The organism is Methylohalobius crimeensis 10Ki (assembly GCF_000421465.1).
GTDB lineage: Bacteria > Pseudomonadota > Gammaproteobacteria > Methylococcales > Methylothermaceae > Methylohalobius > Methylohalobius crimeensis.
In genome coordinates this window covers 1,427,868-1,483,299 of the sequence record NZ_ATXB01000001.1, presented here as the reverse complement: position 1 = coordinate 1,483,299, position 55,432 = coordinate 1,427,868, and the positions used below count along the sequence as shown (strand labels likewise).

The following is a 55,432-nucleotide window of genomic DNA, read 5'->3' as shown; positions in this document are numbered from 1 at the left end:
CGAAACGCCCAAGGCGATGGAGGAGGCGTATCTGCAAGCCTTGGAACAAGGCCATCCCAACTTGCGGCCGGTGGCGCAAAACGGGCACGTCACTCCCCGGGCGCCTTGGCACCGCTATTCCGATAAGCGTTGGGACAGCCCTTACGAATCCGGCGCTCCGCTCGCCAAGCTCCGGGAATTGGCCCATTCGTGGCTGACCTTTCCGGAGGGTTTCGAACCCCATCCGCGGGTGGCCAAAGTCTGGGAGGAACGTCTCAAAATGACCGCCGGCGAAACGCCGGTGGACTGGGGATACGCCGAAAACATGGCTTACGCCACCTTGCTTTCGGACGGCATCGCGGTGCGTCTGACCGGCCAGGATTCGGGGCGCGGCACTTTCTTCCATCGCCACGGCATCGTTTATCACCACCGTACCGGCGAACCGCTCGTCCCTCTGGAAAAACTCGCCTATCAACAGCAGGCCCGGTTTTATCTCTACGATTCGCTCCTTTCGGAAGCAGGGGTGGTCGGCTTCGAATACGGTTACAGCACCGCCGAGCCCGAAACCCTGGTGATCTGGGAAGCCCAATTCGGGGACTTCGCCAACGTCGCGCAGGTAGTCATCGACCAGTTCATCAGCTCGGGGGAAGCCAAATGGGGGCGTCTCAGCGGGCTCACCCTGTTCCTTCCCCACGGTTACGAAGGCCAAGGGCCGGAACACTCCTCCGCCCGGCTGGAACGCTTCCTGCAGTTGTGCGCCGAGGACAACATGCAGGTATGTATCCCCACCACCCCGGCCCAGATATTTCATCTGCTGCGCCGCCAGATGATCCGACCCTACCGGAAACCCTTGATCGTGCTGACGCCCAAGAGTCTTCTCCGTCACCGGCAGGCCGTCTCCAGTCTGGAAGAACTCAGCCGGGGACACTTCCAGTTGGTGATCGATGAAATCGACGGCATCGACCGCAAGAAGACTCGTCGGGCAATCCTTTGCGCCGGAAAAATCTACTACGAACTGCTGGAAAGCCGGCGCCGGGAACAACTCGATGACATCGCCATCCTGCGCCTGGAACAGTTTTATCCGTTCCCGGGTCAGGCGCTTCAAGACGCCTTGTCCCATTACCCCAATCTACAGGAATTGGTATGGTGCCAGGAAGAACCTCAGAATCAAGGCGCGTGGTATCAAATTCGCCACCGCTTTCTGCAGATCATCCCGTCCGGCGTCAAGCTGATTTACGTGGGACGCCCCCCTGCGGCCGCGCCCGCCGAAGGCACCTTCCCCATGCATGTGGAACAGCAACGCGCTATCATTGACGCCGCCCTCCATCCCGAAGTCACACTCAAGGCAGCAGCAGGTTGATTTATGGAAATTCGCGTGCCCCAATTGCCGGAATCGGTTGCCGACGCCACTGTCGCGGCCTGGCACAAGCACCCGGGCGATTCGGCCCGAAAAGACGAAAAATTGGTGGATCTGGAAACCGACAAGGTGGTCTTGGAGGTTCCCGCCCCCGCCGATGGCGTCCTGGAGGAAATTCACCACAGCGAGGGGGACACGGTCACCAGCGGGGAATTGCTGGCGACGATCAAGCCCGGCGAAGTCGCCGAAGCCCCGCCCGAACCTCGGAAAGAGCCGGCTCCAGGCGCAGAACCGGCCGCCGCTCCCGCGCCCGAAGCAGCCGAACCTTCTCCGCCCTTGAGCCCGTCGGTACGCCGCCTGATCGCCGAACACGGCCTGGACCCGAAGCGAATCACCGGCACCGGCAAGGACGGTCGAATCACCAAGGAGGACATTCAGGCCCACTTGGAGCGGAAACCGCCGGCGGAAGCCGAGCGGCCGCAAGCGCCATCCGCGCCAAGCGGGGAACGTCCGGAACAAAGGGTCCCCATGACTCGGATCCGGACCCGAATCGCCGAACGGCTTTTGGAAGTTCAGCGCAACACGGCCATGCTCACCACCTTCAACGAAGTGGATCTGGAAGAGGTCACCCGTCTGCGCCGCCGCCACGGAGAAGCCTTCGAAAAAAAACACGGCGTCAAGTTGGGGTTCATGAGTTTTTTCGTCAAAGCGTCCATCGAAGCCCTCAAAGGCTTTTCAGGGGTCAACGCCAGCATCGACGGGGAAGACATCGTTTATCACGGTTACTATGACCTCGGCATCGCGGTTTCCACCGACCGCGGTTTGGTGGTTCCCATTCTGCGCGACGCCGATCAAATGAATTTTGCCGAAATCGAAAAGCAAATCATCGATTTCGCTACCCGCGCCAAGCAGGGCAATCTGTCCCTGGAGGAATTGCAGGGAGGCACCTTCACCATCACCAACGGCGGAATCTTCGGCTCGCTCCTTTCGACGCCGCTACTCAACCCGCCTCAAAGCGCCATTTTGGGCATGCACGCCATCAAACCCCGTCCCGTCGTGGTGGACGGTCAGATCGTGGTTCGACCAATGATGTATCTGGCCCTGACCTACGATCACCGCCTCATCGACGGCCGCGAGGCGGTCCTGTTTTTGCGCACCATCAAGGAAATCCTGGAAGCGCCCGAAAGGTTATTCCTGAATATCTGACCCCTACTTCCCATCGGTCCCCGATCCACGCTGGGCAAACCCGATTCGGACAAGGAGCCTTCCTCTTTATCGACGGGGCTGAGATAATGTTTAAGATCTTCGTTTATCTGAACCCGAGTCGCTGAGAGGCTGTTTACAAAAGCCGCTCAGAACGCTCCTTCGAAAGAGGTCGGCCATGTTTCCTATTCGGGATGTGAACCCGGTCATCCGTACCCCGGTGGTGACGATCGCCATCATCGCTCTCAACGCGCTCGTCTGGGCGGGCTTGCAGGGTTTCGGTTCGCCCATACCCTTGTTGCAATCCATGTGTGACTGGGCCCTGATCCCGGGGGAATTGCTGGGACGCATCTCCGAAGGCACCGCCATCTCTCTGGCACAGAACGTGGATTGCGTGATCGAAAACCGAAGTTCCGGGCTGACCGTCTTCACCTCCATGTTCATGCACGGAAGCTGGATGCACATTATTACCAACATGTGGTTTCTCTGGATATTCGGCGACAACGTGGAGGACGCCATGGGGCGTTGGCGCTTTCTTGCCTTTTATCTTCTTTGCGGCCTGGCGGCCGCAGCGGCCCAGATCGTCAGCGATCCCGGCAGCGCGATCCCGATGGTGGGCGCTTCCGGCGCTATCGGCGGGGTCATGGGGGCTTACGCCCGCCTTTATCCCAATGCACGCGTGGAAAATGTGTTGCCACTCGGCTTTTATATTACGATTGTATCAGTGCCCGCTTATTTCATGCTGGGTTATTGGGTTCTGATTCAGATTTTGGAAGGTGTTTTTGCCGCTCCGGGCACCGGCGGAGTCGCTTTCTGGGCACACGTAGGCGGTTTCTTGGCCGGACTGATTTTGGCCGGACCGATGCATCGGTCCGATTATCTCGCCGAACATTTGGCTCAAACACCGCACCGCCGTCGATGGTAAACTTAAACGATCCCATGTCAGCCAGACAAAACCGAACCATGCCTCGTCCCTTCTGGGAAACCAAATCGCTCCGAGAAATGACCCTGGAAGAGTGGGAAAGCCTGTGCGACCGCTGTGGCCGTTGCTGTCTGCACAAGATCGAGGACATCGATACCGGCGAAATCCTATCCACCAACGTGGTCTGCGATTTATTCGACCTGGAGGGCGGAAAATGCACTCGCTACCGCATCCGCCAACAGTTGGTGCCCGATTGCATGGACTTGAAGGAAAATTTCCCGCCCTTGAATTGGCTCCCCTCCACCTGCGCTTATCGCCTGATCGCCGAAGGAAACCCTTTGCCCGGATGGCATCCGCTGATCAGCGGCGATTCGGAAAGTGTCCATGATGCCGGCGTATCCATCCGCAGCTTCGCCATTCCCGAAAGCGATGTGGATGAAATCACCGATCACGTCGTGGAAGGACTGCTCTGACTTCGCCTACCACTCCAGGATTTTCCACTGATGGGTACGCAGGCTCCATTCGATATCGCTGCGGCGTACATCCATGGTCCCGTCTCCGTCGGTATCGCGTAAATAGTAAGGAGGGCCCACTGGCGGAGTGACTTTGATCATATAAAGACGTCCCCCGATTCGATATTCCTCCACCACATTCTGGCCCCGTCGCCGAATGGTGATCTCCGGTTGCAACTCCTGCTCTTCCGCTTCCTGGGGTGGCAACGGCTCCAATTGCGGAGGACTCTCGTCCACCGCCATGGCTTGCAAACTTATCCCTAGGACTAACATAAATACCGTGGTGCGCATCAGCTCCTCCGCCATTCCCACGACTCCCATTGTTTTTTCAAGTCAATTAAACCGCCATTGCCTTGAACAGGTCAATGTCGGGTTTGCTTCTTGTCCGCCCATATAGGAAACTTTGGCCCTGTTTATAAAAACCACACATTCAAAGTAACTATGTTGGAAACAAACGACTGGTTTACCGAAGTCGACCCGGAAAACCACACGGCCTTTTCTTTACAAATAGAGCGCAAACTGCACGAAGAACAAACGTCCTTCCAAAAGATCGAAATCTATGAGACGACCGGCTTCGGCAAACTCATGGTGATCGACGGTTTTGTCATGCTGTCCAGCCGGGATAACTTTCTTTATCACGAGATGATGACCCATCCGGCACTCTTTACCCATCCCGATCCCAAGCGGGTATGGATCATCGGCGGCGGTGATTGCGGTAGCCTCAAGGAAGTGCTTAGGCATTCGGAAGTGGAGAGCGTGATTCAAATCGAAATCGACGAACGCGTCACCCGTCTTGCCGAGCAATATTTTCCCGAGCTGTGCGAATCCAATTCAGATCCTCGGGCCCAATTGACATTTGACGACGGCATTCGCTGGGTAAAAGAAGCACCGGATCAAAGCGTCGATGTCATCATCGTCGACAGCACCGATCCCTTGGGACCCGGAGAAGGGTTATTCACCGAATCCTTTTACCGCGATTGCCTACGCTGCCTGGGGTCGGGGGGATTATTGGTACAACAAAGCGAATCCCCTTTCTTCCATCCCCATATTCTGCATCCCATGCGGCAGGCCATGAAAACCGCCGGATTCCAGGCGGTGCACAGCCTGTTCTTTCCGCAGCCGGTTTATCCTTCCGGTTGGTGGAGCGCCACCTTGGCCAGCAAAGATGCGCTGGGGCAGCCTCGGGAGGAAGCGATCGAAAACCGACCCTTCCCTACCCGATACTATAATCTGGCAATTCATAAGGCGGCATTCGCGGCTCCGAATTTCTTCCTGGAGGATGCTTCTCATAGTCGATAAAGATGTGGAAAAGATTCTCCACAGCACCAAGAACGGACAGGCCGCACCGCCTGTCCGTTCGCGCATCCGTCAAGGACAAGGACTCAAACTGGAAAAATAAGCGGCCAGATTGGCGATATCTTCATCGCTGAGGCTGGCGGCCATACCGTTCATCAATGAAACCTCGCGGCTTTTTTCCCGATAGGCTGTAAGTGCTTGGCTCAGATAGACCTCTTTTTGACCGGCGAGGTTGGGATAGGAGGTCCCTTCGGGGCTAATACCGTTGGCCCCGTGACAACCGGCGCATCCTTTGGATCGCGCAAGCTTCTCGCCTGCCTCCGCATCGGCGGCCCCTACTTCACCGCCATAGAAATGCAAAGCGAATATTGTTAGAGTTGTAAATATAGTTTTTTTCATAACTCTCTTAAACCCATCGTCTATTTTTCGTTAAAATATGATCGGGAGCGGGACAGTTAGAGGAAACCTACCGAATCGCCAAGCAGTCTGTCAATAACTTCAGATGACCGCACGAAAAGTCTACGAATACCTGGAACGGATTGGCAACCTTCTTCGAGCCGAGGCACGCCAAAGCGACGAGAGCGGCCGCCTGCAACCGGTGCAACTGGAAATCCTGCATTATCTGGATATTTGCAACCGCCACAGCAACACGCCTACCGCGGTCACCGAATATATGGGCCTGACCAAAGGCACCGTCTCCCAAACCCTCAGTGTGCTGGAAACCAAGGGGTATGTCGAAAAATCGCCGGACCCGCAAGACAAGCGCGTGTTCCACTTGCATTTAACCGCCAAGGGCAAGGCGCTGGTCGCGGCGACCTCTCCTCCCAGCGTCTTGAGGACGGGCATCAATCAATTGACCCCGGCCCAATGCAGGCAACTGGAAGAGGGGTTGGCGGCCCTGCTCAAATCCATGCAATTCGCCCATCGCTTCAAAACCTTCGGGGTCTGCAAGACCTGCAAACACTTGCAAACCGCGAAAGACGGCCATTACTGCGGTTTGACGCAGCTTCCCCTGAGCGAACAGGATATGGAGCTGATCTGCCGCGAATATCTGTCCCCGGACATCCCCACCGACGAGGTCGCTTGAGGCCCCGCCTCAGCAGAGGCGGGGCGAGCCGGTTACCAATGATAGCCTTTTTCCTCGTGATGAGAAATGTCGAGCCCTTCCGTCTCCACTTCGGCGGAGACCCGCAATCCCAACAGTTTATCCAATAGCGACAACAAGCCCCAGGTCACGCCGGCACACCACAGACCGACCACACCCACCGCCAAAGCCTGAACCTGAAATTGGCCGGCAATCGTCGCTCCTTCCGGCAGACCCATTCCGCCCATGGATTTCGCGGCCAAACCGGCGGTCAAGAGACTTCCCAGAATTCCGCCGACCCCATGGACCGGAAAGACATCCAGGGAATCGTCGATTTTCAACACCCGCTTGAGGAATTGAGTCGCGCCAAAGCAAAGACCACCCCCCAGCAGGCCCAACAGCAAGCCTCCCGCCGGACCGATGTATCCGGAGGCCGGGGTGACGCTTCCCAGCCCCGCCACCATCCCGGTGACCAAGCCCAAAACGCTGGGCTTGCCGAACCGTATCCATTCGCAGAACATCCATGTCAAAGCACCGGCGGATGCCGCGATATGGGTGACGAACAACGCCATCCCGGCAGCGCCGCTGGCGCCCAAGGCGCTGCCGCCGTTGAAACCGTACCAGCCGACCCAGAGCATACCCGCGCCAGTCACCGTCATGGTCAAATTATGGGGCAGCATCGGAACCTCCGGAAATCCCCGCCGCGGCCCCAACACCAACGCCGAAACCAAAGCCGCCACCCCGCAGGTCACGTGGACCACGATCCCACCGGCGAAATCCATCACCCCCAAGTCGGCCAACCAACCTCCGCCCCAGATCCAGTGACATACCGGCACATACACCAAAAATAGCCATAAACCGCTAAACCAGAGCATGGCGGAAAACCGCATCCTCTCGGCAAAACCGCCGACGATTAATGCCGGCGTGATAATGGCAAAGGTCATCTGAAAAGCGAGGAAAATGATTTCGGGAATCGATCCGGACAGGCTTTCCAAGGTCAACCCCCGGGCAAACAGACGTGACATGCCACCGATCACAGGCTGCCAATCGCCTTCGGTGAAAGCCAGACTATAGCCTGCCGTCAGCCATAAAATGGATGCCAGCGAAGCAACCGCGAAGCATTGCGCCAATACCGACAGGACATTCTTGACGCGCACCAAGCCCCCGTAGAAAAGCGCGAGCCCCGGCAGGGTCATGAATAATACCAAAGCGGTAGCGGTCAGCACCCAAGCCGTATCGGCACCGCTGAACTCGACCGCCGACGCCGAGCGCGGCAGAAGAACCGCCGCGCCTCCCAAACCACGCAACAAATCGTTTTTATTCTTATTGGCCATGGAATTGCCCCTCTTTCGATTACAAGGCTTCCGTGCCCGTTTCACCGGTTCGAATCCGAATGACTTCTTCCAAGGGCGATACGAAAATTTTGCCATCGCCGATCTTGCCGGTCCGCGCGGCACTGGCAATGGCTTCGACCGTCCTTTCCAAAAGATCGTCGGTCACCGCCACCTCGATTCTCACCTTGGGCAAGAAATCCACCACGTATTCGGCCCCGCGGTACAGTTCGGTATGACCCTTCTGGCGGCCGTAGCCCTTCACTTCGGTCACGGTCATTCCGGCGATACCCAGCTCCGAAAAGGCTTCCCGGACGTCGTCGAGCTTGAAGGGCTTGATGATTGCAGTGATTAATTTCATGCATTCACTCCTGAAAATGGATTACACACGCCGAAACTATGCCGAAAAACATTCCAAAAGACAATTTGGCCGCCGGAAACGAATCGGCTATGCTTGAACCATTATCGATAGAAAGGATTTTTATGTTCGATCCGAAACAACTCGACGATCTGGCTCGACGCCTGTCCGATGTCCTACCCGAAGGGCTCAAGTCGGTGCGCGAGGATATGGAAAAGAACTTTCGCGCCATCCTGCAAAGCACCTTCTCTCAGATGGATCTGGTCAGCCGCGAAGAATTCGAAGTCCAGACCGCCCTGCTCCAACGCACTCGCAAGCAATTGGAAGCGTTGGAGGAACAGGTTCGGGAGCTGGAACAGAAGCTCGGCGACTGAGATGGCGCTGGCGCGGGTTTACAGTCGCGGCCAGAGCGGAATCGACGCGCCCGAAATATGCGTCGAAGTGCATCTGGCCAACGGTCTGCCAAGCTTGGCCATCGTGGGACTTCCGGAAACCGCGGTCAAAGAGAGTAAAGACCGGGTACGCGCGGCGCTGGCCAACTGCGGCTTCGAGTTTCCCACTCAACGCATCACCGTCAACCTGGCCCCGGCGGACCTTCCCAAAGAAGGCGGGCGTTTCGATCTGGCCATCGCCTTGGGGATTTTAGCCGCCTCCGGCCAGATTCCCGGTCAGCCGCTGGCTCACTGCGAATTTCTGGGCGAATTGTCCCTGGGCGGTGAGATGCGTCCGGTTTATGGCGCCCTGCCCGCGGCCCTCCACTGTCGAAAAGCCGGGCGCGAACTCATCCTTCCCGAATTCAACGGCGACGAGGCGGCCTTGGTGGATGATTTGCTCGTGAGAGGCGCCGGGCATCTCCTTCAGGTCTGCGCCCATCTCCAGGATCGAGAGCCTTTGGCGCCGGTAGCGCCTCCCTCAGAGACACCCGGTCCCGCGAACGATGTGGATTACGCCGAAGTACGGGGGCATTACCAGGCCAAGCGGACGCTGGAGATCGCCGCCGCCGGCGGTCATAATCTACTGATGATGGGGCCGCCGGGTTCGGGAAAATCCATGCTCGCCGAACGCCTCCCCACCATCTTGCCGCCCTTGAGCCAAACCGAAGCGCTGGAAACCGCCGCCATCGCCTCCATCAGCGGCCAGCCATTCGATCCCGCCCGCTGGCGCGTGCCGTCCTTTCGCGCCCCGCATCACACCGCCTCGGCGCCGGCGCTGGTAGGCGGCGGGGTGGGCGGTCAAATCCGACCAGGGGAGATCTCTTTGGCCCATCTGGGCTGCCTCTTTCTGGACGAACTGCCCGAATTCAACCGTAAAGTACTGGAAGTCTTGCGCGAGCCGCTGGAAACCGGACGGATCACCATCTCCCGCGCCGCGCGCAAAACGACCTTTCCCGCCCGGTTTCAGCTGGTCGCCGCGATGAATCCCTGTCCTTGCGGCTATCACGGAGATCCTTCCGGCCGTTGCCATTGCTCTCCCCAGCAAATCGCCCGTTACCGCCAGCGTATCTCCGGTCCGCTGCTGGATCGGATCGACCTCCATCTGGAAGTCAACTGCCACACCGGCGAATTACTCGGCGCCCGAGACGGCGAGGAATGCGCCAGCGCCGAAATGGGCGCCCGGGTCGATGCCGCCCGGCGCATCGCCCTGGATCGGAGCGGCAAACTCAACGCCCACCTGAACGTGGGCCAGATCGAACGCCATTGCCGGACCGATGCCGCGGGTCAAAAACTCCTTTCCCAGGCGGTCGATAAACTGGGTTTGTCCCACCGCGCCCTGCATCGGATTCTCAAGGTGGCGCGCACCGTTGCCGATCTGGACGGCAGCGACGCCCTCACTGCCAAACATCTGAGCGAAGCCATCGGCTACCGCAAGCTGGATCGCAAACCGAACGCTCTCGCCCGGCCACCGGTCACGCCTTGAGCACCACCTCGTAGCCGGCGAACTTGCGGACATTGACCACCCCTTGATCGAAAATCAAATATTGTCCCTTGATGCCGCGCAAAGCCCCGCCGACTTCGTCCTGTTTGTCGAAATTGAACGCTTTGACTTTGTTCGGATATTCCAAAATGGGGTAGCGGATACTTAAAGCCCGGGCGTCGGACAGGACCCGAATCGCATGGGGACCGAAACCGTTTGCGGCCGCTTGAATCGCATCCCGGCATTGATCGAGCAAACGATCCCGTTCGGCGGAAAGGTCCAAAGGCTCGGCTTCACCCTTGAGCATTCTCTGCCAATGGGTTCGGTCGGACACATGACGCTTCATGACGACTTCCACCAATCCCGCCAGATAGCGGGATGTCACTTCCAGAATGGGTAGTGCCTGGGTCGCCCCTTGGTCGATCCAACGGGTCGGCAGCTGGCTTTTGCGGGTAATTCCGACTTTTAGATCGGAAGCGTTGGCCAGATAGACCACGTGGGGTTGGAAGCAATTGGCCCGTGCCCACTCCGGCTCCCGGCAGGTACCCTGATCGTGGTGACACAGTTCGGGCTTGACGATGCAACGATCGCAGCGGGCCAGCTTGCGGAAACAAGGAAAACAATACCCCTGATTGAAGCTTTTGCTGGTCTTGCGCCCGCAGTGAATGCAATGAATTTCACCCTGATAAACCAAGGTCAGGGAATGACCCAGCCAATCGACCAAGGGAACCCTCGAATCCTCTCCCAGGGGGAGATGATAGCCGACCCTGCCGTCGGCCTGTAAAGTCACTTTCATTTTGCGCAAAGCGCCGCGGTAATTCATAATTTATCGTTTTTGCAATGAGTTCGAGGAGAGTCCCAATATGGCCTTGATGAAGGTTTCCTCCGGGAAAAATGTTCCCCACGATATCAACGTCATCATCGAAATTCCAGCTTACAGCGATCCGGTCAAATACGAAGTGGACAAGGAAACCGGCGCCCTGTTCGTGGATCGCTTCATGGGAACGGCGATGCAGTATCCCTGCAACTACGGCTACGTTCCCCACTCCCTGTCGGAAGACGGAGATCCGGTGGATGTGCTGGTCATCGCGCCCTGGCGATTGATTTCCAGCTCGGTGGTCCGCTGCCGCCCCATCGGCATGCTGCAAATGACCGACGAATCGGGCGTCGACGCCAAGATTCTTGCGGTACCGGCGGATAAGCTCACCCCGCTTTATAAAACGGTGCATTCTTTCCGTGACATTCCCGAAGCCCAGTTGGCTCAAATCGCCCACTTTTTCGAACACTATAAGGACTTGGAAACAGGGAAATGGGTCAAGGTGGAAGGCTGGCTGGGTCGGGAAGAAGCCAAACAGGAAATTCTCGACAGCATCGAGCGCTACAATCGGGTCCAGGACAAACCCAACTTCTAAAAAACATCCCGGATTAAGCAGGCGTGTTTTTTTCCACCCAGCGCGCACCGCCGGGCAGGCGCTCCTTTTTCCAAAAAGGGGCCCGGCTTTTAAGCGCTTCCACGACGGCGCGGCAGGCTTCGAAAGCCGCCTTTCGGTGAGCCGACCAGACCGCCACCAGAACGATGGGATCGCCGGGCCGGATTTCTCCGACCCGGTGAATCACCAGAACCTCCAGGCAATCCCAGCGGGATCGTATTTCATCGACGATCCGTTCCAACTCGCGTTCGGTCATACCCGGATAATGCTCGAGAAACATGGCCGCCACCGATTCTCCTTCGTTGAAGTCGCGCATGGTTCCGACAAAGCTGGCCGTGGCCCCATACGCCCCCGACGGCAGAAGCCGATGTTGATGCTCTTGCAGCCGGCTCCATGGATCGAACGGCTCTGCGATCAACTTGACTGTCATGGACTCATCCTCCGGTGACGGGTGGAAAAAAGGCCACCTCATCCCCCTCTTTAACCGGCGCTTCGGGTCGCGCGTACTCCATATTGACCGCCGCCAACACCTCTTCCGGCAACGGCTCTTTGGTCAAAACGCGCCAGACATCGGCCACGGTTCGCGCTTCATCGGCCGGCAAGTCAACTTGATCGATGCGCCAGCGCTCGCGCAGGCTTGCAAACATCCTTACCTGAATCCCCATAAACTGCCTCTCAATCCAAACTCGATAGCAAAGATATGACATATCATATACAACCCATTCCAACTTGAGCAGACCCGTTATGACGAAGCTTACCCATTTCAACGCCCGAGGCCATGCCCATATGGTGGACGTGGGCGACAAACCCGCGAGCAAACGAAGCGCTCTGGCCGAAGGTTATATCGAGATGCATGCGGATACCCTGAACATGATCCTTGAAGGCGGACACAAAAAAGGGGATGTTTTGGGTATTGCCCGAATCGCGGGTATCATGGCAAGCAAAAAGACGGCGGACTTGATTCCGCTCTGCCATCCTATCGCTTTGACCAAAGTGGAATTGGAATTGATCCCGCAAACCGAACGACAATGCGTTCGTTGCCTGGCCAAGGTGGAAACCACCGCTCCCACGGGGGTGGAGATGGAAGCCTTGATGGCGGTTCAAACCGCTCTTTTGACCATTTATGACATGTGCAAAAGTGTGGACCGCGGCATGACGATGCATACCATCCGCTTGCTCGAAAAAAGCGGCGGCCGCAGCGGTCTTTGGCGACGCGATTGACGTATCCAATCACGCCCGACCCATCGCTTTGAAAAACCAATCTTCTGAACTCACTGCATGAGGAAAAAAACAGCTTATGCCTAAATTGACGCTCGCCTTATCGACCATGGCGCTCGGAATCGTTTTCTTATTGGCTCCAATCGAGGACGCCGAAGCCAAACGCTTTGGCGGGGGGCGTTCCTTTGGCGGCAAATCCTTTTACAGCACGCCTTATAAGCGCTCCCAACTGCAACAGCGGCGCACCGCGTCCCAGAAAAAGGTGGCCCGAACCAACCAGTCCGCACGCCAATCCTGGCGCAATCGCGGGGGACTGCTGGGTTGGATGGCGCCCTTGCTGATCGGAGGGCTTTTGGGGTCGCTGTTTTTCGGCGGCGCATTCGAACATTTGAATCTTGCCGATTTCTTGATTTTCGGCGGCCTGGCCATGCTCGCTTTCAAGTTCCTCGCCCGCCGATCTCAGCCGGTCGAAGAAGCGCCTTACGGCGGTGCGGCATCCGGGTCGGGATACCACCGCGATCCATCTGGTCCAGCTACCGGTTCCAGACCTTTCGATACCGACTTATTGTTCAAACAAGGCGATTCCGTTTCAAAAAGCCCCATCCCCGCCTCGCTGACGGCGGTACCGGCTGATTTCTACGTGGAACAATTCCTCGAAGAGGTCAAGCATCTATTTCGTCAGCTTCAAGACGCCTGGAATCGGGATGAATTGGCCGATATTCGCGGCTTGACCACCGACGAGGTATTCATGGGCATCAAGGCGCAAAAAGAAATGGACGGCAATGGACCGTTCACCGAGGTTTTGGCCCTCGAAGCACAGCTACTGGACTATCAGGAAACACCGGACACGCAGGAAGCGGCCGTCCTGTTCGATGCCGAACTCCAGGAAGCCCAGCAAACACCTGAGAAAATTCAGGAAATTTGGCATTTTGTGCGCTCAAAACGCCACTTTCGCCCCGCTTGGATCTTGGACGGAATCCAGCAGATCGAAGCCTCATCCTGAAGATAGATAAAGAGATAGATAAAGGTGCCGCCTTTCAGCGGCGCCTTTTTTATCGCGTATTTTACTGGGTAGCCGCAACGTCGGTGACCGATAAGCCTGTGAGCTTCCAATTATCGTGATCGGCCAAATCGCCTCCCGTATGTTTGAGTTCGCAAACATACTGTTGGCGGACGGCCGCTTCTCCCGGTTCGGTGACCATCACCCTCGATTTGATTAAAAATCGACCGAACCCGATATCCCAGGACTGATGTGCCTTGTCGTCGAAAACGAGCACGGTATCCTCGTCGTATTTATCCCGTACAAAGCCATTGCACTGCAGCAACGCCATCGCGGTCCGCTCGTTATGAACTTGGGCGGCTTCTCCCCCTTCCGAGGAATCGCCCGTGAAAAATTCACTTCCGGTCATATTGAGCACGAACGGCACCACGACTTTGTTGAGAATGACATACAAAGCGATGACATAAACAATTAATAGTAATACTGAATATTTATTTTTTATGAATTTTTCCCACATAGATCGAACACTCCCATCCTCATTCGATTATTTATCTCCGAACTTCTTTTAGACGCCCTCTCGAAGCGTCGTATTTCTCCTCTCTCACCAAGAAAGCATACCCATTCCGCCTGCGGTTGACCAGCAGGGAGACGGCTTTTTGCCTTCTCCAGCCGAGCTTGTCCAGCCCTCAGCGGTTGAGATTTCGGCTCGAAACGTGTAATTTGACCGGTCAAATAAAATGATTTCATGACATGATTTGGAGATCCTTCAAAGCCAGCGCTCACGATCTGGTTATCGCGGGTGTTACTTTTATTGGCATCGCTTTCTGTCTGTACGTCGATTCCTTTCATGATCTGCCCTTGCAAAATGCCCTAGGGAAATGCGGATGGGTGGTATTGATCGGTTTATTGTACTGGGAAACCAATTTGGTTCGTCTCCAGGTCATGGTCGCGGTCTTGTTCGCCACCGCCGGCGAGCACTTCGCCTCCGGGCTCATGCATGGATATATCTACTATTTCCATAACATTCCCGCCTATATTCCGCCCGGACACGGCATGGTTTACCTGACCGCCGTGGCCCTCGCTCGCTCGCCCATCTTCCAATATTTTCAACGCCCGATTTGTTGGGGAGTGCTCACCACGATGGGGGCATGGTCTCTATGGGGGATCACGCTTGCTGAACGGGGCGACTGGATTGGCATGATCTTATTTTCGATCTACATCCCTTGCATCCTATGGGGGCGGGCGCCTTTGGTCTATTTAGCCGCGTTCTTTGTCACCACTCATCTGGAACTCATCGGAACGTCGCTGGGCACATGGGCTTGGGTTGCATCAGACCCTCTTCTCTTCATCCCTCAGGGGAATCCTCCGAGCGGAGTGGCAACGTGGTATTGCTTGGTGGACGCGGTGGCCCTGGGAGGAGCCACTTGGTTAATCAACCAATGGACCAGTTTGCGGACATTACCGAACCGTGTGAGAAACTTGTGGACCCCACCGGCTTGGGTGCAAGTCGCCGCTGAGGACTAGAGACGCATTCGAGGATTGAAATATCCAACGACGCCCGATCCGGATAAGATTATCGGTGGCCGTGCGAAGCATTGAGCTTGTTGACGGAAAACCAATAATACTTATGGGCGGCCCTCCGATCTTCCGCCCGTAACCTAGATAAGAGGTGCGTTATGCGACATTGGCTATTGATGATTTTAGGTTGCTTGATGGTTGCTCTCGGCAATCCAAGCCACGGCGATGAAACGCCGTTATCGCCTTACATGCAAAAAATCGTCGGTCAAGAGGACTTCGTCTATGTCTGGACACTGGGAATGGAGGCGGTTGGAGACGGCTCCGACAAGCTGGTCACCATCGACGTCAACCCTAAATCCTCCCATTACGGAGAAGTGATCCATTCGCTTTCGGTGGGCGGGCGCCACGAAGCTCACCATTCCGGATTCACCGATGATCGCAAATATTTATGGGCGGGCGGATTGGATACCAGCAAAATATTTATTTTCGACGTCCATACCGATCCCGCCAAACCGAAGCTGTTCAAAGTCATTGACGATTTCGTGGAAAAAACCGGCGGCGTGGTCGGCCCACATACGACCTATGCTTTGCCCGATCGGATGATCATCAGCGGTTTATCCAACCACCAGGATTACGGTGGCCGCACCGCATTGGTGGAATATACCAACGCGGGCGAATACGTCGCCACCTATTGGATGCCCACCGATAAAAATCTGCGAGGAGCCGTTAAAACCGGGCAATACGCCGACGGTTACGGTTACGACGTGCGCGCCCTCCCCCGCTTGGATATCATGCTGAGCAGTTCTTTCACCGGACATAAGAATTACATGCGGGATTTCGGCAGTCTGGTGAAAGATCAGGAGGCGATGAAACAATTCGGCAACACCATGGTTTTGTGGGATCTGCAAAAACGTCAGCCCAAGAAGATATTCGACGTCCCAGGCGCCTCCCTGGAGATTCGATGCGCTTGGGATCCCAACCACAATTACTGTTTTACCAGCACCGCTTTGACGGCCAAAATCTGGCTCATTTATCTGGATGAAGAAGAAAACTGGCAAGCCCGAGCAGTTGCCGATATCGGCGATCCCAAGCAAACGCTCCTGCCGGTGGATATTTCAATCGAAAGCGACGACCGGCGGCTTTGGGTGACCACGTTCATGGATGGCACTGCTCGTCTGTTCGACATTTCCGACCCTTTCCATCCCAAGCAAATCTACCAGAAGAAGATCGGCGCCCAAGTCAACATGGTATCCCAGAGCTGGGACGGGAAGCGCGTCTACTTCAGCTCCTCCCTCTTATCCCAATGGGATAAGAAAGGGAAAGACAACGAACAATTCGTCAAGGCTTATCAATGGGACGGTCAGCGATTGTCCCCGGAATTCGCCATCGACTTCATAGAGGAAAAACTTGGACATCCGCATCAAATGCGTTTCGGTGCCTATTCCTTGTACCGATAACCGCAATGCACGGAGCCAGGGACGGCCCCGCCCGCCTCATTGCAATTAAAACCCGCCTTCCAGCGCTAAAGGCGGTCGCTGAAACTTTCCCTAGACCGGCCTCCTCGTCCAAGCCAAACGCCGCCAAAGCGACACGAACAGGCGCACGAACAAGCAAAACAAATCCGTCATGCGATTGAAGAAATAGCTGTTCAAATCTTTCCCGCTCATTCCGAAAAAGCGCATGCCCGCCCAGCGGAATAAATAAGGTGCGCCCAGGATACCCGCCACAAAGCCTAACACGACCATCCCCGAAAACAGCGATGATCCGATTTCCGTTTCCGGCGCGGTCGATAAGCCTGCGTGGCCGGACGCGCTAACCAGATCGTCGGACACCCCGGGGATACCGGGTAGGATGCCGCTTCCCTTGCCCACTATTAACTGGGCTTTCATGCCCTTTTCGGTATGCTGGGCAATATCGCAATGTACCAAATAAGTTTTATTCTCCGGGGGTGCGATGAACGTTCCGGTCACCTCACCGGGGCCGGTGACTTCAATATGAAACATCCCCATGGGATAAAGATCCTCGGGTAATCCGTGCAACATCCATTGGTGCCTTACATTGTCGTCGTTGACCAAATTCACCGTTACCCGAGCACAAGGCTCAACCTTCCATTCGTGTTCGCTGTAGCCGAATATCGTTCCCGGATAAGACTTGGCATGGCGATGCCCCGCATGAACCGTAAGCTTCACGTTTTCGGATATTTCGCGGCAGCCGTCGGGAAGCTGATCGGTATTTTGCCCCATCACCATGTGTCCGCGCATATCCATCATCATCCGGCCATGATCCATCATCGGCATCTCTGCCGCCCGTCCCGCCATGCTCAGCAAAACGGTTGCTCCCGCTAGAACCTTTAAAACAGTCAATCGCATCTTTTAAACCCCTTTCAACCTTTGCCAGGCCAATACTGGTAAAGCAGCTCTCGAGCGCGCTTACGATTGGAGAACAAAACGTAGGCCAACAACCCTAAGAACAGCCCCACCAACAGGTTGCGGAAGGGGGTTTTGGCGGGCTGCTCAGCCGCCTCCTCCCGATGCGCCTTCGACGACTCCGTCTCCGCTTGGGAAAGATCTGCACCCGATTCACCTAAGCTGTTCCATTCGTCGATGTCCTGCCATACCGGAAGCTTGCGTTCGTAGAAAGCCCGTGTGAAATATTGGCCGAGATCGACTCCCTGAATCCGGGGCACATCGTTGGGGTCAAGAAATGATTTATATACGATGGCGCTCACATTCCCGCCGGGGTTCATGCCATCGGTGGTAATCCCGCGTTCCACATGGTCATGAAAAACCCATACGCCGGGACCGTAATTGTGCAGTCCGTCGTTTGTGGTATCCAACTTCAGATCCAACCGTTGGGCCGGGGCCAAATCGTAAACGTCTCGGGTAATTTGCGCGGCGGGATTGGCCTCCACGCCATCGTAATGGGTAATGGTGGCTTTATGTCCATGGGTATGAATTGCCAACAAATCTCCCTGGGCATTCAGCACACGCAATTTGATGTCCTGGTCCGGGTCTACGACGATGAGGGATTCGCGCAGGGTATAGGGAAAGGAACGACCGTTGAGAAGGAAATAATCCTCGCTTGCATCGGTCAAATCATATTCCCGGTTCATTTTCTTGGCGATCAAACGGGGATCGCTGTTCGACTGGACAATTTCGTGAAGTTCCTTGTCCACCGCCTGATAATGGAGATCATATTCCTGATCGAACGCCTCCAGGCTTCCCTTGGATGGATGGCGCACCTTGCCCGCGCCCACATTGAAGGTTTGAAGCCAATTATCGGGGCGGTTTTCCTCCACCACCAGCATACCGATCAAGCCCATGGCCAAATGGGTATGAGTTTGAACATGGCAATGATAGATGAAGGTACCCGGCTGTCGCGGGCTGATGTCGTATATGCGCCGACCTCCGGGGAGAACGAAACCCTCGCTGGTTTGCGGCACGCCGTCGTTTCCTTCGCCGTCCTCATCCATGAATGGGTGATCGACGCCGTGCAAATGAATGGTGTGAGGAAAATAGTGGGTGTTTTCCAGGACGAGCTTTACCACATCACCTTGCTCGACGCGAATGACCGGCGAGGGAGTACGCAGCAGGGAGTTGGCTTGCGCGCTGTGAGCGTCCTCGGTGGCCATGCCCCGCGTTTTAGGGGCGAACACCCAGAAAGCCGGTCGAATACCCGGCGCGATATCGAAATCGAGAACCGATTCGTCGGCAATAGGGGACGCGCCGTTCAATTCCGCCACTTCCAGCTTGATGACGATTTCATCCGGATCGCCGTCGCCGTCGCGGTCGTTCCGCTTGATCACCGAATCAGCGGCCAGTCGCGTCTTCATCAGGGTGGGCATCGTAATATTGTTGGTACCCTTGACGAAAGCAGCGATGTCATGGGGATTATCCGGCCAACAGACGCGTTCTTCCTCAATCTCGATGCCATCCACCGCCTGGGCATCGCGCCACTCAACCGGCTTATCCTTGGGGCAAAAAGGCTCGGCTTGTCCTTTATCCACTTCAATCGACGACGGCGGGGGATTCCCCGCCGCCGTATTTACCACAGACAATATCGCAACGCTGGCAGCCGCGCTCGCAAGACGTATCCGCATCAACTTGATTATCCTGGGATGTTGTTATTGTGATTTAGAATTTCTTGAATTTCGCGATCAACGCATCCACCTGCTTGCGGAAGCCCGCACTGGACAGGTAAACGAAGTAAAGCACCGCGAAGATAATCACCGCGGCGATAATTGCATTCCGCGTAGTTTCCCCGGTGTCTTTCCCCACTTGAAGAGCCATATGATTTTCTATGCTTTTGCCATTGGGATCGGCCAAGGTGACGTGAACTTCGTATTCACCCGCTTCCTGGAAGTCGACGACCGATTCGATTGTTCCCTTTTCCATGGATTCCGCCGGGCGCTCGTAGATGGTCTGTCCATCTTTGACCACTTCCACTTCAATCATCATTTGCTTGATTTGACGATCCAAATCCAGTTTGGATTTTTGCGCCGTGGTTCCCTCCAAGGTCTCGTAATCAAAGACCAAATTGGTATGCCCCAAATTCGGAAGGGTGGTGCAATACTTGACATTCCCCGTCACCTGGGGCTGGTAGGCCGAGAACATCAAGAAAAAATCGCCGACCGGCAGACGGCAACCGCCTCCGACTCCGCCGCCACCGCCACCATCGGCGAAAGCGGGAGTACCCAAAAGCAGCATCCAAAGCATCAGGATAGATCTGGTCATCGTTCGCATGACTCTCCTCCACTCTTTGTGGTTATTATAGAAAAGCCTGTTTATTGTGCCAAAACAGCCCAACCGACACAAATCATTCCGCGAAAGAGGGAGAAGTGTTTGTGACGCCAATATCGTCCCCTCCGTCTGCATCGTGGCCCGCTTCTCTGAGGGTTGCAGGCACCGCCATAGAGGGGACGAATCAAAGGGCGAAACCGGAAATATGTTAGAAGTTTTTGAGCTTAGCAATCACCCCATCCACCTGTTTGCGGAAACCCGGGCTGGACATGTAAATGAAGTATAAAACTGCGAAAATCACCACGATGGCGATAATCATATTCCGGGTGGTCTCTCCGGGGTCTTTCCCGACTTGAATGGCCAGATGATTTTCCATGCTCTTTCCCTTGGGGTCGGTCAAGGTAACATGGACCTCGTATTTGCCCGCTTCCTTGAAATCGACGACCGATTCAACGGTGCCCCGATCCATCTTCTCCGGAGGGCGTTCGAAAACGGTTCTGCCATTATTATCAACCACTTCCATGGACATGGTCATTTGTTTCATCAATCCGGACATTTCCTTCATCCGATCATCCAAATTCTCCAGGGTATTTTTGGTCCCCTCCGGGGTTCCAAGCACCGTACTCCCTTTCGTGCCTTTCAGTAGCGTTTCCGTCGTATCGCCCATCGTCTCGAAGTCAAAGACCAGGTTGCTCCGACCCAATTTCGGAAGCGTAGTGCAATACTTTTTGCTACCTGTCAATTGAGGCTGATACGCGGAAAACATCAGGACGAATTTTCCCATCGGCAACCGGCAACCGGTTCCGACTCCGCCACCACCCCCCCCGTCAGCGAAAGCGGCTGTACCAAAAAGAATCGCACATAAGAACAAAACGGGCTTGATAGTCGTTCGCATAATTCTCCTCCACTCATTGTGGTTATTTTAAGACGTATTCATTGTGCCAAAACGGCCAATCTGACACAAACCTCATCGAGATCAAGGGAAACGTTGAGACGAGATAATAGAGAAGGGAATGGTGGCTACGGGTGGACTCGAACCACCGACACCAGCATTATGAGTGCTGTGCTCTAACCACCTGAGCTACGTAGCCTTGAGAAGCAACTATTATCCTAAACCTTAAAACCCCATGTCAAGGGCTACCTCTCTCAGCTTGTGCTATCCATCGCATTTTTCTATGCTCCTTCAAAACCAAGTCGGAGTGACATTTATGATTTACCGATTCATCGGCCGCGTACCCGTCTATGATCGCGCACTTAATTTATTCGCCTATGAGCTACGCCCCTGCAGCATTCCGAGCCAAGAGGAAGCAACGGCGGAAACGCGGCACATTTGGGAAACGCTGCGCTTGGAAAGCCTTACCGGCGGTCAAACCGGCTTGATCAACATGCCCGCCCCATGGGTGAAAGACTTGTCTTCCCTACCCTGGCCCCGGGAGAAACTGATCCTACATCTTTCCCAGGAAGCGCTATACCAGCTGTCAGCCGACGACGTGAATCGATTGACGGCGCAAGGTTATCTGATTGCCGTGGGTAGCGAGCGCTACGATTCCAAGTTGGCTCAAGACCTGCAATTCGCCAAATTCTGGGCGCTTGACGTCGACACTCGCCTCACCGAGGTCAAGCCTGAGTTGGCATCGCTCCACGCTCGGGGAGTCCAACTGCTCGCCCGTCAGATAAATACCAAAGCGCAATACGAGACCGCACTCGAAGCCGGATTCGATTACTTTCAAGGACGCTATTTCGAGCAGCCTCGACTGATTCACGGCACCCAGTTGCCGGCCAACCGAATCGCGATTTTACATCTGATCGCACGCCTTCAGGATCCCGATGTGAGCATCGAGGAAATCGAGGATCTGGTCAGTCAAGACATCACTTTAAGCTATAAATTATTGCGCTTGATCAACGCCTCGTTCTACGGACTCCCCAAAAGGGTCGATTCCCTCCGCCGAGCAGTCGTGTTTCTCGGCCTGACCCGCATCAAACATTGGGCTACCGTCATATTGGTCAACGCGATCGATTATCACCCTCAGGAACTGTTAATCACAGCTTTGGTCCGCGCCCGAATTTGCGAGGAAATCGCCCGCCAACAAGGACAAGCAAACCCCGAAGAGTATTACATCATGGGCTTATTCTCCTTGCTCGATGCGATCATGGACGCGCCCATGCAGGAAATTCTGCGCCACCTTAATTTGGCGGATGCCATCAATCAAGCCCTGCTTTATGGCAGCCCCCCTTTTGGTCCTATTCTCCAAACCGCTTTGAGCCTGGAACACGGCTTGTGCCATAAACTCCCCCTGACGAACCTCGACCTGGAAGCCACTTTGCACGCCTATCTGGAGGCAATCGACTGGGTCGAAGAGATACGTCCGCAAATTCTAAAACAACCTAAACGCTAATGGGGTTCATCCACATGACGCAACTACAACTACTGACCGCAACCCGCCTCCTGGAACGCACCATGCCGACCACCACTCGCCGCTTGCTGGCGTATGGCGCATTCACCTTGGCCTATTTGATTTCCATCCCCATCGGTGCCGGAACCTTCTTCGGCCTGGCGTCCTTTGGAGAAAACCCGGTATTTTGGGCGCAAACCGGGGCGATGCTGGGCCTGGCCTTCTGCTTCTACCTTATCCGCCTGGCCCGCCCGCGTATTTTCCATCATGTCGATTTAGTGCATTGGGCGGCGATGACCAAGCGCCTAGCCGGGGAGAATCTTCCCGCTGGGAAAGAGCAATTGACTCACCTGAGCGAATTCCTGCAATCGTCCTTTCCGTCGGCGAAAGCCAGTTATGGCGGCTACCTGAACGTCCGTCGCATCATCTGCGAGATATTCGCCAGCTTCCCCCCCGGAAATCGCCTGAACCGTCTCCCTCAACCACTGGCTTCCGGCTTGCAGCAAACACTAGCGGCGGTTTTTTTAGGCTGGGGTGCCGGAGCCGTCCTGGCTTTTGCGATTCAAGCCAATCGGCTTTCCGCTTGCCGACGCGGAGCCGTGGTTTATGGGGAGCATTACAAGGAGGTGTTCGCTCAGAGCTTGTTGGCCAGCGCCTTTCTCTATGGGTTTTCCCTAATCGCCTTCTGGATTTTGTTGGAACCGGTGGGATGGATCGACGCCGCCCTCCCCTCCGACCTGGGTGTATGGCAATATGTCTTCGCGCTGATTTTGACCTATTGGATCAAGGCCTCATTCCTCGACCCCATCGCAACCGCGGCTATGACCATTTCCCTGTTGCAACTGGATCAGCAAACCCCCTCGACCAGCGAGGAAAAACTTCAGGAATGGGTGCAAAGAGCGCCGAGCTTGGCGCAAATACCGGCCGAAGGAGGCTAAACCAAAGAGTATCAGCGTGGTCAAATGATATACTTACCTATTCACTGATCCCCCGGGACCGGGGTCGAGGTATATTGCCCACCTACACCTATGAAGCAGATCCATGTTAAAAACACCGTCTGTGCCCGCCTTCCCAATCGGCACGGTGAGTTTCTCCTGTACTATTACGAGAACGACTTCGACGGTAAAGAACACTTGGCCTTGGTGAAAGGAAAGGTCCAAGGCCGTTCCCACGTGCCGGTCAGGCTCCACTCCGAATGCCTAACCGGTGACGTTTTCGGCTCCAAACGCTGCGATTGCGGGGAACAGTTGGAGGAAGCCTTACACCTGATCGGCCAATCCGAATACGGCGTGCTGCTCTATCTGCGCCAGGAAGGGCGCGGTATCGGTCTTTTCAAAAAGCTGCTCGCCTACAATCTTCAGGATCAAGGATTGGATACCGTGGACGCCAATCTGCAACTGGGCCACGAAGCCGATGAACGCGATTACCGGATCGCCGCTTTGATTCTCAAAGATTTGGGGGTCCGCTCGGTGCGATTGATCACCAACAACCCGCACAAGATCGAGGAATTGGAGCAATACGGAATTTGCGTGACCGAGAGAATTCCCATTGAGGTGGACCACAATTTGGAAAATCGGGAATATCTGCGCACCAAGGCAGAAAGAATGGCGCATCTTTTGAGCCTGAAAAAAGGGGGCGAGTCCGTCTGATCCGTCGCTTCAGCCCAGCGCCAACATGCGATCCAAGGCTTGCTTGGCGTACCTTGCGGTCTCCTCCGGCACCTGAATCCGATTGACCACATTGCCTTCCACCAGGTTCTCCAAAACCCAGGCCAAATGCTGAGGATCGGTCCGAAACATCGTGGAGCACATGCACACCATGGGTGACATGAAATGCACGTCCACGCCCTTCGGCTTCATTTCTTCACGCAGCCGATTGACCAGATTGAGTTCGGTCCCCACCAGCCACCGACTGCCCGGTTCCGCATCGCGTACAATTTTGAGGATCGCTTCGGTCGAACCGATGTAATGGCTTTTTTGGCAAACCTCGAAGGAACATTCGGGATGGGAAATCACCCGGGCATCCGGGTATTTTTCCAAAAATTGGTCGATATGCTCGGGGCGGAAAATCTGATGCACCGAACAAAACCCCTGCCACAGGATAATCTTGGCGCTTCGAATTTGCTCCTCGGTCAGCCCTCCCAAAGGCTTGCCCGGCTCCCAGACCACCATTTCATCCAAACCGATACCCATGCGATATCCGGTATTGCGGCCTAGATGCTGATCCGGAAAAAACAACACCTTTTCCCGCCGGGTGAACGACCACTCCAAAATCGAGGCGGCATTGCTGGAAGTGCACACGATCCCGCCGTGACGCCCGCAAAACCCTTTCAAGTCCGCGGCCGAATTGATGTAGGTGACCGGGGTAACCCGATCCTCCACCGCCAAGACCTCCCCCAATTCGCGCCAGCATTGCTCCACCTTGGCCAGGTCGGCCATATCGGCCATGGAGCAACCGGCCGCCAGATCGGGAAGAATAGCCACTTGTTCCGGACGCGACAAAATATCGGCCACCTCGGCCATAAAATGGACACCGCAAAAAACGATGTATTCGGCCTTGGATTGGGCCGCCTGGCGCGACAATTTGAGCGAATCGCCGGTGAAATCCGCATGCCGAAACACTTCGTTGCGCTGATAATGGTGACCTAAAATCACCACTTTATCGCCCAACTTCGCCTTGGCGGCGGCGATGCGCGCCTCGCAATCGGCATCCTCCAACAAGGCATAATCTTGAATGGCCAGTGCTGCGGTCATCATCTCTCTCTTTAGAAAGGTTCTTTCATGTTCCGTTGCTGGGCCAGTTTGCGTAATTGGATGAACAGTTCCCGCAATTGTTCCTCATTGACCCGCGCCGGCGCGTCCACCATCGGGCAAGCGGCGGCCTGGGTCTTGGGGAAGGCCATGACGTCGCGGATGGTCTTGGAACCGGTCATCAGCATCACCAGCCGATCGAGACCGAAGGCGATCCCGCCATGGGGCGGGCAACCGTACTTGAGGGCGTTGAGCAAAAAGCCGAATTTTTCTTCGGCTTCCTGCCGGCCGATGCCGAGCAGTTCGAACACGGCCTCTTGCATCTGCTGGGTATGGATACGAATGGAGCCGCCACCGATTTCAACTCCGTTCAGAGCTATGTCGTAAGCCTGCGAGACCGCCCTGCCGGGCTCGGCGTTGAGGTCCTCGATGGAACAGGCGGGCGCGGTGAAGGGATGATGCAAGGACTCCCAGCGTTTTGCCTCGACGTCCCATTCGAACATGGGAAACGCCACCACCCAAAGGGGTCGCCAACCTGCCTCCACCAAACCGCGGTCCTGGCCCAGTTTGATACGTAGCGCGCCCAAGGCTTCGTTCACCACCTTGGCCTTGTCGGCGCCGAAAAACAAGATGTCGCCGGTCTGCGCTTCGGTTCGTTCCAAGATGCTTTCGATCACCGCGTTGGGCAGGAATTTCAAAATCGGCGATTGCAGCCCTTCGATCCCCTGACTCCGATCGTTCACCTTGACATAGGCAAGGCCCTTGGCGCCGTAGTTGCCCACGAATCGCGTCAGGTCGTCGATTTCCTTGCGCGTCAGGTCGGCTCCGCCCGGCAGGCGCAATGCCGCCACCCGCCCCTCGGGATCGGCGGCCGGACCGGCGAATACCTTGAATTCCACCGTCTGCATCAGGTCGGCCAGATCCACCAACTCCAAGGGGATCCTGAGATCCGGTTTGTCGCTGCCGAAGCGCCGCATGGCTTCCGCATAGGTCAAGCGCGGAAAAGGATTGGGGAGATCCACGCCCAAGTTTTCCTTGAACAGGGTGCGGATCATCTCCTCCATCAGCGCCATGATTTCGTTCTCATCCAGGAAGGAAGTCTCGATATCCAGCTGGGTGAATTCCGGCTGACGGTCGGCGCGCAGGTCCTCGTCGCGAAAACAACGCACGATTTGATAGTAGCGATCGAAGCCCGCGATCATCAACAGTTGCTTATAAAGCTGCGGCGATTGGGGCAAAGCGTAAAAAGCGTGCGGATGGGTGCGACTCGGCACCAGATAGTCGCGCGCGCCTTCCGGGGTGGCCCGGGTCAGAAACGGGGTCTCGATCTCGAAGAATTCATGCGCATCGAGGAAATTGCGCAAGGTTCGGATCACGTCGCGCCGGGCGCGAAGCTTGGCCTGCATTTCCGGCCGGCGCAGATCCAGATAGCGATAGCGCAGGCGGACTTCTTCGCTCACCGGAATCTCGCTGTCGAGCGGGAACGGGGGCGTCTCGGCGCGATTGAGGATCACCAAGTCGGCCGTCAACACCTCGATTTGCCCGGTCGGCAAGGCCAAATTCTCGGTGCCTTCCGGTCGCGGCCGCACCGTGCCGCGTACTTGAATCACATACTCACTACGGATTTCTTCGGCGCGAGCGAACGCTTCCGGCATCGAAGGGTCCACCACCACCTGGACCAACCCTTCCCGGTCTCTGAGATCGATGAAAATCACCCCGCCGTGATCGCGGCGACGGTGTACCCAGCCGCATAATTCCACTTCCTGACCGATATGGGTCGCGTTCAGTTCTCCGCACCGATGGGTTCGCATAATCAACTAACTCTGTCTTGCCAAAGGGAAGAAATGTTAAAAGTTAAGCGGAGACGGGAGCAAGCCCGTCTCCGCGCAAAGCGCTAGGCCGCTTCCGAAGAGGATTTACCCTTCGAAGATTGAGTCGGTTCCGCTTTGTCCTTTTTGCTGGATTTATTATCCGATTTATCGGATTTGTCGCCCGAATCGCCGGCCAAATTGCGCTTCTTCTCCGGACCTTTCTTGAAATCGGTTTCATACCAGCCGCCTCCCTTGAGCCGGAAAGCGGCGGCCGATACTTGCTTCTGGAGACTGTGCTGATGACACTCCGGACACGCATCCGGAGGCGGATCGCTCACTTTCTGTAAAATTTCCAGGGCATGGCCGCAGGACTGACAACGATATTCATAAATCGGCATGGCATTACCTCATGTTATGACAAGGTCATATCACCACGGTTAATTGGGGGCGGGCAAAGGATTTTTCAATTTTGCCCACACTAAATAAACGTTTTAGTATACCGGATTCCATTGACTATTAGGCAACTTTCATGCAACAGACCGTTCACCTCACCCGCCCCGACGATTGGCATCTCCATCTGCGCGACGGCGCCTTGCTAAGACAGGTGGCGGCGGTCAGCGCCCGCCAGTTCAGCCGGGCGTTGGCCATGCCCAACCTGAAACCGCCTCTTATCCGGGTCGAACAGGCCTTGGCATACCGGCAACGCATTTTGGACAGCCTGCCTCGGGGAAACGGCTTTTCCCCTTATCTGAGCGTCTACCTCACCGACAAGACCCCCCTCCAAGAGGTGTCGGTCGCCGCAGAGTGTCCCTATGTCTTGGGTTTCAAACTCTATCCGGCAGGGGCGACGACGCATTCGGGAGCTGGCGTGACGGGTTTGGACAAAATTTATCCTATCCTGGAAGCGATGGAAGAACACGACTTGGTGCTCCAAGTGCATGGCGAAGTAACGGATCCAGAAATCGATATTTTCGATCGCGAAAAGGTGTTCATCGAGCGGGAACTCATCCCCGTTGTAGCGCGTTTTCCGAGACTTCGCATCGTGCTGGAGCATATCACCACCCAGGAAGGCGTGGACTTCGTCCGCGGTGCTCCCGAGACCGTCGCCGGAACGCTCACGCCGCAACATCTGCTCTACAATCGCAACATGCTGCTGACCGGCGGTATCCGACCCCATTACTACTGCCTGCCGGTACTGAAACGGGAAACGCATCGCCAAGCCTTGCTGAGCGCCGCTATCTCCGGCAATCCCAAATTCTTTCTCGGTACCGACAGCGCCCCCCACCTGCGCCAGCACAAGGAAACCGACTGCGGATGCGCCGGTTGCTTCAGCGCCCCCGCCGCGCTCGAATTGTATGCCGAGGCGTTTGACCAAGCCGGTGCTTTAGACAAGCTGGAAGCCTTCGCCAGTTTTCACGGCGCCGACTTCTATCGCTTGCCGCGCAATTCCGGAAAAATCGTCTTGCGGCGCAGCGAGTGGACGATGCCGACAAGCTACGGCGGCGAGGCGGGTGAGATCGTACCGCTCAGGGCCGGGGAAACCTTGCGCTGGCGTCTATCCTCATATCCGGAGAAGCCTTAAAACCTTTTCTCTCGAGGGAAGAATGGAGTAATTATATCGGTCGCACCGGCGCGCCGGGCGGAGAACCTTCCTCTCTCTCCATCTCTTCCTCTTCTGGGAAAAATTCCTCCTCGAAATCCTCGAACTCATCATCCAAGGGAGGCTCGCCATCGTAGACCAAATATTCCCGGCGTTGGAAATAGGCGTTTCGAATAAAGGAATAGCGATCCAAAGCCGCCTCATCCATGATCTCGGTGGCACTCAGATTATCGGCCCGAAAATCGGTTGTTTTCAAACCGTAGAGCCCCACTCTGACCGGCATAATGGTATAGGCGATGGGGTTCATGAAACCGTCCGCCACGCTACCCACCGCATCCCGCGGCGTCATCGGCCCCAGGAAAGGCAGCACCAGATAAGGCCCATTGGGCAAGCCCCACACCGCCAGGGTCTGGCCGAAATCCTCCTCGTGCTTTTCCAGGCCGATTCGCGAGGCCACATCGATCAAGCCGGCCACCCCCACCGTCGTATTGACCGCGAAGCGAGAGGCATCCAAGCCGCTTTGCTTGACTTTGAACTGAAGCATGTCGTTGACGGTCACAGCGATATCGTCCAAATTCTCGAAGAAGTTGGTGACCCCTTGATCGACAAACCCCGGAGTAACCCATTGATATCCTTCGGAAATAGGCTTCATCACATAGTCGTCGAGGGAATCGTTGAACTGCTGCACTCCCCGATTCCAGGGTTCGATCGGATCACGAGGATCCCCTTGAGTGGCACAACCTGTGATACCGACTAAAATCAGAGCCAGCGCGCCAACACTTATTGCTTTTATGATTTTGTTTTTCATATCTTCGTTACCGCTTGAGTCTACCGAGAATGGCCTAAAAATAGCATATTCGGCGTACGGCTTCTAATTTCGAATTCAAAGTTTTTCAACTATACTGAGTTTTTTGTACAAACCCGATTATCGATGACTCAAGTCAACCCGTCCAAACCACCGATGTCGTCGCGTTTTCGTGGTTATCTCCCGGTCATTGTCGATGTGGAGACCGCCGGCTTCGATCCACGTAAACACGCCCTCCTGGAAATCGCCGCGGTGATTCCGAAGATGAGGGACAATGGCCTTATTGGAATCTCCGAAACCTATTCCGCCCACATTAAGCCGTTTCCGGGAGCGGCGTTGGATCCCGCCGCCCTCGAATTCAACGGCATCGATCCGCACCATCCGCTTCGAATCGCAGTGGAAGAAAAAGAAGGGTTACTCAAGGTGTTCAAGCCAGTTCGCGCGGCGATCAAAAACAACGGATGCACCCGCGCCATCCTGGTGGGACACAACCCCTCCTTCGATCTCGGCTTCGTGAATGCAGCGGCTGCGCGGGCGGGTCTTAAGCGCAATCCTTTCCACCCCTTCAGCACCTTCGATACCGCCACCTTGGGCGGTCTGGCCTATGGCCAGACAGTGCTCGCCAAAGCGGTTCAAGCCGCCGGAATCGAATGGGACAATCAGGAAGCCCACTCGGCTCGGTACGATGCCGAGAAAACCGCCGAATTGTTTTGTACCATCGTCAACCGCTGGGAGACCCTTAAGCGGGCCTCCTCGCCGATGATCGCTTGATCACTCCGAAGCGGACGCGGTGGCGGCCACTTCATTCAGCTTCTTCTGTAATTCGCCGCTCTGATATTGCTCCATGATGATGTCGCAACCGCCGAGCAGCTCGCCCTCGATGTAAAGCTGGGGATAAGTGGGCCAATGGGAATAGGTTTTCAAACCTTCGCGCAACTCCGGGTCTTCCAAGATGTTGATATAGGAATAGGGTACGCCGCAGGCATTCATGATTTCCACTACCCGACCGGAGAATCCGCATTGAGGAAAATCCGGCGTTCCTTTCATGTAAAGAAGAACAGAATGACTTTTGAGCTGCTGTTCGATGCGTTCCGTAACATTCATATCGCTTATCCTCTGGATAGGTTAAAACCCAAGTGATTTTATCAGTTTTTCAACAATCCGAACAATCTGAGGCCAATCGCGCCAGCATCCGCTCTCCCTGCAAAGACGCCGTTGTTATGCTCAAACGCCGGCCCTCGCCTTCCACTACCAAGCGAATGTCCAAATCCGGGGAAGGGAGAAATCCTAGCCCTTTTTCGGGCCATTCGATAAAACAAACGGTTTGCTTTTGGAGATAATCCCGCACTCCCATCCATTCCAGCTCTTCGGGATCGGCAAGCCGATAAAGATCGAAATGGGCCAGCGGAAAACGATCCAGGTGATAGGTTTCTACCAGGGTATAAGTGGGACTCTTGACGTATCCTGCAAAACCGGCCGCTTGCAAAAATGCACGCACGAGCGTCGTTTTACCGGCCCCTAAGGGACCGTGCAGGTAGATCACCGTTCCCGGCTTCACGACGCCTTGAAGCCGGGCGGCAAACCGGCAAGTGGCTTCTGGTTCGGGCAAATCCCAATACTTTTCCACCACCGTTTGACTCATTGATTGACCAGGCGGCGCAACCACGGCATCAGATCGGTTGCCAACAGACCGCGTTCCCCCTCCGCCGCCGCGGCATCCGCCGCCGCGGCATGGAGACACACGCCCATCCGCGCCGCTTCGAACAGCGGCATCCCTTGAGCGATCAATCCGGCCAGGACGCCGGTCAATACATCTCCCATGCCACCGGACGCCATGCCCGGATTCCCCAAGGCACAAATCCCCGGCGTTGATTCGGTTTCTCCCACCAAGGTTCCGGCCCCCTTGAGCATGCAGACGCCTCCATATCGTTCCAGCATGGCCGCCAAGGCCGCGAAGCGGTCTTCCTCCACTAGCCGAGGACTGCTTTCCAGCAATCGAGCCGCCTCGCCGGGGTGGGGAGTGAGCATCCATTTGCCGCGCTTGACAGGGCTTTGGGCGAGCAGATTGAGGGCGTCGGCGTCCGCCACCACCGGCAAGTCGCTGTCCCATATTTTTTGCAGCAAATCCCGAGCCCAATCGGCCTGGCCCAAGCCCGGACCGACGGCCACCGCAGTGGCCCGCTCCAATAAAGGCGCCAGATCGGCGGAGGTTTCCACCCCGTGGGACATGATCTCCGGCCGCAACGCGTTCAACTGAGTCGCATGGGCCGAACGGGTGGCAACGCTCACCAAGCCGGCGCCGACCCGGGCCGCCGCCTCGGCCGCCATCCGCGCCGCGCCGGTAAAACCGACCTCGCCGCCCACGACCAAAACATGGCCGAAATACCCCTTATGGGCGGTGCGCCGGCGAGGCGGAAGCAAATTCCGATAGCGCGACCATAGACGGGCCGAAGGTTCCTGGCAGGTCAAGACGGTTTCCGGAACCGCCAAATCGCCATACCAAACTTTCCCGCCGCACGCCGGCCCCTCGCCGGTGAACAAACCCTGCTTGAGACCGATAAAGGTGACCGTGGCGTCCGCTTCCACGGCACAGCCTAAAATATTCCCGCTATCGGCGTGAAGGCCGGAAGGTATATCCACCGCCAGCACACCGCCGGAAAACGCGTTGATCGCCCCGACCGCTTGGGCGTATGAACCGGCCACCGCGCGATCGAGACCGGTTCCCAACAAGGCGTCCACCACCACGTCGAAATTTTCCAACGGCCCCGGAGCGCCCTCCGTTATATTGCCGCCGGCGGCCTGATAGGCCTGAAAGACCGTCAACGCATCGCCTGGGAGACGTTTCGGGGAACACAAGGCGAACACCTCGACCTCCAAGCGGGCATCGAGCGCTTGACGCGCCACCACATAGCCATCGCCGCCGTTGTTGCCACCGCCGCACAACACCGCAATTCGCCGCGCATCGGGCCAATGCCGACGCAGTACTTGAAAAGCGGCCGCCCCGGCCCGCTCCATCAGCACCTGGCCGGGAACACCCAACCGGTCGATGGCGTAACGATCCATGGCGCGAACCTGTTCGGCCCGGTACAATCGTTTCGGCAACTGCGCGGTTACGATTTTCGGTTTCAAGGCATGCCTCCTAACTCTGATCCGGTCCATTTTCTCTCAAATTCGAACGGACACCAAATGCAGCGCCTGGCCTCAGAGATCAAAAAGTGGGGACGAGAGCTGGGTTTTCAAGCAACCGGAATCTGCGACATCGACCTCGGTACCGCCGAAGAGAACTTCAAGCGCTGGCTGGCGCGGGGCTTTCACGGAGAAATGGACTACCTGGCCCGCCACGGCGTCAAGCGCAGCCGGCCGCAGCAGTTGGTACCCGATACCGTGCGGATCATCGCGGCCCGCATGGAATACCTGCCCGAGTCCCAAACGGCCATGGAGCAGGCCCTGGCAGAGCCTCGGCGCGCCTATATTTCCCGTTACGCCTTGGGACGCGATTATCACAAACTGATCCGCAAACGTCTGCAAAAACTGGCGCGGCGGATCGAACAGGCCACAGGCCCTCACGGCTACCGGGTCTTTTGCGACAGCGCGCCGGTGCTGGAAAAACCCATCGCCCAAAAAGCGGGACTCGGCTGGCAGGGAAAGCACACCAACCTGATCGCCTTCAAGCAGGGCTCCTGGTTTTTTCTGGGGGAAATCTATACCGACCTGCCCCTGCCGGTCGATCCGCCGGTAACGCAAAGCCACTGCGGCAGTTGCCGGGCATGCATCGACGTTTGTCCCACGGGTGCCATCGTCGGCCCTTACCGCTTGGATGCGCGGCGTTGCATCTCCTATCTGACCATCGAGCTGAAGGGTCCCATTCCCGAGGAATTCCGTGCGGCCATCGGCAATCGCGTCTACGGCTGTGACGACTGCCAGCTGTTCTGCCCGTGGAACCGCCGCGCCCGGAACACCGTCGAGCCCGATTTTCTTCCCCGCCACGGACTCGACAGCGCCGGCTTGATCGAGTTGTTTGCCTGGGACGAAGAGGAATTTTCAGCCAAAACCCAAGGCTCGACCATCCGCCGCCTGGGTTACGAGCGCTGGCTGCGCAATCTCTCGGTAGCCCTCGGCAATGCGCCCTCCACGCCGAAGGTGATTGCCGCCCTTAAAGCTCGCCGCGATCACCCTTCCCCTTTGGTTCGAGAGCACGTGCATTGGGCTCTGAAACGCCATCTTGCCTGAAGGGCGAAATCATCCGCAAAGTCTCGTCGCCGGCGAGTCGATGCACCAGCGCCATGCCAACGTGACCGAACCAATACAGCCATACCAAGCTGCCGATGATCCCGTGGATCTGGTAAAGAAATTCGAATCGCTCCGGTATGCTTCCGGCGGGCGGCAGCACCACGAAAATCGCCAGGCCCACCGACCCTTGCGCGGTAACCACCAACAGACCCAAGCCTTCCACCAAACTGGGTAAGCCTGCCCGGGGTCCGCCCTCGGGAAGACGCATGCCCAGCAGCCCCTTGAGGTCTGTCCATACCGCCCTTCGACCCTCGCCATCCCAAGGCAAGAGGCGACGCCAGCCGCCGTCGTGACCGGCTAAAATCCAGCCCCAATGAAGCACAGCCAAGCTCAAGACCAACAAACCGAACAATTCGTGACCGATCAACGCCCATCGCCCCACGCCTTCCGCTTCGCCCGGCTCTTCCAGAGCCAAACTCAACAACAGCTGAATCGTCACCGAAAACGCCAAGCCTAAATGTAGCCAACGGGTCGTCGGTGTCCACCTAATCGTTTCCATTGCTTGCCTCCGTTATGTGATTGAAATTTCCGACCCATTCGCCTGGCAATTCTAAATTTATCAACTATATTCCTAACGACATTAAGAAACTGTGAATGGGTTCCGGAAAGCCCCGTTCCCGCTTTTCCGGCCATTTTTACCTGCTTCGCCCCCTGCAGGAGAATCATATATCAAACCATTATGACCTAATCCCGGAGGTTTGGCAGATGAACACACTGGTTGAGAAACTTTCCCTCACCAAACAGATGTATCTGATGGCCGGCATCAGTATGACCGGTATCGCCACCATGGCGGCGGTCAATCTGACTCTAACCGGTTGGGATCAAGGCAAACCGGTCATTTTGACCGGAATCGGTATTGCCGTGTTGCAGTTTGGTCTGGCGCATTATCTGGGGCGTCACGCCGCCGGACGCGCCACCCGCATCGTCGATGCGCTCAGGCGAATGGCCGACGGCGATCTGCGCAATCCTCCCAAATTGTCCGGCAAGGATGAATTCGCCTGGATGGCCTACGAATGTGGACGCGCCGGAAAAGCCATGACGCGCTTGATCCGGGAAATTCAAGGTCATGCCGGCCAGTTGGCGGCAGCCGCCGAGGAGCTTTCCACCATTACCGATCAAAGTCGTCAGCAGGTTCACACTCAACACGAAGAAACCGATCAGGTGGCCAACGCCATGACGCAGATGGTCCATACCATTCAGGAAGTGACCCGGGACATTACCCGGACCGCCACCGCCGCCACCGACGCCGATCGATTGGCCGCCGAGGGACGGGAGGAATATCAACGCACGCTTCAAAGCATTCAAACCCTGACCGATGAAGTGGAACACATCGCCGAGGTGATCGATCAGGTTAAAAACGGCAGCACCGCCATCGGTGGGGTGCTGGAAGTCATTCAGGGAATCGCCGAACAGACCAATCTACTGGCGCTCAACGCCGCCATCGAAGCGGCTCGGGCCGGCGATCAGGGACGGGGATTCGCGGTGGTGGCGGATGAGGTGAGAACGCTCGCCAGCCGAACCCAGTCCTCCACCAGCGAAATTCAAACCATGATCGATAACCTTCAAAAAGCTTCGGATCAAGCCGTTCAAGCCATTCAAACCGGACGCACGAACGCTTCGACCAGCATCGAGCGGGCACGCCAAGCAAACGACAAATTGAGTGCCATCCTGAGCTCCGTGGATCAAATATCCCAGCTGAACAATCAGGTCGCTACGGCCTCCCAGGAGCAAAGCGCCAGCGCCGAGGAAATCAACACCAGCTTGACCCGGGTCCGGGACAGTTTCCAAACCACCGCCGCGGGCACCGAACAAACCGCCGGCGCCAGCGGCGAGCTGGCACACCTGGCTACCCAATTGCAGGAGCTGATCTACTCCTTTAAAGTAGCGAACTGATCTCACCGACGCCCTGTTCCCGCGTCGAGTTTCCAGACGTTCGGGCCACGCCCCCGCCCGGTTAAAGCTGACTACTTTCAAGCTGGGCAAGAACCATGAAAAATATCGATTCCACGGTCATCAAGACCTTGCTCTTCGATCCCGAAGAGATCCAAGAGCGTCAAGCATTTCTACACATTACGCCCGCGGACGGCGCTCGGCTGCGCCACCACCGCCGGCGCCTGATGAATCTAAGCGGCGGCTTCATCAACGAATTTTACAATCACTTATTGAGTTTCCCCGCCCTGAGAAAACTGCTTCCCAGCAGCGAAAGAGTCCGACGTTTACAGAAAACCCAGTTTCGCTACTGGCTTCGGCTGCTGTCCGGTCGTTACGACGCCAACTACGTCGCCGATCGCCTCAGAATCGGCGTTACTCATGAACGGGTGGGGCTGGATCTAAAGTGGTACACCGGCGCTTATTCCTTGTTTCTCAGTCACTTGCTGACCTCCCTGTGCGATGAAAAGCACATCACCCCAGGGGAACGCAGAGCATTGATGCAATCCTTGATTCGGCTGGTGTTTTTCGATATGGGACTGGCCATCGATACTTACGTGCGCGCCGATCAACACCGGCTCGCCGCGCTTAAAACCTATGCCGAGCGTATTATTCAAACCGTCCCTTGCGCGGTGGCGGTCACCACCGCCGATCTCAGGATTCTCACTGCCAATCCGAAACTGGAGGAAATCTTTGCCACGCCTCGGGACACCCTATGCAACCAATCGTTGGAAAACTTCCTGCCGCTACCCGGCCTTTCTCGCTTAGTCCTCGATCTTCTGGAAGGAGATCAGCCCCACGCGCTCAACTTCGAGCAGCAAGCGGAGAATGGCGAGCAGTTGTTCTATCATATCGAAATCGCTCCGATTCAACTGGACGACATACTTCACGGTGACAGCGAACGGGGACTGGTTTTCACCATCGAGGATTTCACCGAACATGAATATCTGAAACTGCAAAGCGCGCGCAGCCGAGCCCGGTTGGACACCGTCATGAACAGTGTCCCCGACGGCATCCTCACTTTCCATGCCGACGGCAGCCTGGAAGCCTGGAACCCGGCCGTCGAGCGATTGTTCGGCTACAACGCCCGGGAGATGGAAAAACTCAACCTAAGCAAACTGTTGACCAAGGAGCGCTATCGCCCTTGGTTCGTCCATCAGCTCTTGTCCCATTTGTGGCGCCCCGGCGCGGAACCCTTATCCGCCTTCGGGTTGAGCAAGGACGGCCTTGCCGTGCCGCTGGAAATCACCGTCAGTCCGATTCTCAAAACCGATCCGCCCCTCTACTTGGCGGTCTTGCGCGATGTCAGCCGCCAAAAGCAGGCCGAAGATGAACTGATGCGCATGGCCCACTTCGATCTTCTCACCGAGCTCCCCAATCGCGCCCTCTTCCTGGACCGGCTCGTATGCGAATTGGCCGCAAGCCGCCGTCACCAAACGCTGCTGGCGGTCTTGTTCCTGGACTTGGACGATTTCAAGAAAGTCAACGATGGTCTGGGACATCTGGCGGGCGACCGACTCCTGCAGGAAGTCGCTCGGCGGCTCAAAAGCCAACTCCGTGAAACCGACACCCTGGCCCGCTTCGGGGGCGACGAATTCACCATCATTTTGACCGATCTCCACGCCCCGGACGACTATCTTTCAACCGTGGAAAAAATCCTGGAAATTTTCACCCTGCCATTCCACCTGGAAACGCAGGAGGTATTCGTCCGCGCCAGCATCGGCGTCGCCTTGTCTCCTCTTCACGGCGTCGATCCCCAAACCCTGCTCAAGCACGCCGACGCCGCCATGTATCAGGCCAAATATCGCGGCCACGGTCACTACTACTGCTACCACGCCAACCTGGGACGGGCCGCGGCCCGAAAAATCAGTTTGGAAAGCGAGCTGCACCGCGCCCTGGAGCGAAACGAATTGTCTCTTGCCTATCAGCCGCAAGTTTGCCCGAAGTCCGGCGCCATTTTCGGCGTCGAGGCATTGTTGCGTTGGCGCAACACCACCCTGGGACAAGTGGCCCCGGACCGCTTCATCCCTTACCTGGAGCATTCCGGATTGATTCATCCAGTCGGCGAGTGGTGCCTGGCCACCGCCCTGGCGCAAGCCGATCGCTGGCGTAAATCCTGTGGCTTTCCGCTCCAGATGGCGGTCAACATTTCCGCCTGCCAAATCGCCCAAGCCGATTTCCCCGAGCGCATTTCAAGACTTCTCGAAGAAACGGGTTTTCCCCCTCAAGGTTTGGAGCTGGAGATCACCGAAAACGTCCTCATGGAACGCGACGATTGCACCCTAGGCAACCTGGAAACCCTGCGCGCCATGGGAATGCGTCTGGCCATCGACGATTTCGGCATCGGCTATTCCTCCCTCGGTTATCTTAGGAGCTTTCCTTTCGATACTCTGAAAATGGACCGCAGTTTCATCCAGCACTTGGACACCGTTCGGGACATCGCCTTGGCGCGCCACATCGTGGGTATCGGCCACAGCCTGGAGCTGACCGTCATCGCCGAAGGGGTGGAAAACGCTTCCCAGTTGACCGTCATCCAGGATTTGGGCTGCGACCGGGTGCAAGGATATTACTTTTACCGACCTCTCAGCAGTGAAGAGTTGACGCGGCTGCTTCACACCCAAGAAAAGCAATGACTACTGCCCAACGAAGCGCCTCAACCCGCCTTGCGCTCCGCCTCGGTCCGGCTGACCAGCCGGTTCAGACCGTCCTCAAGATCGATCATCTGAGTGGCCAGTTCAATCACCTTGCGGCGCTCGGTGCGGGCAAGCCGGCGCAACACTTCATAGGCTTCCTGACGCGGCAAACGTTGACGCTCCATCAACACTCCCACCGCCACGTTGATCACCCGATTTCTGCTCAAGACTTCTTCCAGCTTGGATTGTTTTTCCTTCATCCCTCTGATTTCCCGTGCCCGGGCCAGGGCGATCTCCAATCCGGGAAGGAGTTGGTTGACTGCCAACGGTTTGACCAGATATCCGAGTCCTCCCGTCTGCATCGCCTTCTCCACCGCCGCTGTATCGTCGTAAGCGGAGAGAAACAAGGCCGGTATGTCCATTTGTCGAGCCAGCTGTTCAGCCACTTCCGGCCCTTCGATATCCGGCAAACGGATGTCCAACAACGCCAAGTCGGGAACAAAGGCTCGCGCCGTTTCCAAAGCCTGTCGTCCGCCTACCGCTTCCGCCACCTCATAGCCGTGGGCCCGCAATCCCTGAACCAAGGTCGCCAAAATCAAACGATCATCGTCGACGACGAGAATTTTCGCTTTTTGCATTGTCGAACAGTCCTTTAGTCTTTGCATTGAGGAACCAATCCGCCCATGTCCTGCAACCATACTTCGTCACGACCCCCTTTCGATTGGCCGTGTCTCCACTGCGAGGTGAGCGGAGCGGCGATCCTTTCGTCCCAAGGGACCATTCTAGCAGTCAATGAACACCTGGCGCGAATTCTGGGTTATACCGTAGGGGAATTGGAGGGCAAACCCTTCGAAATCCTTTGTCATCCCGATGAAACGCTTGCCGTGCGCGAACGGCTCGATCACCTGAATCGCGACCCCGATCGATCCGTCAATTGGGAAAGCTGTTTCCAAACCTGCGACGGCGGTGAACTAAATGTGTTGATTTCAGCCGGTTACAAAACGCTTGGCTCCCAAGCCTCCTATGTACTCGCCATAGTCCAGGATTTCACCGAAACCAAGCGAAAAAATCGACAAGCCCTGGAGCGGGAACGGCAACAGCGGGATCTTTTGATCCGGGAAATCCACCACCGAATCAAAAACAATCTCCAGGGCATTGCAGGTCTGCTTCATAATCAAGCGCTCCAGCATCCGGAAGCGGCGGAAATTCTGGAGGCTCCGATCCGGCAAATTAACTCCATCGCCTTAACTTACGGCCTACGCAGCCGTACCGATCGCGACCGGGTGTTTCTCTGCGACCTGACCCGGATCGCCGTTCGCGCAGGCAATAAATCCAGTCACACCCCCCTGGCGATGGACATTCCCTATTACCAAAGCATCGAAGTCGACGAAAACGAGGCGGTAATGATCGCTTTAGTGCTCAACGAGCTTATATGCAATGCAGTCAAGCACAGTGAGCCATGCGCATCCCAAGTCCAAGTGGCGCTAAAAAAAGAACCCGGTCAGGCTAAGGTGATTATCAGCAACCCTTACGAAGGTCCGCCGTTGGATTTGAATCTGGAAACCGGACAAGGATTGGGAACGGGGTTACAACTGATAAGATCCCTGCTTCCCCACGACGGGTCGGCCCGCCTAACAGTGCATCAGGAAAACCGGGAAATGATCGCCGAGCTCATCCTAAATCCCCCCTTGATCCAATTTGTCAACTAAAACCGAGCTCCTCCAAGGATAAGATCGAGAACCGTCCTAAACGCCCTAAAGATCGCTGGGAAGCCCCCGCGGCCGAGTAATATCCATCAAACGACCTTTGCCCGGCTCCAAATCGCGCCAACTCCCGTTTATCCTCAAACGAGCCAAAGCGGCGGTGGGCATCAATTTCACCTCTCTTGAAGGCTCAAACTCACCCAAAGTTTTCAACAACTCGGACAAACCGGGATCATGGCCCACCAGCAAAACCCGAGTGGCGCTTGCCGGACATTCACGCAAAACCGCCAGCAAATCCCTCACGTCAGCCTCGTAAATCCGCTCGTCCCAGCGTACTTGATCCAAATTCACGTTCAATGCACGACAGACCCGTTTGACCGTTTGCCGCACTCGTTTCGCCGGAGAGGCGACGATATAATCGGGGACCAAATGCTGACCGGCCATCCAACGTCCCATCCGGGGCGCATCCCGCTTACCCCGGTCGTTCAAAGGGCGCTCGAAATCGCTCGCCACCCCCTCGTTCCAGGCGGATTTGGCGTGGCGCAGCAGCCACAACTCCAATTCGTCGCTCTCGGATGAAGCCGTTTTCACGTCAACCTCCCACCGCACTGAAGTGTTCCCAGTAAGGATTGGCGAACAACAGAATCATGGTGACCACGAAACAATAAATTGCGGTCGATTCCACCATCGCCAAGCCTACAAACAAAGTTCGGGTAATGGTATTGGCCTCGTCCGGCTGCTGGGCGATGGCGGTCAGAGCTTGGGCCACCGCCCGCCCTTCCCCCAGCGCCGGACCGATAGCGCCCAACGCGATCGTAATGCCGGCGGTGAAGATGGAAACGACGGCGACCAAAGTGTCTCCAGTCATGGGTTTTCCTCCCGATCGGACAGTTGCCTCAATGATTTTTCTGAAATCGCCTTTGTTTGACCGACATGGGCATTGCGGTGCTTTTCCGCTTGTTGGCCGGTGGAGACGGTGGGCAGCGAATGGGTATCAAGGCATTTCAGCAAACCCAGACGTACCGGGACGAACCCGAGCAGCAGGGCCGCCAGCCGCCGCCAATCACCCGCCATCAGCAGGTAAAACCCGCCGATTACCGCCATTGTACGCAGGATGAAACTGGTCGCCATCCAAAGTGCCGGTCGGCGTATTTCGGGTAAACGCCGAACCGTCATCCATAAGCCGCCGTAAAACAGGATACCCAACCCCGCACCGGCCAGCACCAGAACGCCCCATACCATCCATCGATCAGTCATGGCCGCTTTCCCGCTTGACCCATTGCCAAGCGTTATAACACCCCAGGACCACGCCGACAAACAAACAAGTCAAGGTCCATGACGGCGGTCCCGGAAATTTTCTGTCCAGCCACCAACCGACAGCGATGCCGATTAAGGTCGGTACTGCCACCGCCCAGCCCACCAAGCCGAACATTCCCAGTCCGAACCAAACGCTGCGCCGGGCCTCCCTTTGCGCTTTCAGACGTCGGCGGGCTTTTTTGTCCACCGCATCGACCAGTTTTTCGGAAGGCGGCGGATCGTCTTGACGAGGATCTTTGCTCATTTCAATACCTCAAGAGACTCACCCTGGCGATACGGAAGTCCGCTCCCCCACGCGCGCCGAGATGGTTCCGGCGTTGCCGTTTTTCTATTTTTCAGCTGCGTTACAATAGCGTAGTTTTATAGCGGTTTGGAGCCACAATCCATCCGGCAAGGTCAATTGCCCAAACCGAAACTTTGCCCGCACATCAAAAAATCAATTCTCAATCGAGAGGAGGAATTATGCCGAATGATCGTCTCATGCTCGCCGCCATTTTGGCCTTTATCCACGCCGTCATGACTCGCCCCTTGAGCGCCTTGACTTCCAGCCTGATGACCCGTCCCGACATGGGAGCCAAATTGATTACCGTCCTGCTGGCCATGGTCGGTTTCGCTATCTTCGCATTCCTATTTACGACCTTCAAGCGATTGCTCAACGAACGCTATGAGTACCATGGCGCGGATCTTTCCATTCTGGCGCTCATCGGCCTGAACGCGGCGGGGGCGGCGCTGACGCTGCTGCCTGTCGTCGGCATAGGCCCCAATACCCTGTCGCTGGCCTTCAACGCGGCTTCGATTCTATTCGGCCTGCTTTTGGTGGGACTGGCCGTCCAATTACTGCGGCTCCCGTCGGGGCTGATCGCGCTACTTAGACCCTATGCTTTCATAATCGCCGTCTCGGGCGTGGGTATCGCGTCGATCAAATTGGCCAATATCGGCATGATCTTCGGCATCGTGGCCGACATCCTATTGGGAATCATCTTCATCAAAGAGAGCGGCACTCCCCTGGACAATCGAATCTGATCCAATCCGCTGCTCGATCGATTGCCAAAGCGCCTGCCAATCAATATTCGCCAAAGCCACCACGGCGAGGATCAAAAACAACACCCCGCTGATCCGGTGGATGAGATGAATGGGCAGGCGCTGCATGACCGTGCGTCCGGCGATCACGCCAAGCGCCGAAGTCACTCCCAGCGCCAGGGTGGCGCCGATCCATACCGGCAAGGGCTGGGAAGCGGTCCCGAGACCGGCCACCGCGATCTGGGTTTTGTCGCCGAATTCGGCCAATAAAATCAAGGTAAAGGTGGTGAAAAAAATCCCGTGCCCGCTTTTTTCCACCACCACGGTCTCTTCTTCTTCTCCTCCGCTGTTACGCAGGGCGTGCCAACCGAACCCGGCAAATAAAACCGCCACCACCAACCCCACCAACCAGCCGGGCAGCCAGGCGGCCACTGCCGCTCCGAATATGACCGCCAAGCCGTTCAATAATGCGAATGAGAACAGGGCGCCCATCAGTACCGGCCAAGGGCGGTGACGCGCCGCCAGAGTCATGCACACCAATTGGCTTTTATCCCCGACCTCGGCCGCGACAATCAAGGCGAGGGTGGTCACCACCGTCAACCATTGGCTGCGTCCCCAGTCAACCTGGCCCACCGCCGACTCGAAATAATCCCGGATAGGATTCATCCATTCCGGACCGATCGATAACAACACAAGACTGGCCTCAGACATGAAAGGCTTATCCCAGCGTGGTTTCCAGAACGGTCATCACCGCAAAGCCGATCAAGACGCCAAACACCGCCCGCCGGGAGCGCTCTACGGAATGAAATTCCGGAATGATCTCATAGGCGATCACGAACAACATGGCACCGGCGGCGAAACCCATTGCCATGGGCAATAGCACTTCGAACACGGTCACCATGGTGACGCCCAACAGGCCCCCGATCGGCTCCACCAGGCCGGAAATCATGGCAATCCCCACCGCCTTCCAAGGCTTGTACCCGATTCCGATCAAAGGCAAGGCCACCGCCATCCCTTCCGGAACATTCTGCGCGCCGATGGCAATCGCGAGCAGGGTTCCGTTGCTCCAATCCCCACCTCCGTAGCTGACACCGACGGATAAGCCTTCGGGAAAGTTGTGAATCGTAATCGCCGCCACGAAAATCCAGACCTTGCGCAAGGCCGCCGCCACATCCTGCTCCCCCTCGAACAAATCGTGCGGGATGGTCCGCTCGGCCCAATCCAGAAACCAGGCGCCGATCAGTATCCCGGCGACCACCACGTATACCCCCCAACCCGGCCACAATTCATCGCCGTACTCCACCCCGGGTTCGACCAATGAGTAGGCGGTCGCGGCAAGCATGATGCCGGCCGCCATTCCCATCATAAAATTGACCGTGCGAAAGGAAATTTGCTTGAAAACTACCGCCGGCAAGGCCCCCAGCACCGTCGCGAGCCCCGCCAGCACACTGGCGAAAAAACCCACCACCACGGTGGCACCGAAGATGAGATACAAGCCCCCAAACACCGCGATTTGGCTCAGTAAAAACGCCAGTACTCCAATGCCTATTCGCTGCCAAAGGGGAAGGGCCAGGAAACGTTGATATCCGGGCCAAGCGACTAGTCGCGTTTGCCAGACGGTGATTTGTCGGTTAATGGTTTTCTGAATCGCGGTTATATTCATGTATTCAACTCCTCTAGCGGACCCGAGCAGTCCTCATCTTGCCGAAAACTGATCAGATTCTAAAAAAGCAAGGTTGTCATATTTTTTTACAGTGCTTTCATTCCTTGTCATTCCAATCCCAATCACCAAAACACAACCCCTTGTTCTGAAAAAAGAAAAATAGAAAAGGCATGATTCGTGCTATATCCATTTCAACGAGTGAAGCAAGCAACGCTCATGGCTCTCGATTCCAACGATTTCAATTTCGATCAATGGATGCGGCTGGCCCGGGAAGATCCCGCCCGCTTTGAACGGCAACGCCGGATCACCATCGACGCCTTTCTGAAAACGCTGCCCCCTTCGAGGCAAAAGGTGCTCAGAGGTCTCCAATGGCGGGTCGATATGGAGATCCGACGCAGCCGCTCGCCGCTGGGCGCTTGCATTCGCCTGTATAACTTAATGCTGGACTCCGTTCGGAAACAACAATCATTGTGGCTCGCCGTGCTGGATGGCAAGAAGATCTCGGCTTCTTTCGGGACCGCGAGCACCTTCCCCAGGCATAATGTTGTATCGTTCGCGCAGGCCGCTCGAAGCCGGCGGAACGCCCGAAAGGAAAGAATCAATCGTAGCGAAGCTTGACCCGCTCGGGACCCACTTGGCTCGATAGGTCTTGGAGCAATTCGTCCTCCGGATGAATCCGCCATCCGTCCCCCAATTGCAGATGCGCTTGCGCCCGGGTGCTCTGATAGGCGATATATACCGGGCACCTCCCCCCCCGATGCCGCTGCAGCGACTCCAATATGTCAGAGGGATCCGGCCCAGCGGTATCGTTCACCGGCCAATGAATCCAAACGCCCCGGGAAAACTCTTCCCGCGCTTGGGTAACGCTAAACAGCTTGTCCGCCACCAATCTCAGTCCGCCGCTGAACTGATCGAAGGACAGGTCGCCTTGGACCACCACAATCCGATCTTTAGCCAAAAGGTCCGCGACGCGCCTTCCCGAGTTGGCTTCCTGCGCCTCCATCGAATCCAAGACCTCCTGAAACACCGCCACTTCCAAACGGGCGCTGCCATCATCGATGGTGGCGAAAGCCATTTTCTTTCCCTGTTTATTCTGCCGGGTACGCAACTCGGTCACCAAACCCGCCACCACTACCCGAGTGCTCTCCTTGCCGGGACCGCCGTACTGACGCTCGAGCGCTTCAATCGGCGCCGTCACCAAACGGGCCAATTCTTGGCGATAGGCATCCATCGGGTGGCCGCTGAGATAAAATCCCAGCACCGCCTTTTCTTCCGCCAACCGCTGCTTGTCCGACCAAGGTGTCACTCGCGCCCCGGACGGCTCCACGCCGGTATCGGTGGCGTCTTTGCCGGAATCGACCACCTCGATACCGAACAAGTCGTTTTGGCCTTGACTCTCGGTCCGGTGATATTGTTCGGCGGCTTGCAGCGCTTGGGGAAGATCGCCCATCAATCGGGCGCGCTCAGGTCCCAGCCCATCCATGGCGCCGGCGCGGATCAAGGCTTCCAGAACCCTGCGGTTGGCACGGCGCAAATCGATCCGCCGGCAGAAATCGTACAAATCCGCAAAAGGTCCGCCCCGGTTTCGAGCCTCCAGGATGGCTTCGATCGCCGACTGCCCCACCCCTTTGACGGCGCCCAAACCATAGAGAATAATTTGCTGTCCCTTGCCGTCTTCCATGACCGTGAAACGATAGCCGGATGTGTTGACATCGGGAGGCAGCAGGGTCAGCCCCAGCGCCCGACATTCATCCACGAAACCCACCAGCTTGTCGGTATTGTCCATATCGGAGGACAACACCGCGGCCATGAAAGCCTCCGGATAATGGGCCTTGAGCCAGGCGGTCTGATAAGACACCCAGGCATAGGCGGCCGAATGGGATTTGTTGAACCCGTAGCCGGCGAACTTTTCCATCAAGTCGAAAATGTACTGGGCGGTTTCCTCGGTTACCCCGCGCTCGGTCGCCCCCTTGACGAAAATGGCCCGGTGCTTGGCCATTTCTTCGTGCTTTTTCTTACCCATCGCCCGCCTGAGCAGGTCGGCGCCGCCGAGGGAATAGCCGGCCATGTCGCGGGCGATTTGCATCACCTGTTCCTGATAGAGAATGACCCCGTTGGTGGGTTTGAGAATCGGTTCCAAGAGCGGGTGGGGATAATTGGCCTGGGCCCGTCCGTGCTTGACGTTGATATAGTCGTCCACCATCCCGGACTGCAAAGGCCCCGGCCGAAACAAGGCCACCAGCGCGATGATATCCTCGAACGAATCCGGTTGAAGGCGACGAATCAGATCCTTCATGCCGCGCGATTCCAGTTGAAATACCGCGGTGGTCTGACAGCTTTTCAGCAATTTATAAGCAGGCGGGTCGTCGCGGGGAATGCGGTCGATATGGACGGGCTCCAAATCCTTGGCGCTTCGTGCACGATTGATGGCCTCCACCGCCCAATCGATGATGGTCAGGGTGCGCAGTCCCAAAAAGTCGAACTTGACCAGCCCCGCCGCTTCCACGTCATCCTTGTCGAATTGGGTGACCGCGCCGTCTTCGGCTTCTTCACGGTAAAGGGGGGTGAAATCCACCAGGGCGGAGGGTGCGATCACCACGCCGCCGGCGTGCTTGCCCGCATTCCGCGTCACCCCTTCCAGCGAACGGGCCAAATCGATCAGGGTTTGAACCTCTTCGTCCCGTTCGTAGGCCCGCCTCAGCTCTTCGCTCTCGGCCAGGGCTTTTTCCAGAGTCATGCCCAGTTCGAAAGGAATCAATTTGGCGAGCTTATCCACGAAGCCGTAGGAATGCCCCAATACCCGCCCCACATCGCGAACCACCGCCTTGGCGGCCATGGTACCGAAAGTGATGATTTGGGAGACCTTGTCACGGCCGTATCGGTCCGCCACGTAATCGATCACCCGATCCCGCCGCTCCATGCAGAAATCCACGTCGAAGTCGGGCATCGACACCCGCTCCGGATTGAGGAAGCGTTCGAACAAAAGATCGAAAGCCAGCGGGTCCAGATCGGTGATCTCCAAGGCATAGGCGACCAGAGAGCCGGCTCCCGAACCGCGCCCCGGACCCACCGGAATACCGTTTTTCTTGGCCCACTGGATGAAGTCGGCCACGATCAGGAAATAACCGGGAAATCCCATTTGCCCGATCACATCCAGCTCCCGCTGCAGGCGTTCCTCATAGTCGGACAGACGGTCCCGGGGGATGGCGCCGGAGGCAACGCGGCGTTCCAGGCCTTCCCGCGACGCCCGGACGAAATACTCACCCATGGTGAACCGTTCCGGAATCGGGAATTTCGGCAGGGAGGGTTTGCCCAGCTCCAACTGCAGATTACAGCGCTTGGCGATTTCCACCGTATTGGCCAAGGCTTCCGGCAGATCGGAAAACAACTCCCGCATCTCCTCGGGACTTTTCAAATACTGTTGATCGCTGTAACGGCGCGGTCGCTTGGGATCATCCAGGATCCAACCCTCGTGAATACAAACCCGGGCCTCGTGCGCTTCAAAATCGTTGTGATCCAGAAAGCGAACGTCGTTGGTGGCGACCACGGGCACATCCAGCGCCACCGCCAAATCCAACGCCCCCTCCAAATAGTCCTCTTCCCGAGGATGACCGGTACGCTGAAGTTCGAGATAGAAGCGGTCGCCGAAGACATTCAACCACCGCTCCAGACTTGCTCGAGCGGCGGCAGGCTGGTTGGCGAGCAGCAACCTGCCGATTTCCCCCTCGCGCGCACCCGACAGGGCGATCAGCCCTTCGGCGCCGGCACGAATCCAATCCGCCTCCACATAGGGCTGTCCCAAGCGACGCCCTTCCAAATAGGCGCGGGAAAGCAATTGGGTGAGATGACGATAACCTCGATCATTTTGCACCAGGAGGGTCAGGCGATCCGGATGGCGGGGGCTGTCCGGATTAGAAACCCATAAATCCGCCCCCGCTATGGGTTTGACCCCTCCCCCCTCGGCGGCTTTATAAAATTTAATCAGGGCGAACAAATTGACCTGGTCGGTCAAGGCCACCGCCGGCAGATTCAGCTCCCGGCAACGGGCGATCAAGGGTTTGATCCGAACCAAACCGTCGTAGAGGGAGTATTCGCTATGGAGGCGCAAGTGAACGAAGTCCACTTGGGAAGCTTTTGAATCGGAGGCAGGTACGCTCAAATCGTGAACCATGGGTCAGTGCTTCATCACCGATCGAACAGGTCGGAAAGATAACCGATGCCATCGGGAAGGCCCCAAAAATTGGAGACTTTGCCGGTGGGCGGAAGTCGGGTAACCCTTGTGGCATCCAATTCCATATCCAGGCGCGAAGGCATCTAAGAGCCGCATTTCCCGATCCCGGGCGACCTTCGCCAAAATCGATGCGGCGGCAATCTCCGCCACTCGCCCGTCCCCGCCGATTATCGTCTCTACGGGCACATCAAGGAAAGGGGCATGAATGCCGTCTACCCGGACCCGATTCGGTCGCATCGAGAGTCCCGCAACCGCGCGCTGCATGGCCAAAAGGGATGCCTGGAGGATATTGCGCCGATCGATTTCGCCCGGTTCCGCCCGTCCGATGGCAAAGGCCTGCGATTTGGCGCGAATTTCCGTGTCCAGCCGCGTACGCTGGCTGGCGGTTAGCTTTTTGGAATCGGCCAGGCCGGCAATGGGGCGCTCGGGATCCAAGATCACCGCTGCCGCGATCACCGCGCCGACCAGACATCCCCGACCGGCTTCATCCACTCCGGCACAACGAATCATTCGGCACCTCCCTGCGCCTTCGCCCGCCGGGCGTGCCAATCGACTGTCTCGTCGATTTGTGTCATTCAGTCGTTGGCATCCGCGGCCGCACACATGATTTCGGCGCTGGCGACAAAATCCCCCTCGACTTCGGCGCGGCACGCGAACGCCCAAATGTTTCGCTTATGTCGCAAGTATTTGACTTCCAATCGCAACTGATCCCCCGGAACGACCGGACGTTTGAAGCGGGCCTTATCCAATCCCACCAGATAATAGATGAGGTCCTTCGCCCCCACTTCCTCGGGCGCGCTTTCCGAAGCCAACAGACCGGTGGCTTGGGCCAAGGCTTCCATGATCAATACGCCCGGCATGATCGGCTGCCCGGGAAAATGCCCCTGAAAAAAAGGCTCGTTGTAAGAAACATTCTTGATTGCCACCAGACGTTCGCCCGGTTCACACTCGATTACCTTGTCCACCAATAAAAAAGGATATCGGTGGGGCAGAAAATGCATGATTTTTCGAATATCCAAAGGACTTATTCCCAATTTTTGTTCACATCGAGACAACAGAACTTAACATTCTTCAACGTTGCAAACGCTGCTGGACTTTGCCGGTCACATCCACTGTGTCACTGGCATAGACGACTCCGTCGGTCAGAATCAAATCATATTTCTCTTCCTGGGCCAGGGTCTTGATCGCTTCGAAGATTTCACGCTGCAATTTGCCCAACTCTTCATTGCGGCGAATGTTGAAATCCTCCTGGAATTCTTCTCGTGAGCGCTTCAAATCCCTTTGTTTGGAGAGAATTTCACGCTCCAGCTTGTTTCTCTCCGACTCGCTCATAACTGCTGCATCGCGAGACAACTTCTGTTGCATTTCGACCATTTCTTTTTGTTGAGCGACGAGACGTTTGTCCCGGGGAGCAAACTCTTGCTCGAGGCGCTTTTTGGCCTCTTCCGCCTGAGGGGATTCCTGCAGCACCTGAGCCACATTGACGAAACCCACCTTGATCTCTGCTGCCTTGGCCCACGGCGCGACTCCCATTAGAAGCAGGCTCATGAGCATCCAGATGAACGTTTTTTTATTCATTAAAAGGGCCTCCTTGAAATTTACCCATTAATCAAAATCCAGCGCCAAATGAGAATTGGAAGATCTGCTCATCATCCTGGCTTTTTGCATTCAACGGTTGCGCCAGACTGACCTCCAAAGGACCGAAAGGGGAAAGCCACTGGGCGGAAATACCGGCGGAATAGCGCAGGTTACCCAGTTGCGGCCGGTCCTCGAAAACATTACCCACGTCGAAGAACAGCCCCAAGCGAAAAGCGGATTTAAGTTCTTCGTCCAGGAAAGGCACGGGGAAGAACAGATCGGCACCGCCCACCAACTTGACTGGCCCGCCAAAAGGATCGTTGCGAGAATCACGCGGCCCCAACGTATTTTGCCTGAATCCTCTGACCGACTGAACCCCTCCGGCGAAGAAATGCTCGAAAAAGGGCAAATCGTCGGTGTCGCCATATCCGTCCCCGTAGGCGACATCGCCGTGTAAAGAAAAAACCAGATCGCGAGTCCAGGGAATATAATATTGGCCGCGGTAGCGAATCTTATAGTATTCCAAATCGCTGAACGGCACCGCCCCCAAGAGCGAAAACGAATGCCTGCCCCCGGAAGTGGGAAATATCGCCTTGTCCCGGGTGTCGTGGGTCCAGGCCATGGACAGGGTCAAGACGTTGTAAGTACTGCCCTGATCGGCGACGAATTGGAGAATCTCATCGGAGGTATTGTCCGAAGTCTTAAGATCCGTGCGGTTGAAATCCAAATTCATGGAAAGACGATCGAATTCATTGAGGGGAATGCCCCCATTGATGCCCGCGGCGAGGACGTCGGTCGAGTATCTAGCCAAGTTGGCCGCTTGAGCATCCGTACTGCGATAGCTGACGTCGAAGCCACCGCTGATTGCATCCAGGGTCAGATAGGGGTTTTGATAAGCCACCCGGTAGATGGTCGATACCTGACTGTTGTTGAAATCGAAGGTGACTTGCTTGCCCGTTCCCAGAAAATTATTCTGGGAAACGCTGGCATTGAAAATCAAGCCCTGTACTTGGGAGAACCCGATCCCGGCGCTGAGATTCCCGGAGGGCCTCTCGGTCACCGTGTAATTGACGTCGATCTGATCCAGAGTACCGGGTACCGTCGGCGTCTCCACGTTGACTTCCTTAAAATAACCCAACCGCTCCAGTCGTTCCTTGGAGCGCTCGATTTTGGAAGTGGCCGCCAGCGCGCTTTCCATCTGGCGCATTTCACGCCGCACCACCTGATCCTGGGTACGGGAGTTCCCTTTGACCTGAATCCGGCGCACAAATACCCGCCGCCCCGGATCGACGAAGAAGGCCAACTTGACGGTTTTATTCTCCTCGTCGACGTCGGGCACCATGTTGACGTTGGCGAAAATATATCCTTCGTCTCCCAAACGGGTGCTGATGGCGTTGATCGTTTCAGTCGCCCGCTTACGCGAAAAGACCTCGCCGGGTCCGAGCTTCACCAGGGGGATCAGTTCGCTGGGCGATACGATCAATTTGCCGGTCAGCTTGACTTCCTCCAACCGGAAAATATCCCCTTCCTTGACGTTGATGGTGATGTAGATATCTTTTTTATCCGGGGTAATGGCAACCTGAGTGGATTCGACTTCGAACTGAATATAGCCCTGATCCATGTAAAACGAGCGCAACCGCTCCAGGTCGGCACTCAGCTTTTGCTTCGAGTACTGATCATTCTTGGTATAAAAGGATAACCAACCGGTCGTACCCGACTCGAATTCCCCCAGCAAGGTCTCGTCGTCGAAGGCCCGATTGCCGACGATATTGATGCGTTTAATCTTGGCGGCCTTGCCTTCGGCGATTTGAATCAGGATCGCCACGCGATTCTCGGTGATCGGCGTCACTTCGGTCTTCACATCAACGCCGTATTTTCCGCGGCTGAAATATTGACGCCTCAGCTCGCTTTCTATTTTTTCCAGCACCTGGCGGTTGAATGCCTGGCCTTCGGCCAGGCCGACACTTTCCAAAGCTTTGAGGAGGTCTTCGGATTTGACGTCCTTATTCCCTTCAAGCTTGATCGCGGCGATGGCGGGTCGCTCCTCCATCTCGACGATCAGCACATCCCCGTCTCGACCTACCCGAATATTCTTGAAAAATCCGGTCTGGAAAAGCGCCCGGATCGCTTCGGCGACCCGCCGTTCATCGACTCGCTCCCCGGGTCTGATCGGCAGGTAATTGAAAACCGTCCCGGCGGCCACCCGCTCCAATCCGCGCAGGCGTATATCCTCCACCACGAACGGTTCCCACGCCCAGGCCGCGTACGTCCACAACAGGGCGATCCAAAAGACTAAGATATGGGGTTTCATTCAACTCCGCTAGGCGGATGACCCGGCCGCGACGCGACCGGTTTCACCTGAATGGGTTATTCTTTGACTTGTTTTTCCAGTTGCTCAAGGCTGATGTGCCGGACATCCTTTCCCTTGACGTAAAAAATTAGATACTCGCATATGTTGCAGCTCCGATCGCCGATGCGCTCCAAGGATCGGGCCGACCACATGATATCCAATGAAACGGGGATGCTGCGTGGATCTTCCATCATGTAGGTAATCTGCTGGCGAACGATGCTCTCGTATTCCCGGTCGACTACTTTGTCTTCCTCCACGATCCGAAAAGCCAGATCCACATCCATACGCGCAAACGCATCCAAGGCCTTATGCAGCATCAATCTGACTTGCCCCACCAACTGCTCCAGTTCGCTCAATTGGTTTCTCTTGGCGTAGTGGGTACCGATATCCAGCGCCTGGCGGGCGATTCGGCGCGCTTCGTCGCCGATGCGCTCGAGATCGGCGATCAGTTTAATCACCGCCAAAACCAGCCGAAGATCCCGCGCCGTCGGCTGGCGCCGGGCGAGAATTTGCGTACATTGTTCGTCGATCTCCACTTCCATGGAGTTGACCTTATAGTCGTTGCCGATCACCTCCTCGGCCAAAGCCATATCGTTTTCGAGCAGGGATTTGACCGCATCGGCCACTTGAGCTTCCACCAGTCCCCCCATCACCAAAACCCGATGATGGATATCTTCAAGCTCTTGCTCGTACTGCTTGGATATATGATGATGAACGATTTCTTCCGACATGAAACAGTCTCTCCGGGACCGGCATATAAACCGCACTCATTGTATGCGGTTTGATAGGGATTCTCAATCAGAGCGCGCTCAGCAGCTTTTCAGCGTGCGCTCGTTGGGGAAACTGCGGTTGCTCCTTAAGCAAGCGCTCCAAGATCGCTTTGGCTTCTTCGCCGTCGCCCGATTGAATCAGCGCTTCGGCCAGATGCAGTCGAATGGCGGGTAAATGGGGCGCTCGGACCGATGCCTCGCGCAACAAGGTCACCCCTTTTTGGAGTTTACCGTTCTGAGTGAAAATCCAGCCCACCGTATCCAGCATTTCCGGATGATCTTGCGCTTTGTCGACCAATTGATCCGCCAATTTCAGAGCGCGCGGATCATCGAGTTTCTGGTACAACCAGGCAAGATTATTGAGAATCAATAAATGCTCCGGTTGCACTTCTCTTGCTTGCTCGTAGGCTTTAACCGCCTTATCGTAAGCACCTTCAGACTGATACCCCATGGCCAGCATGGTCCAACTTTCCGCATCCCGAGGCGACTTTTCGAGCCAAGCTTGCAAAATCGCATGGGCTTTAGCCGGTTCGTCCAGTTGCCGATACAATTGATGCAGACGCCGAGCGTGGACGGCGGTGGGATTCAGTTCATGGGCTTTGCGGTAAGCGCTCAGGGCCTGCTCGAACTTTTTTTGCTTGATCGCGATTTCGCCTTCCCAAAAATAACCGACCGAGCGGTCGGGAAATTGGGTTTGGAGGCTGCGGGCGGCGTCCAACGCCTGCGAATACCGCTCCTTGTCGAGCAGCAGGCGGATTTTATTTCCGGCCGCGGGAGCGTAGTCCTGATCGAGCTTGAGCACTTCGTCCCAAGCCGCCAAAGCGGCCTCGTCATTATCACCGGCCGCCAAAGCCAATCCTAAAAAGTGATGCATGCGAGGGTTTTGGGGAAAACGATCGACCAGCTTTTGAAACGTCGCCGCGGCATTGGCCGCCTGGCCCGCATCCAGCTGCGCCCGCCCCAGGGCAAATTGCGCATTGGCGTCTTGGGGGTGTTTCTCCACTGCCTCGCGCGCCAGACTCAACGCCTTGAGGCTTTCCCCTCGAGCTAAATAATAACGGTTCAACATCAAAGTGGGATCCAATGCCTCCGGACTCCGGGTATGCGCGGTTTCCAGCCACTTCAGCATGCCTTCGTAATCCTTGCGCATTTCAGCGATCCGGGCCAATCCGATCAATGCTTGGGTATATTCCGGTCGTTTCTCCAATACGCGCCGATAATAATCCTCGGCTTGTTCCGGTTCCCCCTGGCGCAACTTGAGTTTGGCCAGGTTCATCGCCGCGGTGAGATAGTCCGGATGATTGTTCCATAGCTCCCGCCATTGATTTTCCGCTTTTTCAAGCTCTCCTTTCGCCAAATAGGTTGCGGCAATCAGATTGAGAGGGAGCGGATTTTCGGGCATTTTTTCCGCCAGCTTGCGTGCCTGCGCCTGGGCTTTGTCATATTGCTTTTGTTGAAGCAGGGTCAGCGCCAACATGACATCCGCCTGAACCAGATCCGGGTCCTGAGCCACCGCCTGCTCCAATTGCTCGATCGCTTCCTTTCCTTCCCCGGCGGCGATTTGCCCCAGGGCAAGCTGGGTCCGAATCGAGGCCATTTCCGGCGCCAATCGCACCGCTTCGGACAATAACGCCGTCCCTTGATCGAATTGCCGGTTTTGCAGATAGGCGCTGCCCAATAGAGCCAAAAGCCGGGGATCCCGGGCGATCTCTTCTCCTTCAGCGGTCTTCGCATCCCGAAACGGCTCCAGCAGGGCCACCGCCGCTTCGGGATTTTTGCGCTTCAATTTCACCGCCGCCAGCATTTTCACCGTGGGCAGATGAGTCGGCATCCGGCGATGAACCGTGGAAAGATACTCTTCGGCCGATACCAACTCATTTTGGCGATAGGCGATAATACCCAACAACATACGACTGGGTATATGGCCGGAGGCGGCGCTGGCCACTTTCACCAAGGCATCCTCGGCTGCCTGCAGATTGCCCGCTTGGAATTCAAGCAACCCCTGAAGATACATGACCAACGGCAGCTCACCGGCTATTTTCCGAGCTTCTTGAAGATCCCGGCGCGCTTCATCCAGCCGCTTCTGGACGAGCATCACCGTAGCCCGTCCGGAAAGGGCGCGAATCTCCGAAGGGCGCCTCTCGAGCACTTGGGAGAAGGCGGCAGCCGCCCCTTCCCAATCCTTTTGCAAACGCCGAGACTCAGCCACCACCAGTCGAGCATCCACATGATCGGGGTTTCGATCCAGAACAAGCGTCGCCTCTCGCTCCGCCACTTGGGGTTGCTTTTCCAACAATGCAAGTCGAGCCAAACCCAAGTGCGCCGTTTCACTTTCCGGCGCTAATTGGACCGCTTCCGTAAAACCTTCCCGGGCTGCCTGGCGCTCACCGAGTTTCATTTGCGCCGTGCCGCGCAAAGCGAGTATTTCCGCGCGCAGATCCGTGGGCAGCGATGCTTGCGGCTGAATCTCTTCGAGCAGTTTTTTAGCCTGCCCCCGGAGTAAATAGGCATTGCCCAAAGGAACCAGCCAACGGCGAGGTTCCACATCCAGTTGCCGGGCTTTTTCCAGTTCCTTGACCGCCCCCGCCGCTTCTCCCATTCTTAAATAAGTTTTGCCGAGCAGTAGCCGTCCTTCCGCGTTTTGCGGTTCCTCCCGCAATAAATTCTTCAGCTGAATCACCGCCGCTTTGGTTTGCCCCTCGGAGAGATACGCCTTGGCTTCCTGCAA

The 55,432-nt window shown here is 56.4% G+C and carries 59 protein-coding genes and 1 tRNA gene (2 of these 60 only partly in view); 24 read left to right on the top strand and 36 right to left on the bottom strand.

Annotation, left to right across the window (positions count from 1 at the left end; translation table 11 throughout):
* From H035_RS0107395 to H035_RS0107380, 4 genes are all read left to right on the top strand, one after another.
* Positions 1-1,339 carry the end of a 2-oxoglutarate dehydrogenase E1 component gene (locus H035_RS0107395; protein ID WP_022948351.1) on the top strand. Its footprint begins 1,502 nt before the window's first position, so 1,339 of the gene's 2,841 nt are visible here — the last part of the coding sequence; its start codon lies beyond the left edge, outside the window; the stop codon is at positions 1,337-1,339.
* A gap of 3 nt (positions 1,340-1,342) precedes the next feature.
* Positions 1,343-2,542: a 2-oxoglutarate dehydrogenase complex dihydrolipoyllysine-residue succinyltransferase gene (gene odhB / locus H035_RS0107390; RefSeq protein WP_022948350.1), complete on the top strand. Its 1,200-nt coding sequence runs from the start codon at positions 1,343-1,345 to the stop codon at positions 2,540-2,542.
* 175 nt (positions 2,543-2,717) lie between these two features.
* Positions 2,718-3,464, top strand: coding sequence for a rhomboid family intramembrane serine protease (locus tag H035_RS0107385; protein WP_022948349.1), 747 nt, complete (start codon positions 2,718-2,720; stop codon positions 3,462-3,464).
* 38 nt (positions 3,465-3,502) lie between these two features.
* On the top strand, positions 3,503-3,934 hold the full coding sequence (locus tag H035_RS0107380) for a YcgN family cysteine cluster protein (RefSeq protein WP_022948348.1): 432 nt from the start codon (positions 3,503-3,505) through the stop codon (positions 3,932-3,934).
* 6 nt (positions 3,935-3,940) lie between these two features.
* Here the strand turns inward: H035_RS0107380 and H035_RS0107375 are convergent, their stop codons facing one another.
* A complete protein-coding gene (locus H035_RS0107375; protein ID WP_235044555.1) occupies positions 3,941-4,279 on the bottom strand; it encodes a DUF2782 domain-containing protein in 339 nt (112 codons plus the stop codon).
* A 135-nt stretch (positions 4,280-4,414) separates the two neighbouring features.
* Here H035_RS0107375 and speE point away from each other — a divergent pair, with 135 nt between their 5' ends.
* Entirely contained in the window at positions 4,415-5,272 is an 858-nt protein-coding gene (speE, locus tag H035_RS0107370; protein WP_022948346.1) for a polyamine aminopropyltransferase, read from the top strand.
* Between the two features lie 69 nt (positions 5,273-5,341).
* Here speE and H035_RS0107365 read toward each other — a convergent pair whose 3' ends face one another.
* Positions 5,342-5,668, bottom strand: a complete 327-nt coding sequence (locus H035_RS0107365; RefSeq protein ID WP_084684851.1) for a c-type cytochrome — start codon at positions 5,666-5,668, stop codon at positions 5,342-5,344.
* 103 nt (positions 5,669-5,771) lie between these two features.
* On the opposite strand from H035_RS0107365, the gene H035_RS0107360 reads away from it, so the two are divergent.
* The gene (locus tag H035_RS0107360; protein ID WP_022948344.1) at positions 5,772-6,356 is read left to right on the top strand and encodes a MarR family winged helix-turn-helix transcriptional regulator; all 585 of its coding nucleotides are present in this window, start codon (positions 5,772-5,774) and stop codon (positions 6,354-6,356) included.
* A gap of 32 nt (positions 6,357-6,388) precedes the next feature.
* Here the strand turns inward: H035_RS0107360 and H035_RS0107355 are convergent, their stop codons facing one another.
* Together H035_RS0107355 and H035_RS0107350 are read right to left on the bottom strand one after the other, a co-directional pair.
* Positions 6,389-7,687 carry an ammonium transporter gene (locus H035_RS0107355; RefSeq protein WP_022948343.1) on the bottom strand — a complete coding sequence of 433 codons (1,299 nt, stop codon included), beginning with the start codon at positions 7,685-7,687 and terminating at the stop codon, positions 6,389-6,391.
* 19 nt (positions 7,688-7,706) lie between these two features.
* Positions 7,707-8,045 (bottom strand): P-II family nitrogen regulator, encoded by a 339-nt coding sequence (locus H035_RS0107350; protein ID WP_022948342.1) that lies wholly within the window; start codon positions 8,043-8,045, stop codon positions 7,707-7,709.
* Between the two features lie 122 nt (positions 8,046-8,167).
* On the opposite strand from H035_RS0107350, the gene ubiK reads away from it, so the two are divergent.
* Both ubiK and H035_RS0107340 read left to right on the top strand, forming a co-directional pair.
* Positions 8,168-8,416: a ubiquinone biosynthesis accessory factor UbiK gene (gene ubiK / locus H035_RS0107345; protein ID WP_026596374.1), complete on the top strand. Its 249-nt coding sequence runs from the start codon at positions 8,168-8,170 to the stop codon at positions 8,414-8,416.
* Between the two features lies 1 nt (position 8,417).
* The gene (locus H035_RS0107340; protein ID WP_022948341.1) at positions 8,418-9,959 is read left to right on the top strand and encodes a YifB family Mg chelatase-like AAA ATPase; all 1,542 of its coding nucleotides are present in this window, start codon (positions 8,418-8,420) and stop codon (positions 9,957-9,959) included.
* Here the strand turns inward: H035_RS0107340 and H035_RS0107335 are convergent.
* Positions 9,949-10,779 (bottom strand): DUF2797 domain-containing protein, encoded by an 831-nt coding sequence (locus H035_RS0107335; RefSeq protein WP_022948340.1) that lies wholly within the window; start codon positions 10,777-10,779, stop codon positions 9,949-9,951. The genes H035_RS0107340 and H035_RS0107335 overlap by 11 nt on opposite strands.
* A 40-nt stretch (positions 10,780-10,819) precedes the next feature.
* Here H035_RS0107335 and ppa point away from each other — a divergent pair, with 40 nt between their 5' ends.
* On the top strand, positions 10,820-11,368 hold the full coding sequence (ppa, locus tag H035_RS0107330; protein WP_022948339.1) for an inorganic diphosphatase: 549 nt from the start codon (positions 10,820-10,822) through the stop codon (positions 11,366-11,368).
* 13 nt (positions 11,369-11,381) lie between these two features.
* Here ppa and H035_RS0107325 read toward each other — a convergent pair whose 3' ends face one another.
* Positions 11,382-11,816 (bottom strand): molybdenum cofactor biosynthesis protein MoaE, encoded by a 435-nt coding sequence (locus H035_RS0107325; protein WP_022948338.1) that lies wholly within the window; start codon positions 11,814-11,816, stop codon positions 11,382-11,384.
* A gap of 4 nt (positions 11,817-11,820) precedes the next feature.
* On the bottom strand, positions 11,821-12,033 hold the full coding sequence (locus H035_RS0107320) for a MoaD/ThiS family protein (RefSeq protein ID WP_235044554.1): 213 nt from the start codon (positions 12,031-12,033) through the stop codon (positions 11,821-11,823).
* A 97-nt stretch (positions 12,034-12,130) separates the two neighbouring features.
* On the opposite strand from H035_RS0107320, the gene moaC reads away from it, so the two are divergent.
* Positions 12,131-12,607 (top strand): cyclic pyranopterin monophosphate synthase MoaC, encoded by a 477-nt coding sequence (gene moaC, locus H035_RS0107315; RefSeq protein ID WP_022948336.1) that lies wholly within the window; start codon positions 12,131-12,133, stop codon positions 12,605-12,607.
* 76 nt (positions 12,608-12,683) lie between these two features.
* Positions 12,684-13,607, top strand: coding sequence for a Tim44 domain-containing protein (locus tag H035_RS0107310; RefSeq protein ID WP_022948335.1), 924 nt, complete (start codon positions 12,684-12,686; stop codon positions 13,605-13,607).
* A 61-nt stretch (positions 13,608-13,668) separates the two neighbouring features.
* Here the strand turns inward: H035_RS0107310 and H035_RS0107305 are convergent, their stop codons facing one another.
* Both H035_RS0107305 and H035_RS22420 read right to left on the bottom strand, forming a co-directional pair.
* Positions 13,669-14,121, bottom strand: a complete 453-nt coding sequence (locus H035_RS0107305; protein WP_022948334.1) for a hypothetical protein — start codon at positions 14,119-14,121, stop codon at positions 13,669-13,671.
* Entirely contained in the window at positions 14,103-14,453 is a 351-nt protein-coding gene (locus H035_RS22420; RefSeq protein ID WP_235044553.1) for a hypothetical protein, read from the bottom strand. The genes H035_RS0107305 and H035_RS22420 overlap by 19 nt, the downstream gene beginning before the upstream one ends.
* A 39-nt stretch (positions 14,454-14,492) precedes the next feature.
* Between H035_RS22420 and H035_RS18680 the strand changes: the two genes are divergently transcribed.
* Together H035_RS18680 and mtoX are read left to right on the top strand one after the other, a co-directional pair.
* Positions 14,493-15,128, top strand: a complete 636-nt coding sequence (locus H035_RS18680) for a hypothetical protein (protein WP_235044552.1) — start codon at positions 14,493-14,495, stop codon at positions 15,126-15,128.
* A gap of 170 nt (positions 15,129-15,298) precedes the next feature.
* Positions 15,299-16,579 (top strand): methanethiol oxidase, encoded by a 1,281-nt coding sequence (gene mtoX / locus H035_RS0107295; protein ID WP_051149826.1) that lies wholly within the window; start codon positions 15,299-15,301, stop codon positions 16,577-16,579.
* Between the two features lie 90 nt (positions 16,580-16,669).
* On the opposite strand, the gene H035_RS18675 is transcribed toward mtoX, so the two are convergent.
* The 5 genes from H035_RS18675 to H035_RS0107270 all read right to left on the bottom strand — a co-directional run bounded on the left by H035_RS18675 (position 16,670) and on the right by H035_RS0107270 (position 20,952).
* Positions 16,670-17,491 (bottom strand): cupredoxin domain-containing protein, encoded by an 822-nt coding sequence (locus H035_RS18675; RefSeq protein ID WP_084684850.1) that lies wholly within the window; start codon positions 17,489-17,491, stop codon positions 16,670-16,672.
* Positions 17,492-17,505: 14 nt separating this feature from the next.
* The gene (locus tag H035_RS18670) at positions 17,506-19,221 is read right to left on the bottom strand and encodes a multicopper oxidase domain-containing protein (protein ID WP_022948330.1); all 1,716 of its coding nucleotides are present in this window, start codon (positions 19,219-19,221) and stop codon (positions 17,506-17,508) included.
* A gap of 34 nt (positions 19,222-19,255) precedes the next feature.
* On the bottom strand, positions 19,256-19,855 hold the full coding sequence (locus H035_RS0107280) for a hypothetical protein (protein ID WP_152485984.1): 600 nt from the start codon (positions 19,853-19,855) through the stop codon (positions 19,256-19,258).
* A 214-nt stretch (positions 19,856-20,069) separates the two neighbouring features.
* Positions 20,070-20,528 carry a hypothetical protein gene (locus tag H035_RS0107275; protein WP_152485983.1) on the bottom strand — a complete coding sequence of 153 codons (459 nt, stop codon included), beginning with the start codon at positions 20,526-20,528 and terminating at the stop codon, positions 20,070-20,072.
* 347 nt (positions 20,529-20,875) lie between these two features.
* Positions 20,876-20,952: transfer RNA gene (locus H035_RS0107270), tRNA-Met, on the bottom strand.
* Positions 20,953-21,069: 117 nt separating this feature from the next.
* On the opposite strand from H035_RS0107270, the gene H035_RS0107265 reads away from it, so the two are divergent.
* From H035_RS0107265 to ribA, 3 genes are all read left to right on the top strand, one after another.
* Positions 21,070-22,257, top strand: a complete 1,188-nt coding sequence (locus tag H035_RS0107265) for an EAL and HDOD domain-containing protein (protein ID WP_022948327.1) — start codon at positions 21,070-21,072, stop codon at positions 22,255-22,257.
* A gap of 14 nt (positions 22,258-22,271) precedes the next feature.
* The gene (locus tag H035_RS0107260) at positions 22,272-23,192 is read left to right on the top strand and encodes a hypothetical protein (RefSeq protein WP_152485982.1); all 921 of its coding nucleotides are present in this window, start codon (positions 22,272-22,274) and stop codon (positions 23,190-23,192) included.
* A gap of 90 nt (positions 23,193-23,282) precedes the next feature.
* Positions 23,283-23,903 (top strand): GTP cyclohydrolase II, encoded by a 621-nt coding sequence (ribA, locus tag H035_RS18665; RefSeq protein ID WP_022948325.1) that lies wholly within the window; start codon positions 23,283-23,285, stop codon positions 23,901-23,903.
* 9 nt (positions 23,904-23,912) lie between these two features.
* On the opposite strand, the gene nadA is transcribed toward ribA, so the two are convergent.
* The 3 genes from nadA to H035_RS0107240 all read right to left on the bottom strand — a co-directional run bounded on the left by nadA (position 23,913) and on the right by H035_RS0107240 (position 27,213).
* Entirely contained in the window at positions 23,913-25,010 is a 1,098-nt protein-coding gene (gene nadA, locus H035_RS0107250) for a quinolinate synthase NadA (protein ID WP_022948324.1), read from the bottom strand.
* An 8-nt stretch (positions 25,011-25,018) separates the two neighbouring features.
* Positions 25,019-26,815, bottom strand: a complete 1,797-nt coding sequence (gene aspS, locus H035_RS0107245; protein WP_022948323.1) for an aspartate--tRNA ligase — start codon at positions 26,813-26,815, stop codon at positions 25,019-25,021.
* Positions 26,816-26,898: 83 nt separating this feature from the next.
* Positions 26,899-27,213, bottom strand: a complete 315-nt coding sequence (locus H035_RS0107240) for an FmdB family zinc ribbon protein (protein WP_022948322.1) — start codon at positions 27,211-27,213, stop codon at positions 26,899-26,901.
* A gap of 131 nt (positions 27,214-27,344) precedes the next feature.
* Here H035_RS0107240 and pyrC point away from each other — a divergent pair, with 131 nt between their 5' ends.
* Positions 27,345-28,397, top strand: coding sequence for a dihydroorotase (gene pyrC, locus H035_RS0107235; RefSeq protein ID WP_022948321.1), 1,053 nt, complete (start codon positions 27,345-27,347; stop codon positions 28,395-28,397).
* Between the two features lie 31 nt (positions 28,398-28,428).
* Here pyrC and H035_RS18660 read toward each other — a convergent pair whose 3' ends face one another.
* Positions 28,429-29,223 carry an MlaA family lipoprotein gene (locus tag H035_RS18660; protein WP_022948320.1) on the bottom strand — a complete coding sequence of 265 codons (795 nt, stop codon included), beginning with the start codon at positions 29,221-29,223 and terminating at the stop codon, positions 28,429-28,431.
* A gap of 123 nt (positions 29,224-29,346) precedes the next feature.
* On the opposite strand from H035_RS18660, the gene rnt reads away from it, so the two are divergent.
* Positions 29,347-29,991, top strand: coding sequence for a ribonuclease T (gene rnt, locus H035_RS0107225; RefSeq protein ID WP_026596370.1), 645 nt, complete (start codon positions 29,347-29,349; stop codon positions 29,989-29,991).
* Here the strand turns inward: rnt and grxD are convergent, their stop codons facing one another.
* From grxD to H035_RS0107210, 3 genes are read right to left on the bottom strand one after another with little or no spacing between them, the layout of a single operon-like run.
* Positions 29,992-30,324 carry a Grx4 family monothiol glutaredoxin gene (grxD, locus tag H035_RS0107220; RefSeq protein ID WP_022948318.1) on the bottom strand — a complete coding sequence of 111 codons (333 nt, stop codon included), beginning with the start codon at positions 30,322-30,324 and terminating at the stop codon, positions 29,992-29,994.
* Positions 30,325-30,373: 49 nt separating this feature from the next.
* Positions 30,374-30,862, bottom strand: a complete 489-nt coding sequence (gene tsaE, locus H035_RS0107215) for a tRNA (adenosine(37)-N6)-threonylcarbamoyltransferase complex ATPase subunit type 1 TsaE (RefSeq protein WP_022948317.1) — start codon at positions 30,860-30,862, stop codon at positions 30,374-30,376.
* Complete coding sequence (locus tag H035_RS0107210; protein WP_022948316.1) at positions 30,859-32,349, bottom strand: bifunctional ADP-dependent NAD(P)H-hydrate dehydratase/NAD(P)H-hydrate epimerase; 1,491 nt, start codon at positions 32,347-32,349, stop codon at positions 30,859-30,861. Before H035_RS0107210 ends, tsaE begins: the two co-directional genes overlap by 4 nt.
* A 57-nt stretch (positions 32,350-32,406) precedes the next feature.
* Here H035_RS0107210 and queG point away from each other — a divergent pair, with 57 nt between their 5' ends.
* Entirely contained in the window at positions 32,407-33,450 is a 1,044-nt protein-coding gene (gene queG, locus H035_RS0107205) for a tRNA epoxyqueuosine(34) reductase QueG (RefSeq protein WP_022948315.1), read from the top strand.
* On the opposite strand, the gene H035_RS0107200 is transcribed toward queG, so the two are convergent.
* On the bottom strand, positions 33,374-34,009 hold the full coding sequence (locus tag H035_RS0107200) for a cytochrome b/b6 domain-containing protein (protein ID WP_040574368.1): 636 nt from the start codon (positions 34,007-34,009) through the stop codon (positions 33,374-33,376). The genes queG and H035_RS0107200 overlap by 77 nt on opposite strands.
* 206 nt (positions 34,010-34,215) lie before the next feature.
* On the opposite strand from H035_RS0107200, the gene H035_RS0107195 reads away from it, so the two are divergent.
* On the top strand, positions 34,216-35,403 hold the full coding sequence (locus H035_RS0107195) for a methyl-accepting chemotaxis protein (protein WP_161624010.1): 1,188 nt from the start codon (positions 34,216-34,218) through the stop codon (positions 35,401-35,403).
* Positions 35,404-35,498: 95 nt separating this feature from the next.
* Positions 35,499-38,072 carry an EAL domain-containing protein gene (locus tag H035_RS20745; RefSeq protein ID WP_022948312.1) on the top strand — a complete coding sequence of 858 codons (2,574 nt, stop codon included), beginning with the start codon at positions 35,499-35,501 and terminating at the stop codon, positions 38,070-38,072.
* A gap of 20 nt (positions 38,073-38,092) precedes the next feature.
* Here H035_RS20745 and H035_RS18650 read toward each other — a convergent pair whose 3' ends face one another.
* On the bottom strand, positions 38,093-38,710 hold the full coding sequence (locus H035_RS18650) for an ANTAR domain-containing response regulator (protein ID WP_022948311.1): 618 nt from the start codon (positions 38,708-38,710) through the stop codon (positions 38,093-38,095).
* Positions 38,711-38,755: 45 nt separating this feature from the next.
* Here H035_RS18650 and H035_RS0107180 point away from each other — a divergent pair, with 45 nt between their 5' ends.
* Positions 38,756-39,781 carry a sensor histidine kinase gene (locus H035_RS0107180; RefSeq protein WP_040574366.1) on the top strand — a complete coding sequence of 342 codons (1,026 nt, stop codon included), beginning with the start codon at positions 38,756-38,758 and terminating at the stop codon, positions 39,779-39,781.
* 45 nt (positions 39,782-39,826) lie between these two features.
* On the opposite strand, the gene H035_RS0107175 is transcribed toward H035_RS0107180, so the two are convergent.
* From H035_RS0107175 to H035_RS0107160, 4 genes are read right to left on the bottom strand one after another with little or no spacing between them, the layout of a single operon-like run.
* A complete protein-coding gene (locus H035_RS0107175) occupies positions 39,827-40,366 on the bottom strand; it encodes a SixA phosphatase family protein (RefSeq protein WP_022948309.1) in 540 nt (179 codons plus the stop codon).
* Between the two features lies 1 nt (position 40,367).
* Positions 40,368-40,643, bottom strand: a complete 276-nt coding sequence (locus H035_RS0107170; RefSeq protein ID WP_022948308.1) for a F0F1 ATP synthase subunit C — start codon at positions 40,641-40,643, stop codon at positions 40,368-40,370.
* Positions 40,640-41,032: an ATP synthase subunit I gene (locus H035_RS20740; protein ID WP_022948307.1), complete on the bottom strand. Its 393-nt coding sequence runs from the start codon at positions 41,030-41,032 to the stop codon at positions 40,640-40,642. The genes H035_RS0107170 and H035_RS20740 overlap by 4 nt, the downstream gene beginning before the upstream one ends.
* The gene (locus H035_RS0107160; RefSeq protein ID WP_022948306.1) at positions 41,025-41,336 is read right to left on the bottom strand and encodes an AtpZ/AtpI family protein; all 312 of its coding nucleotides are present in this window, start codon (positions 41,334-41,336) and stop codon (positions 41,025-41,027) included. Before H035_RS0107160 ends, H035_RS20740 begins: the two co-directional genes overlap by 8 nt.
* A 218-nt stretch (positions 41,337-41,554) precedes the next feature.
* Here H035_RS0107160 and H035_RS0107155 point away from each other — a divergent pair, with 218 nt between their 5' ends.
* Positions 41,555-42,115 (top strand): hypothetical protein, encoded by a 561-nt coding sequence (locus H035_RS0107155; RefSeq protein WP_022948305.1) that lies wholly within the window; start codon positions 41,555-41,557, stop codon positions 42,113-42,115.
* Here H035_RS0107155 and H035_RS18640 read toward each other — a convergent pair.
* Positions 42,059-42,823 (bottom strand): TMEM165/GDT1 family protein, encoded by a 765-nt coding sequence (locus tag H035_RS18640; RefSeq protein ID WP_022948304.1) that lies wholly within the window; start codon positions 42,821-42,823, stop codon positions 42,059-42,061. The genes H035_RS0107155 and H035_RS18640 overlap by 57 nt on opposite strands.
* A 7-nt stretch (positions 42,824-42,830) precedes the next feature.
* Positions 42,831-43,775: a ZIP family metal transporter gene (locus H035_RS0107145; RefSeq protein ID WP_022948303.1), complete on the bottom strand. Its 945-nt coding sequence runs from the start codon at positions 43,773-43,775 to the stop codon at positions 42,831-42,833.
* Positions 43,776-43,991: 216 nt separating this feature from the next.
* Here H035_RS0107145 and H035_RS18635 point away from each other — a divergent pair, with 216 nt between their 5' ends.
* Complete coding sequence (locus tag H035_RS18635) at positions 43,992-44,393, top strand: DUF3135 domain-containing protein (RefSeq protein WP_022948302.1); 402 nt, start codon at positions 43,992-43,994, stop codon at positions 44,391-44,393.
* Here the strand turns inward: H035_RS18635 and dnaE are convergent.
* From dnaE to prsT, 7 genes are all read right to left on the bottom strand, one after another.
* The gene (gene dnaE, locus H035_RS0107135; RefSeq protein ID WP_022948301.1) at positions 44,374-47,946 is read right to left on the bottom strand and encodes a DNA polymerase III subunit alpha; all 3,573 of its coding nucleotides are present in this window, start codon (positions 47,944-47,946) and stop codon (positions 44,374-44,376) included. The genes H035_RS18635 and dnaE overlap by 20 nt on opposite strands.
* A gap of 3 nt (positions 47,947-47,949) precedes the next feature.
* Entirely contained in the window at positions 47,950-48,516 is a 567-nt protein-coding gene (gene rnhB, locus H035_RS0107130) for a ribonuclease HII (protein ID WP_022948300.1), read from the bottom strand.
* A gap of 65 nt (positions 48,517-48,581) precedes the next feature.
* Positions 48,582-49,025 carry a 3-hydroxyacyl-ACP dehydratase FabZ gene (gene fabZ, locus H035_RS0107125; protein ID WP_022948299.1) on the bottom strand — a complete coding sequence of 148 codons (444 nt, stop codon included), beginning with the start codon at positions 49,023-49,025 and terminating at the stop codon, positions 48,582-48,584.
* Between the two features lie 52 nt (positions 49,026-49,077).
* Positions 49,078-49,584 (bottom strand): OmpH family outer membrane protein, encoded by a 507-nt coding sequence (locus H035_RS0107120; RefSeq protein WP_022948298.1) that lies wholly within the window; start codon positions 49,582-49,584, stop codon positions 49,078-49,080.
* Positions 49,585-49,615: 31 nt separating this feature from the next.
* Positions 49,616-51,895 (bottom strand): outer membrane protein assembly factor BamA, encoded by a 2,280-nt coding sequence (gene bamA / locus H035_RS0107115; protein WP_022948297.1) that lies wholly within the window; start codon positions 51,893-51,895, stop codon positions 49,616-49,618.
* Positions 51,896-51,951: 56 nt separating this feature from the next.
* The gene (gene phoU, locus H035_RS0107110; RefSeq protein WP_022948296.1) at positions 51,952-52,665 is read right to left on the bottom strand and encodes a phosphate signaling complex protein PhoU; all 714 of its coding nucleotides are present in this window, start codon (positions 52,663-52,665) and stop codon (positions 51,952-51,954) included.
* A 67-nt stretch (positions 52,666-52,732) separates the two neighbouring features.
* A protein-coding gene (gene prsT / locus H035_RS0107105) for an XrtA/PEP-CTERM system TPR-repeat protein PrsT (protein WP_022948295.1) crosses the window boundary here: on the bottom strand, positions 52,733-55,432 show its 3' portion. Its footprint extends 72 nt past the window's final position; 2,700 of the gene's 2,772 nt are visible here — the last part of the coding sequence; its start codon lies beyond the right edge, outside the window; it ends in the stop codon at positions 52,733-52,735.

Bases quoted from the DNA above. Each gene is read 5' to 3' on its own strand.
- rnhB (WP_022948300.1), bottom strand. From the start codon at position 48,516: ATGATTCGTTGTGCCGGAGTGGATGAAGCCGGTCGGGGATGTCTGGTC.
- H035_RS0107320 (WP_235044554.1), bottom strand. From the start codon at position 12,033: ATGTTTGCAAGCCTGCGCGAGCGCTGGCGCATCGATCAAGTTGACTTG.
- ppa (WP_022948339.1), top strand. From the start codon at position 10,820: ATGGCCTTGATGAAGGTTTCCTCCGGGAAAAATGTTCCCCACGATATC.
- moaC (WP_022948336.1), top strand. From the start codon at position 12,131: ATGACGAAGCTTACCCATTTCAACGCCCGAGGCCATGCCCATATGGTG.
- H035_RS0107280 (WP_152485984.1), bottom strand. From the start codon at position 19,855: ATGACCAGATCTATCCTGATGCTTTGGATGCTGCTTTTGGGTACTCCC.
- H035_RS0107265 (WP_022948327.1), top strand. From the start codon at position 21,070: ATGATTTACCGATTCATCGGCCGCGTACCCGTCTATGATCGCGCACTT.
- H035_RS0107145 (WP_022948303.1), bottom strand. From the start codon at position 43,775: ATGAATATAACCGCGATTCAGAAAACCATTAACCGACAAATCACCGTC.
- H035_RS18675 (WP_084684850.1), bottom strand. From the start codon at position 17,491: ATGCGATTGACTGTTTTAAAGGTTCTAGCGGGAGCAACCGTTTTGCTG.
- H035_RS18650 (WP_022948311.1), bottom strand. From the start codon at position 38,710: ATGCAAAAAGCGAAAATTCTCGTCGTCGACGATGATCGTTTGATTTTG.
- H035_RS0107335 (WP_022948340.1), bottom strand. From the start codon at position 10,779: ATGAATTACCGCGGCGCTTTGCGCAAAATGAAAGTGACTTTACAGGCC.
- H035_RS18635 (WP_022948302.1), top strand. From the start codon at position 43,992: ATGGCTCTCGATTCCAACGATTTCAATTTCGATCAATGGATGCGGCTG.
- H035_RS0107305 (WP_022948334.1), bottom strand. From the start codon at position 14,121: ATGTGGGAAAAATTCATAAAAAATAAATATTCAGTATTACTATTAATT.
- H035_RS18640 (WP_022948304.1), bottom strand. From the start codon at position 42,823: ATGTCTGAGGCCAGTCTTGTGTTGTTATCGATCGGTCCGGAATGGATG.
- H035_RS0107155 (WP_022948305.1), top strand. From the start codon at position 41,555: ATGCCGAATGATCGTCTCATGCTCGCCGCCATTTTGGCCTTTATCCAC.
- H035_RS0107365 (WP_084684851.1), bottom strand. From the start codon at position 5,668: ATGAAAAAAACTATATTTACAACTCTAACAATATTCGCTTTGCATTTC.
- H035_RS0107160 (WP_022948306.1), bottom strand. From the start codon at position 41,336: ATGAGCAAAGATCCTCGTCAAGACGATCCGCCGCCTTCCGAAAAACTG.
- ribA (WP_022948325.1), top strand. From the start codon at position 23,283: ATGAAGCAGATCCATGTTAAAAACACCGTCTGTGCCCGCCTTCCCAAT.
- H035_RS0107380 (WP_022948348.1), top strand. From the start codon at position 3,503: ATGCCTCGTCCCTTCTGGGAAACCAAATCGCTCCGAGAAATGACCCTG.
- H035_RS0107200 (WP_040574368.1), bottom strand. From the start codon at position 34,009: ATGGAAACGATTAGGTGGACACCGACGACCCGTTGGCTACATTTAGGC.
- pyrC (WP_022948321.1), top strand. From the start codon at position 27,345: ATGCAACAGACCGTTCACCTCACCCGCCCCGACGATTGGCATCTCCAT.
- ubiK (WP_026596374.1), top strand. From the start codon at position 8,168: ATGTTCGATCCGAAACAACTCGACGATCTGGCTCGACGCCTGTCCGAT.
- H035_RS0107170 (WP_022948308.1), bottom strand. From the start codon at position 40,643: ATGACTGGAGACACTTTGGTCGCCGTCGTTTCCATCTTCACCGCCGGC.
- H035_RS0107310 (WP_022948335.1), top strand. From the start codon at position 12,684: ATGCCTAAATTGACGCTCGCCTTATCGACCATGGCGCTCGGAATCGTT.
- H035_RS0107195 (WP_161624010.1), top strand. From the start codon at position 34,216: ATGAACACACTGGTTGAGAAACTTTCCCTCACCAAACAGATGTATCTG.
- H035_RS0107240 (WP_022948322.1), bottom strand. From the start codon at position 27,213: ATGCCGATTTATGAATATCGTTGTCAGTCCTGCGGCCATGCCCTGGAA.
- H035_RS20745 (WP_022948312.1), top strand. From the start codon at position 35,499: ATGAAAAATATCGATTCCACGGTCATCAAGACCTTGCTCTTCGATCCC.
- H035_RS0107120 (WP_022948298.1), bottom strand. From the start codon at position 49,584: ATGAATAAAAAAACGTTCATCTGGATGCTCATGAGCCTGCTTCTAATG.
- H035_RS0107360 (WP_022948344.1), top strand. From the start codon at position 5,772: ATGACCGCACGAAAAGTCTACGAATACCTGGAACGGATTGGCAACCTT.
- phoU (WP_022948296.1), bottom strand. From the start codon at position 52,665: ATGTCGGAAGAAATCGTTCATCATCATATATCCAAGCAGTACGAGCAA.
- mtoX (WP_051149826.1), top strand. From the start codon at position 15,299: ATGATTTTAGGTTGCTTGATGGTTGCTCTCGGCAATCCAAGCCACGGC.
- H035_RS0107355 (WP_022948343.1), bottom strand. From the start codon at position 7,687: ATGGCCAATAAGAATAAAAACGATTTGTTGCGTGGTTTGGGAGGCGCG.
- H035_RS0107180 (WP_040574366.1), top strand. From the start codon at position 38,756: ATGTCCTGCAACCATACTTCGTCACGACCCCCTTTCGATTGGCCGTGT.
- H035_RS18660 (WP_022948320.1), bottom strand. From the start codon at position 29,223: ATGAAAAACAAAATCATAAAAGCAATAAGTGTTGGCGCGCTGGCTCTG.
- queG (WP_022948315.1), top strand. From the start codon at position 32,407: ATGCAGCGCCTGGCCTCAGAGATCAAAAAGTGGGGACGAGAGCTGGGT.
- bamA (WP_022948297.1), bottom strand. From the start codon at position 51,895: ATGAAACCCCATATCTTAGTCTTTTGGATCGCCCTGTTGTGGACGTAC.
- dnaE (WP_022948301.1), bottom strand. From the start codon at position 47,946: ATGGTTCACGATTTGAGCGTACCTGCCTCCGATTCAAAAGCTTCCCAA.
- tsaE (WP_022948317.1), bottom strand. From the start codon at position 30,862: ATGAGTCAAACGGTGGTGGAAAAGTATTGGGATTTGCCCGAACCAGAA.
- odhB (WP_022948350.1), top strand. From the start codon at position 1,343: ATGGAAATTCGCGTGCCCCAATTGCCGGAATCGGTTGCCGACGCCACT.
- H035_RS0107260 (WP_152485982.1), top strand. From the start codon at position 22,272: ATGACGCAACTACAACTACTGACCGCAACCCGCCTCCTGGAACGCACC.
- rnt (WP_026596370.1), top strand. From the start codon at position 29,347: ATGACTCAAGTCAACCCGTCCAAACCACCGATGTCGTCGCGTTTTCGT.
- H035_RS0107275 (WP_152485983.1), bottom strand. From the start codon at position 20,528: ATGGGCGATACGACGGAAACGCTACTGAAAGGCACGAAAGGGAGTACG.
- H035_RS0107350 (WP_022948342.1), bottom strand. From the start codon at position 8,045: ATGAAATTAATCACTGCAATCATCAAGCCCTTCAAGCTCGACGACGTC.
- H035_RS0107340 (WP_022948341.1), top strand. From the start codon at position 8,418: ATGGCGCTGGCGCGGGTTTACAGTCGCGGCCAGAGCGGAATCGACGCG.
- H035_RS18670 (WP_022948330.1), bottom strand. From the start codon at position 19,221: ATGCGGATACGTCTTGCGAGCGCGGCTGCCAGCGTTGCGATATTGTCT.
- nadA (WP_022948324.1), bottom strand. From the start codon at position 25,010: ATGATGACCGCAGCACTGGCCATTCAAGATTATGCCTTGTTGGAGGAT.
- aspS (WP_022948323.1), bottom strand. From the start codon at position 26,815: ATGCGAACCCATCGGTGCGGAGAACTGAACGCGACCCATATCGGTCAG.
- grxD (WP_022948318.1), bottom strand. From the start codon at position 30,324: ATGAATGTTACGGAACGCATCGAACAGCAGCTCAAAAGTCATTCTGTT.
- H035_RS20740 (WP_022948307.1), bottom strand. From the start codon at position 41,032: ATGACTGATCGATGGATGGTATGGGGCGTTCTGGTGCTGGCCGGTGCG.
- H035_RS0107325 (WP_022948338.1), bottom strand. From the start codon at position 11,816: ATGACAGTCAAGTTGATCGCAGAGCCGTTCGATCCATGGAGCCGGCTG.
- H035_RS0107375 (WP_235044555.1), bottom strand. From the start codon at position 4,279: ATGGCGGAGGAGCTGATGCGCACCACGGTATTTATGTTAGTCCTAGGG.
- speE (WP_022948346.1), top strand. From the start codon at position 4,415: ATGTTGGAAACAAACGACTGGTTTACCGAAGTCGACCCGGAAAACCAC.
- H035_RS0107385 (WP_022948349.1), top strand. From the start codon at position 2,718: ATGTTTCCTATTCGGGATGTGAACCCGGTCATCCGTACCCCGGTGGTG.
- H035_RS22420 (WP_235044553.1), bottom strand. From the start codon at position 14,453: ATGAAAGGAATCGACGTACAGACAGAAAGCGATGCCAATAAAAGTAAC.